General features: G+C 40.0%; 55 protein-coding genes (1 of these 55 running past the window's edge). 7 read left to right on the top strand and 48 right to left on the bottom strand.

Annotated features, from left to right (window positions below; all coding sequences use genetic code 11):
* From R8925_RS08630 to R8925_RS08610, 5 genes are all read right to left on the bottom strand, one after another.
* A protein-coding gene (locus tag R8925_RS08630; RefSeq protein ID WP_430535484.1) for a glucosaminidase domain-containing protein crosses the window boundary here: on the bottom strand, positions 1 to 670 show its 5' portion. Its footprint begins 398 nt before the window's first position; 670 of the gene's 1068 nt are visible here — the first part of the coding sequence; it begins with the start codon at positions 668 to 670; its stop codon lies beyond the left edge, outside the window.
* Between the two features lie 221 nt (positions 671 to 891).
* On the bottom strand, positions 892 to 1743 hold the full coding sequence (locus R8925_RS08625) for a glucosaminidase domain-containing protein (RefSeq protein ID WP_430535483.1): 852 nt from the start codon (positions 1741 to 1743) through the stop codon (positions 892 to 894).
* A gap of 111 nt (positions 1744 to 1854) precedes the next feature.
* Positions 1855 to 2397 (bottom strand): DUF3267 domain-containing protein, encoded by a 543-nt coding sequence (locus tag R8925_RS08620; protein WP_430535482.1) that lies wholly within the window; start codon positions 2395 to 2397, stop codon positions 1855 to 1857.
* A gap of 194 nt (positions 2398 to 2591) precedes the next feature.
* The gene (locus R8925_RS08615; RefSeq protein ID WP_430535481.1) at positions 2592 to 3206 is read right to left on the bottom strand and encodes a GyrI-like domain-containing protein; all 615 of its coding nucleotides are present in this window, start codon (positions 3204 to 3206) and stop codon (positions 2592 to 2594) included.
* The gene (locus R8925_RS08610; RefSeq protein WP_430535480.1) at positions 3196 to 4029 is read right to left on the bottom strand and encodes a MerR family transcriptional regulator; all 834 of its coding nucleotides are present in this window, start codon (positions 4027 to 4029) and stop codon (positions 3196 to 3198) included. The genes R8925_RS08615 and R8925_RS08610 overlap by 11 nt, the downstream gene beginning before the upstream one ends.
* 201 nt (positions 4030 to 4230) lie before the next feature.
* Between R8925_RS08610 and R8925_RS08605 the strand changes: the two genes are divergently transcribed.
* Positions 4231 to 6192, top strand: coding sequence for an endo-beta-N-acetylglucosaminidase (locus tag R8925_RS08605; protein WP_430535479.1), 1962 nt, complete (start codon positions 4231 to 4233; stop codon positions 6190 to 6192).
* A gap of 47 nt (positions 6193 to 6239) precedes the next feature.
* On the opposite strand, the gene R8925_RS08600 is transcribed toward R8925_RS08605, so the two are convergent.
* Positions 6240 to 6437: a hypothetical protein gene (locus tag R8925_RS08600; protein WP_430535478.1), complete on the bottom strand. Its 198-nt coding sequence runs from the start codon at positions 6435 to 6437 to the stop codon at positions 6240 to 6242.
* Positions 6438 to 6506: 69 nt separating this feature from the next.
* Between R8925_RS08600 and R8925_RS08595 the strand changes: the two genes are divergently transcribed.
* From R8925_RS08595 to R8925_RS08585, 3 genes are read left to right on the top strand one after another with little or no spacing between them, the layout of a single operon-like run.
* On the top strand, positions 6507 to 7148 hold the full coding sequence (locus R8925_RS08595; RefSeq protein ID WP_430535477.1) for a uracil-DNA glycosylase: 642 nt from the start codon (positions 6507 to 6509) through the stop codon (positions 7146 to 7148).
* 60 nt (positions 7149 to 7208) lie between these two features.
* Entirely contained in the window at positions 7209 to 7658 is a 450-nt protein-coding gene (locus tag R8925_RS08590; RefSeq protein ID WP_430535476.1) for a DMT family transporter, read from the top strand.
* A 13-nt stretch (positions 7659 to 7671) separates the two neighbouring features.
* The gene (locus R8925_RS08585) at positions 7672 to 8139 is read left to right on the top strand and encodes a DMT family transporter (protein WP_430535475.1); all 468 of its coding nucleotides are present in this window, start codon (positions 7672 to 7674) and stop codon (positions 8137 to 8139) included.
* Here the strand turns inward: R8925_RS08585 and R8925_RS08580 are convergent.
* Positions 8119 to 8709, bottom strand: a complete 591-nt coding sequence (locus R8925_RS08580) for an NAD(P)H-dependent oxidoreductase (RefSeq protein ID WP_430535474.1) — start codon at positions 8707 to 8709, stop codon at positions 8119 to 8121. The two genes, R8925_RS08585 and R8925_RS08580, sit on opposite strands and share 21 nt — an antisense overlap.
* Position 8710: 1 nt before the next feature.
* A complete protein-coding gene (locus R8925_RS08575; protein ID WP_430535473.1) occupies positions 8711 to 9133 on the bottom strand; it encodes a MerR family transcriptional regulator in 423 nt (140 codons plus the stop codon).
* A gap of 133 nt (positions 9134 to 9266) precedes the next feature.
* Here R8925_RS08575 and R8925_RS08570 point away from each other — a divergent pair, with 133 nt between their 5' ends.
* Complete coding sequence (locus tag R8925_RS08570) at positions 9267 to 10175, top strand: magnesium transporter CorA family protein (protein ID WP_430535472.1); 909 nt, start codon at positions 9267 to 9269, stop codon at positions 10173 to 10175.
* Positions 10176 to 10222: 47 nt separating this feature from the next.
* Here R8925_RS08570 and R8925_RS08565 read toward each other — a convergent pair whose 3' ends face one another.
* The 25 genes from R8925_RS08565 to R8925_RS08445 all read right to left on the bottom strand — a co-directional run bounded on the left by R8925_RS08565 (position 10223) and on the right by R8925_RS08445 (position 33932).
* Positions 10223 to 11035 carry a Cof-type HAD-IIB family hydrolase gene (locus tag R8925_RS08565; RefSeq protein ID WP_430535471.1) on the bottom strand — a complete coding sequence of 271 codons (813 nt, stop codon included), beginning with the start codon at positions 11033 to 11035 and terminating at the stop codon, positions 10223 to 10225.
* A 124-nt stretch (positions 11036 to 11159) separates the two neighbouring features.
* On the bottom strand, positions 11160 to 11708 hold the full coding sequence (locus R8925_RS08560) for a hypothetical protein (protein ID WP_430535470.1): 549 nt from the start codon (positions 11706 to 11708) through the stop codon (positions 11160 to 11162).
* A gap of 697 nt (positions 11709 to 12405) precedes the next feature.
* Positions 12406 to 12855 (bottom strand): SMI1/KNR4 family protein, encoded by a 450-nt coding sequence (locus tag R8925_RS08555; protein WP_430535469.1) that lies wholly within the window; start codon positions 12853 to 12855, stop codon positions 12406 to 12408.
* Positions 12855 to 13286: an SMI1/KNR4 family protein gene (locus R8925_RS08550; protein WP_430535468.1), complete on the bottom strand. Its 432-nt coding sequence runs from the start codon at positions 13284 to 13286 to the stop codon at positions 12855 to 12857. Before R8925_RS08550 ends, R8925_RS08555 begins: the two co-directional genes overlap by 1 nt.
* 59 nt (positions 13287 to 13345) lie before the next feature.
* Positions 13346 to 13786: an SMI1/KNR4 family protein gene (locus R8925_RS08545; protein WP_430535467.1), complete on the bottom strand. Its 441-nt coding sequence runs from the start codon at positions 13784 to 13786 to the stop codon at positions 13346 to 13348.
* 15 nt (positions 13787 to 13801) lie between these two features.
* Positions 13802 to 14260, bottom strand: a complete 459-nt coding sequence (locus R8925_RS08540; protein ID WP_430535466.1) for an HNH endonuclease — start codon at positions 14258 to 14260, stop codon at positions 13802 to 13804.
* A gap of 296 nt (positions 14261 to 14556) precedes the next feature.
* Entirely contained in the window at positions 14557 to 15036 is a 480-nt protein-coding gene (locus R8925_RS08535; RefSeq protein WP_430535465.1) for a DUF6985 domain-containing protein, read from the bottom strand.
* A gap of 6 nt (positions 15037 to 15042) precedes the next feature.
* On the bottom strand, positions 15043 to 15606 hold the full coding sequence (locus R8925_RS08530) for an HNH endonuclease (RefSeq protein ID WP_430535464.1): 564 nt from the start codon (positions 15604 to 15606) through the stop codon (positions 15043 to 15045).
* Positions 15578 to 16534, bottom strand: a complete 957-nt coding sequence (locus R8925_RS08525; protein ID WP_430535463.1) for a T7SS effector LXG polymorphic toxin — start codon at positions 16532 to 16534, stop codon at positions 15578 to 15580. The genes R8925_RS08530 and R8925_RS08525 overlap by 29 nt, the downstream gene beginning before the upstream one ends.
* On the bottom strand, positions 16521 to 16823 hold the full coding sequence (locus tag R8925_RS08520) for a hypothetical protein (protein ID WP_430535462.1): 303 nt from the start codon (positions 16821 to 16823) through the stop codon (positions 16521 to 16523). Before R8925_RS08520 ends, R8925_RS08525 begins: the two co-directional genes overlap by 14 nt.
* Positions 16824 to 16851: 28 nt before the next feature.
* On the bottom strand, positions 16852 to 17139 hold the full coding sequence (locus R8925_RS08515; RefSeq protein ID WP_430535461.1) for a TIGR04197 family type VII secretion effector: 288 nt from the start codon (positions 17137 to 17139) through the stop codon (positions 16852 to 16854).
* A gap of 169 nt (positions 17140 to 17308) precedes the next feature.
* Positions 17309 to 18853 carry a glutamine-hydrolyzing GMP synthase gene (gene guaA / locus R8925_RS08510; protein ID WP_430535460.1) on the bottom strand — a complete coding sequence of 515 codons (1545 nt, stop codon included), beginning with the start codon at positions 18851 to 18853 and terminating at the stop codon, positions 17309 to 17311.
* Between the two features lie 103 nt (positions 18854 to 18956).
* Positions 18957 to 19340 carry a PTS sugar transporter subunit IIB gene (locus R8925_RS08505; protein ID WP_430535459.1) on the bottom strand — a complete coding sequence of 128 codons (384 nt, stop codon included), beginning with the start codon at positions 19338 to 19340 and terminating at the stop codon, positions 18957 to 18959.
* 59 nt (positions 19341 to 19399) lie between these two features.
* Positions 19400 to 19708 (bottom strand): putative quinol monooxygenase, encoded by a 309-nt coding sequence (locus R8925_RS08500; RefSeq protein WP_430535458.1) that lies wholly within the window; start codon positions 19706 to 19708, stop codon positions 19400 to 19402.
* 18 nt (positions 19709 to 19726) lie between these two features.
* Entirely contained in the window at positions 19727 to 20554 is an 828-nt protein-coding gene (nadE, locus tag R8925_RS08495; RefSeq protein WP_430535457.1) for an NAD(+) synthase, read from the bottom strand.
* A gap of 21 nt (positions 20555 to 20575) precedes the next feature.
* Positions 20576 to 22063, bottom strand: a complete 1488-nt coding sequence (locus tag R8925_RS08490; RefSeq protein ID WP_430535456.1) for a nicotinate phosphoribosyltransferase — start codon at positions 22061 to 22063, stop codon at positions 20576 to 20578.
* 230 nt (positions 22064 to 22293) lie between these two features.
* On the bottom strand, positions 22294 to 22986 hold the full coding sequence (locus R8925_RS08485) for a response regulator transcription factor (RefSeq protein WP_430535492.1): 693 nt from the start codon (positions 22984 to 22986) through the stop codon (positions 22294 to 22296).
* The gene (locus R8925_RS08480; protein ID WP_430535455.1) at positions 22986 to 24434 is read right to left on the bottom strand and encodes a sensor histidine kinase; all 1449 of its coding nucleotides are present in this window, start codon (positions 24432 to 24434) and stop codon (positions 22986 to 22988) included. Before R8925_RS08480 ends, R8925_RS08485 begins: the two co-directional genes overlap by 1 nt.
* Before the next feature lie 156 nt (positions 24435 to 24590).
* On the bottom strand, positions 24591 to 24974 hold the full coding sequence (gene tagD, locus R8925_RS08475; protein WP_430535454.1) for a glycerol-3-phosphate cytidylyltransferase: 384 nt from the start codon (positions 24972 to 24974) through the stop codon (positions 24591 to 24593).
* A 56-nt stretch (positions 24975 to 25030) separates the two neighbouring features.
* Positions 25031 to 26185, bottom strand: coding sequence for a CDP-glycerol glycerophosphotransferase family protein (locus R8925_RS08470; protein WP_430535491.1), 1155 nt, complete (start codon positions 26183 to 26185; stop codon positions 25031 to 25033).
* A gap of 9 nt (positions 26186 to 26194) precedes the next feature.
* Positions 26195 to 27349 carry a CDP-glycerol glycerophosphotransferase family protein gene (locus R8925_RS08465; protein ID WP_430535453.1) on the bottom strand — a complete coding sequence of 385 codons (1155 nt, stop codon included), beginning with the start codon at positions 27347 to 27349 and terminating at the stop codon, positions 26195 to 26197.
* Between the two features lie 18 nt (positions 27350 to 27367).
* The gene (locus R8925_RS08460) at positions 27368 to 28747 is read right to left on the bottom strand and encodes a glycosyltransferase family 2 protein (protein ID WP_430535452.1); all 1380 of its coding nucleotides are present in this window, start codon (positions 28745 to 28747) and stop codon (positions 27368 to 27370) included.
* A gap of 973 nt (positions 28748 to 29720) precedes the next feature.
* Positions 29721 to 30746: a ribitol-5-phosphate dehydrogenase gene (locus tag R8925_RS08455; RefSeq protein ID WP_430535451.1), complete on the bottom strand. Its 1026-nt coding sequence runs from the start codon at positions 30744 to 30746 to the stop codon at positions 29721 to 29723.
* Positions 30739 to 31452, bottom strand: coding sequence for an IspD/TarI family cytidylyltransferase (locus tag R8925_RS08450; protein WP_430535450.1), 714 nt, complete (start codon positions 31450 to 31452; stop codon positions 30739 to 30741). The genes R8925_RS08455 and R8925_RS08450 overlap by 8 nt, the downstream gene beginning before the upstream one ends.
* A gap of 128 nt (positions 31453 to 31580) precedes the next feature.
* On the bottom strand, positions 31581 to 33932 hold the full coding sequence (locus R8925_RS08445; protein ID WP_430535449.1) for a bifunctional glycosyltransferase/CDP-glycerol:glycerophosphate glycerophosphotransferase: 2352 nt from the start codon (positions 33930 to 33932) through the stop codon (positions 31581 to 31583).
* 209 nt (positions 33933 to 34141) lie between these two features.
* Between R8925_RS08445 and galU the strand changes: the two genes are divergently transcribed.
* Positions 34142 to 35038, top strand: a complete 897-nt coding sequence (gene galU / locus R8925_RS08440) for a UTP--glucose-1-phosphate uridylyltransferase GalU (RefSeq protein ID WP_430535448.1) — start codon at positions 34142 to 34144, stop codon at positions 35036 to 35038.
* Positions 35039 to 35085: 47 nt separating this feature from the next.
* Here galU and R8925_RS08435 read toward each other — a convergent pair whose 3' ends face one another.
* The 15 genes from R8925_RS08435 to R8925_RS08365 form a co-directional block, all read right to left on the bottom strand.
* Positions 35086 to 38328, bottom strand: a complete 3243-nt coding sequence (locus tag R8925_RS08435; protein WP_430535447.1) for a PA14 domain-containing protein — start codon at positions 38326 to 38328, stop codon at positions 35086 to 35088.
* A 101-nt stretch (positions 38329 to 38429) separates the two neighbouring features.
* Positions 38430 to 39920 carry a DUF6056 family protein gene (locus R8925_RS08430; protein ID WP_430535446.1) on the bottom strand — a complete coding sequence of 497 codons (1491 nt, stop codon included), beginning with the start codon at positions 39918 to 39920 and terminating at the stop codon, positions 38430 to 38432.
* Positions 39921 to 39935: 15 nt separating this feature from the next.
* Complete coding sequence (locus R8925_RS08425) at positions 39936 to 40373, bottom strand: GtrA family protein (RefSeq protein ID WP_185343499.1); 438 nt, start codon at positions 40371 to 40373, stop codon at positions 39936 to 39938.
* Positions 40370 to 41317: a glycosyltransferase family 2 protein gene (locus R8925_RS08420; RefSeq protein WP_430535445.1), complete on the bottom strand. Its 948-nt coding sequence runs from the start codon at positions 41315 to 41317 to the stop codon at positions 40370 to 40372. The genes R8925_RS08425 and R8925_RS08420 overlap by 4 nt, the downstream gene beginning before the upstream one ends.
* A gap of 197 nt (positions 41318 to 41514) precedes the next feature.
* Positions 41515 to 42348: a DUF6270 domain-containing protein gene (locus R8925_RS08415; RefSeq protein ID WP_430535444.1), complete on the bottom strand. Its 834-nt coding sequence runs from the start codon at positions 42346 to 42348 to the stop codon at positions 41515 to 41517.
* Between the two features lie 89 nt (positions 42349 to 42437).
* Positions 42438 to 43451: an ABC transporter ATP-binding protein gene (locus R8925_RS08410; RefSeq protein ID WP_430535443.1), complete on the bottom strand. Its 1014-nt coding sequence runs from the start codon at positions 43449 to 43451 to the stop codon at positions 42438 to 42440.
* A 13-nt stretch (positions 43452 to 43464) separates the two neighbouring features.
* Complete coding sequence (locus tag R8925_RS08405) at positions 43465 to 44271, bottom strand: ABC transporter permease (RefSeq protein WP_430535442.1); 807 nt, start codon at positions 44269 to 44271, stop codon at positions 43465 to 43467.
* Positions 44272 to 44567: 296 nt separating this feature from the next.
* Positions 44568 to 45470, bottom strand: coding sequence for an ABC transporter substrate-binding protein (locus R8925_RS08400; RefSeq protein ID WP_430535441.1), 903 nt, complete (start codon positions 45468 to 45470; stop codon positions 44568 to 44570).
* 70 nt (positions 45471 to 45540) lie between these two features.
* Positions 45541 to 48984, bottom strand: coding sequence for a pyruvate carboxylase (pyc, locus tag R8925_RS08395; protein ID WP_430535440.1), 3444 nt, complete (start codon positions 48982 to 48984; stop codon positions 45541 to 45543).
* 313 nt (positions 48985 to 49297) lie between these two features.
* Positions 49298 to 50509 (bottom strand): putative lipid II flippase FtsW, encoded by a 1212-nt coding sequence (gene ftsW / locus R8925_RS08390; RefSeq protein ID WP_430539427.1) that lies wholly within the window; start codon positions 50507 to 50509, stop codon positions 49298 to 49300.
* A 112-nt stretch (positions 50510 to 50621) separates the two neighbouring features.
* Positions 50622 to 52358 (bottom strand): glycoside hydrolase family 2 protein, encoded by a 1737-nt coding sequence (locus tag R8925_RS08385; RefSeq protein ID WP_430535439.1) that lies wholly within the window; start codon positions 52356 to 52358, stop codon positions 50622 to 50624.
* The gene (locus tag R8925_RS08380; protein WP_430535438.1) at positions 52355 to 52783 is read right to left on the bottom strand and encodes a hypothetical protein; all 429 of its coding nucleotides are present in this window, start codon (positions 52781 to 52783) and stop codon (positions 52355 to 52357) included. The genes R8925_RS08385 and R8925_RS08380 overlap by 4 nt, the downstream gene beginning before the upstream one ends.
* Positions 52784 to 52889: 106 nt before the next feature.
* Complete coding sequence (locus R8925_RS08375) at positions 52890 to 53732, bottom strand: carbohydrate ABC transporter permease (RefSeq protein WP_430535437.1); 843 nt, start codon at positions 53730 to 53732, stop codon at positions 52890 to 52892.
* 23 nt (positions 53733 to 53755) lie between these two features.
* Complete coding sequence (locus tag R8925_RS08370; protein ID WP_430535436.1) at positions 53756 to 54658, bottom strand: carbohydrate ABC transporter permease; 903 nt, start codon at positions 54656 to 54658, stop codon at positions 53756 to 53758.
* A gap of 66 nt (positions 54659 to 54724) precedes the next feature.
* Positions 54725 to 55987: an extracellular solute-binding protein gene (locus tag R8925_RS08365; RefSeq protein WP_036070046.1), complete on the bottom strand. Its 1263-nt coding sequence runs from the start codon at positions 55985 to 55987 to the stop codon at positions 54725 to 54727.
* 456 nt (positions 55988 to 56443) lie between these two features.
* Between R8925_RS08365 and R8925_RS08360 the strand changes: the two genes are divergently transcribed.
* Positions 56444 to 57355 carry an ArsR/SmtB family transcription factor gene (locus R8925_RS08360; RefSeq protein WP_430535435.1) on the top strand — a complete coding sequence of 304 codons (912 nt, stop codon included), beginning with the start codon at positions 56444 to 56446 and terminating at the stop codon, positions 57353 to 57355.
* The last annotated feature ends 316 nt before the right edge of the window (positions 57356 to 57671 follow it).

Below are 57671 nucleotides of genomic sequence, written 5' to 3'. Positions count from 1 at the left end.
TGTTCCACGCTGCTGCTTGGGCGTTAGGCTTTACTTGTCCATATGCATATAGACTTGTTTTAGCTGTTATTGTATCGTAAACTTGATCGTATTTCGCAAGGCCATATGTTTCTACCGTTGCAATAAGTTGTTCTGCATAATTTGGATCTGTCGCGTAACCGCCATCCTCAATGATTTGTGCTACTTTCTTGTAGTCTTCTTCACCAACAAGACCTGCGTATTTATTTGGATTCCATGAAGGCCCATTAACAAATAGCAAGGCATGATCTTCTAGTGACTCATAATAACTAGGGTATTCGCGAAATGGTGCATCTATCGTTGTCCAACTATTGTTAAAAAATTCTTTCGTATTCATTGTGATAGATTCGCCTTCATAGCTACCTTTAATTCCGAATAGATTATTGGCTTGTTGTGTTAAGCCACTTTTTCCCCATCCTGATTCTAAAATAGCCTGGGCAATCGTTACACTCGTTAAAACGCCATGCTCGCGTTGAAGCTTCTGCGCATCTGGCACTATTTTATCTAGAAATTTCTGTTGGGAATTGGTGTAGCTTATAGATGAATTATTTTCTCGTTCTGCCGCATATGTGCTAACCGGGATACCAACTGTGCCCATCATCATTCCAATTGTTCCTAAAATAGCTACGTTGCGTTTAACTGATTTTTTCATTCGATTTATTCTACACTTCTTTCTGCTTTTTTTTATAGTATTTTTGTTTTCATGCATCTTTTCAAATCAACAGGGTTCATTCTAGCAAAAATAGTATTTCATTTAGGTTACAGAGATGTGTCATTTCTGTTTATAATATTACAAAATGTATCTATACCGCTATTTATAGCCACTTCTTAGATATGTTTTATTTTTGAACACATGAAAAAAACGCCATAATTTTATGGCGTTCTAATGCGAATCACATCTTTATTTACCCATCCTAGAGTTTTTGAGCCTGCTTTTATTTGGTACCATTTCCCATTTTCGGTATTCATTTCTTGGATAATTTCTAATTTTTTATTTCCATATTTAGCTATATCATTTACCTTTTTTGCCCCTTTGGTTTTAGGTGGACTAGACCAAATAGCGGTATTTTTTGTAAGTGTTGCCGAACCAGTTTCGTGCATCGCTTTTTTAGAAATAATCGTGTCATAAATTTTATCGTAAGCCTGTAAATTTCTTTGCTCAATTAATTCGATTAACTTATTAGCGTAGCCTGGATCTGTCGCATAGCCAGATTTCTGTAATGCATTGGCCGCTGTTCGATGATCTTTTGCTTCGACAACTTCGCGATATTTGTCTTTATCCCAAGATGTTCCTTTTAAAAAGAGATTTGCGTGATCATCTAATGATTCGTACCAAGTTGGATATTTTCTGAACGCAGCATCAACGGTCACCCACGTATCATTCTCATATTCTTTTGTCGGCATCATCACAGAATCGTTTTGATACTTTCCTTTAATACCAAATAAATTCCGTCCTTCTGTGGCTAGCCCGCTGTTCCCCCAGTCAGACTCTAAAATGGCTTGGGCTAGTGTAATACTTGTCAAAATACCTTCTTTTTCTTGTATTTGTTGTGCATGTCCGGCGAGTAGCTCAATGAATTCTTGTTTTGGATCGATGCGCGTAACTTCTACTGGCTCATCTTCCATTAAAAATAGTTTATCTACTATGAAAAATGTCAATACGCCGAGTACAACGACCGCAAGTAAAATTCCAATAAGAAGTGGCTTTTTTTTCCGACGTCTCATTTTGGTAAAACCTACTTTCTATACCTTGATGCCCCTTTTACCCTATTGTCTTATTGTATCGGAAAAGCAGTACTCTTTGCAACCTTCTTTAGGCTTACTAACCAGCAAAAATTATTTTTCTGACACGATGATTACTCCTTCTTTTGTATCTGCTATCTTTGCTTTTTTGGGCGCAGATGATACAATCTTCATCGTGTACATATCCGCTATACACAAGGCTGAATGAGCTACAATTAACAAATAAATAGCTACCAAATCACCTGGGAATTCCAATGCTAAAATGACAAGAATCAATGTTAATAAAACGCATGGTCCGATACTGATTATGTTAAATTGCCATTTTGAAAATAATTGATTTGGGCAGTTAAAATAAATAATTCCTTTTTTTTGACTAATTTTTAATTTACCATTACCAAGAACCCAGAAAAGAAGTCCGTGAATGAGTTCATGTATAGTGAAAACGATATACAATGCGATGCAAAATAAAATTATTCCTATTACCGTAAAATTTACTGGCACGGATTCTCGCAAAGCTAATATGATTCCGACTATTAGCATGATTACAGTAAGTGTGGCGGCCATTATTTTAATCGTTTGCATTCTTTTTTTGTCGTTAACAATGTTGTATTCCTTCGACAATGCTTGTGCTCTCATAACTATCTTGACCTCATTTCTTACAATCTTTACTAACAACATCTAACTGAAATTTCTCAGATTCCCTTCCATCCATTATAGTATGAAAATCGGTTAGAAAACAATTATTATGTAAAAAATCGTTTTTCTTCTATATATAAGGGTGTTAAAAAAACTCAAGCCAATTTTGAGTTAGCTCGAGATTTTTCATTTTCTTATTTATACTTTATTTCAAAGCGGAGCGTTGTTTTGAGCTTTTCTGGTGCTACCTTTTTAAAATCTGATAAATAAATTTCTTTGTGGTTTTTACTTAGTCGCTCGAGATTATTTTCTTCACAGAATGCTTCCATTTTTGCAAAAGATGCTTCCTCGTCATCAAAACTTCCCATGTGTAACATCTGTAAATTCAAGCCTTCTGTGATTTCTTCCAATTTTAATTGATCCAAATGCTCTCTTGCAACTTTTTTTGCTGCCTTCTCTTTTGCCATTTCGAATAATTCCGGTGTGATAAAATCTGGTTGGCGTAACATTATTTTGTATGTGAGTTTTTCTTTATCAAATGTTAAGCTTCCTGGCTCCAGACTCCAAAATCCTTCTAGCGGGAAAACGGTATAATCATAGTATCCTTCAGGTGTTTCTCCCTTTTTCGGCATCATTTTAATCGCATAGGATGTTGCATAAAGCGCCGTAACTAATGCTGAAAATAATGGATGATTCGGATTTCCTTTTCCTTGTATCGTGATATACGTCATTGGCTCTAAATCAATAATTTCTGGTTTTGCTTTTGGTAAATAGATATTTTTGTCTTGTTTTCGCCATTCATACTTCATGGTTTTCCTCCTTTATCGGGAAACATGCTTCGGTGACCCAATTTTCTGGGTTGGGTTCTGTCGCAATCGACACGTGATAGATATTGAACATTGGTCCGTTTAATTGATATTCGTGGTTCTCTAGCCAAATGGCAACTGCTTCGGTCACGGCTGTCATTTGTTCGTAACTCCCATTTATTATAACGGATGCTACACTCACTTCTGGGGCTTCTTTGAAAGCAATCCCATTTCTAGAATCGTACTCTGCTGTTTTGAGTGCTACTTGAACTTCCACATCCACATCCGCATCGCGATAAGCTTCGTCGTGAAAAATCGCCATACTAAATGCTTCCTTTGCAAATTGAGCTTGCTGTGGCATTATTTCCCCATATAATCGTTCCCAAAGTACCCCCTCACTTGCAAAGCTTGGTATTATATCACGAACACTTGCCACAAAGCGTTTCGGGATTTCTTTTTTGATAATATGGTAATCCCATTTCGCACTATTTTCTTTGAGCACCGCTAATGAACTCTCCAGAAGTAGCCGTTGCTGTGTGATAGTTTCCAATTCTTCTTGTAACTCAAGTTCACGAATCGCAAAATGGGATTGGATTGTTTTTACATCTGAGCCTGATGAGAGAATTTCGTTGATAACAGAAAGGCCTAGCCCAATTTCTTTTAATTTTTGAATTTTGTTGATAGCTTGTAGTTGCTTTGCTGAGTAGTAACGGTAATTGGTTTCTGTGTTTATTTTTTCAGGAACTAACAAACCAATTTTATCATAGTGACGCAAAGATCGTATGCTAACGTTAGCTAGTTTAGAAAACTCGCCTATTTGGAACATGTTATACCTCCTTGTTACGTTATTATAATCTTATTCTAAACGATGACATAGGTGGAGAGTCAAGCGCAGAACTAAAATTAGTCTAGGAATCTTTAAATCGACTACTTTTTTATTGGAAATTTTTGTAGTAGTCTTAGAGGAACAGCTTGTTTTCATTCCCATAAATGTAAGCGCATTATTATTTTAGAAAGGGAGAGACATATGAAAAAAATAAAAATGTTAGCAGTTTTACTCAGTTTATCACTTTTCACCTCATTACTAGTTCCATCACTAGGCGCGTATGCGATGACTGAGGAGGACAAGGCGACGCAAGCGAAGACAGGGCAACCATTTGCGTCTTATTGGTTTCCAAATGAATTATTGAAATGGAGCCCAAAAACAGATCCTGATGCACTATTTAATAAGGGAACGATTCCTCTGAAAAAACGAGTAACCGCCGCCAAATCTAATGGTACGCAAACGGATAAGGGGGAACTAATGTCGCTTGATATTATTAATCAACACACGGCTGGAACACCTTCGCAAGGTTTTAAAAGCATCCAAGTGTACAACCCAACACAATGGCAATATGTCGATGTCCTCGTTGCTTGGGCTGGTTCTTCTGGTGAAGGGATTATTATTCCACCGAGCGCTGATACGATTGATATGGCGCATAAAAATGGCGTTCCAGTTGTCGGGACTGTGTTTTTCCCGCCGAATGTGTATGGTGGAAAACCTGAGTGGGTGAAGCAATTTATGACGAAAGATGCAAATGGGCGCTACCCTGTGGCTGATAAGTTACTCGAGGTTGCGAACTATTACGGTTTTGACGGCTGGTTCATTAATCAGGAGACTACTGGATTTACTGCCGCGGACTCGATTGCAATGCAAAACGTTTTGAAGTACATGCAAGCTAAAAAGAAGGCTAATCAGCAAATTATTTGGTACGATTCGATGACAACAACTGGCGAAATCGACTGGCAAGGGGCATTGAACGAAAAAAATAGTCCTTTCTTAACGCAAAATAATAAGGCTGTTTCTAATGGCATGTTCATTGATTTTCGTTGGAATCCGGATCGCCTCATAACGTCTAATCAAAATGCGGCTTCGCTTGGCGTGAACCCACATAAATTATACGCTGGGGTAGATGTTCAATCTAATGGCTACAACAGCAATGTCAATTGGGGCGCTATTTTCCCGCCTGCTGGGCAAGCACCTATTGTTTCACTTGGACTATACATTCCAGGTTGGGTTTACTACAATGCCACGAGTGAAGCAGATTTTATTACAAAAGAAAATAAGTTTTGGAACGGGAATAGAGTTGATCCGCGCTATCCTGAAAACGTAACTGGTGCCAAAGATTGGCAAGGTATCGCAAAATACTTCCCAGAAAAATCAGGTATTTCAGCATTACCACTCAAAACAAATTTTAATACAGGAAAAGGAACATTTTTCAATAAAAATGGCGTTCGTTTACAGACCGGAGCATGGAATCAGCGTGGGATGCAAGATGTTATGCCGACCTATCGTTTTATTTTAGATAACACTGGTGGCAATAAATTGGCTGCGAGCATTGCTTCTGATGACGCTTATACAGGCGCTTCTTCCCTGCTTCTATCTGGTAGTACCGCGAAAAATGGCACAACTACAACGAAACTTTTTGCAACAGATATTAAGGTGAAGCAAGATACAACTTTTTCGATGAAGGTGAAAGATACGGGGGCTACTCACAAACTTATTTTACAATTCGCTGGTGAGAAGAATCCGCGTAAAGTCGTATTGAAGGCTTCGGGCACGGGTTGGGTTAATTGGAGCACAACGCTTAGTCCTTATTATGGCAAAGTAATTAAAGAGATATCACTAGAAACAACAACGACTACAGCACAATCAAATGCTAAAATTCGAATTGGTGAAATCGCATTACAAGGAAAAACAGACATTGGATATGTAGGCGCTGTTAAAAATGTCAAAGTGACTGAAAAAATAACACCAGAACGTCAAACAAACGCTCGCATCACTTGGGACACAGCGCTTGGGAACGTTCGCTACTACGAAATTTATCAAAAAAATGCTAAAGGAGCGCAGGAATTGATTGGTACAACACCTTCTAGCGCCTTCTTTGCAACAAATGTCTACACTGCTAATGGCAAAGCACAAATCACAGTGAAAGCCATCGGTTATTAGTTATAAGTAAGAAAGTGGTCTGCCATTGTATCGAGCAGACCACTTTCTCATTTTTGGCGTTTGTCGATAAACCAACTTCCCAATGCACCAACTAGAAGGATTCCTAAAGATGGGACCGAATAATCGACAAAAAACGTTGTAAATTCAATCCCTGTAAACCGCAAAGCAAATGTCACTAATCTTCCTACTAATAAAATAAGACCAATAACGACCAGCGCGTTAAAAAATAGTTTCAAAAAATGCATGTGCTCTCCCTCCTGTCCTTCTCCATGTTATAATTTAATAGAAGAAAGTTCAAGTTTGGAGGTAATAACATGACGTACCCACGTGAACTAATCGATCCAATTATCATTAAAAATAAAGCATTTGACTTAGAAGGTTTTGTCTTTGGCAATGGGGATTTTTCGCCCGATATTATGTTGATTGGCGAGGCTCCAGGTGAAGTAGAGATTCGCACAGGTATTCCATTTACTGGTCGTGCAGGCAAGGAGCTCGACAAGACGCTTGCTATCGCTGGTTTAACGCGTAATCAGGTTTATATAACGAGCATTGTCCGCAGCCGCCCTTTTGGTAAGAAGACGATTATCGATAAAACGGGACAAAAAATTGAGAAGCGTCCAAATCGTATGCCAAAAAAGCAAGAAATTCTTTTACACGCGCCACTTCTTGATTATGAAATTGCTCAAGTTCAGCCGAAATTAATCATTGCTTTAGGTGGCTGTGCATTGAAACGGCTCATCGACAACAAAATGACGATTTCTGAATCACACGGAAATATTTGGCACGGAAAAATAAAGCAACTTGGCGCCGATTCTAACTATATGCCATCCAAGCAAACATACGATATTTTCCCGACGTTTCATCCCGCAGCTATTTTCTACAATCGAAAAATAGAGCAGAATCTCATTGCAGATTGGGAGAAGTTAAAAGAAATTTTAAAAGTAAAAGCATTATAAACGACAGGTTCGCACGTTTGTTCTATAATGATATTACTACGGAAAAAGGGGGATTGCTTGATGACACTATTATTAATGTTGGCGGGTCTGATGGCGGGGATGACTATTCCTGTTCAAACAGCAGTCAATTCGCGGCTACGCGGCTATACAAAATCGCCATTTATCGCCTCCTGGGTGTCTTTTTTAATTGGAAGTACGATTTTAATTGCTTTAGCACTCATCTTTGAACACGGCTGGACATTTGATGTACATATGCTCGTCGTGAATCCTTGGTGGATTTGGTTTGGCGGCGGTGCGCTTGGTGTGTTCTTTTTAACATCGAATATTTTATTAATGCCGCGACTCGGATCAGCTTTAACTGTCGTGATTACGCTTTGCGGACAGATGGTGATGGCGCTTTTGATTGATCATTTCGGATGGTTCAACGTGCCGATTCACGAGCTTAATTTACCGAGAGTCATTGGGATTGCAATGATGTTTTTCGGCGTTATTTTGATGCAGCGCTACTAAAGGAGGGCTTTTTATGACAACAAAAAAATCTAAATCTATGATTGCCTTTATGTTCATGGGGCTTGTGGCGGGCATGATGTCACCGATTCAAACATCAATCAATAGCCGCTTGCGGATTGCAGTTGATTCGCCGATTATAGCATCACTGATTTCATTTTTAGTCGGGATGTTGCTCCTACTACTTATCTCTCTCGTTGTCGAACGCAGGCTAACATTTCCATTGCGCGGTGTTGGTCGAATTCCGTGGTGGATTTTTACAGGCGGTGCACTCGGCGTGATTTTTGTAACATCGAATATTTTACTGCTACCGCTACTTGGTTCTGCACTGACTGTGGTTTTAGCGCTTTGCGGTCAGATGATTATTGCACTGACGATTGACCACTTTGGCTGGTTCGGTATTATCAGACATCCAATTAATCGTTATCGCATACTTGGCGTGCTTTCGATGATTGGCGGCGTTTTACTGATTCAATGGTTTTAAGCGTCGATTATCACACATAGCCATTTTCAACATTTTCTTTTCGTAAAAAGATGCCGATCTATGCTTCGTGCGATCCATGTTTTCAAAACTCGTTCGTCGAATATTAAAAATACCACTGAGCCACAACGGTTGGCGCATGCCTCGGTATCCACTCCAACCAAACAAGTAATGATACAACTCGCTACCTCCAAGTGAGTATACAATTCGTGCTTTTTTCCCGCGCCACATTCCTTTAAAAAGATATTGTTTCGTTTTAAAGCTATACGTTTCGCCAACCCAGAATAAGTTTTCAATAAAGCCTTTTAGAGCAGACGGAACATTGGCGAACCAGATTGCATAAAAGAAAGTGAGCAGATCGGCTTGCCTAGCGAAATCAGTGACAGATAACATTTCAGGTGTTCGCTCAGTTCGGTAACCTTTGCTGAGCGTTTTGTCATATTCTAATTTAGCTAAGTCCACCACATGAACCTCGTGTTGTAATTCCTGCATCTTTTGAATGTAAATTTCGCTGAAGCGCTTCATCGTGCCACCCTCCCTTGAATCTGCTTGTACTACAAGTATCCGTGCCATTTTATTTCCACCCCTTCTGTTTGAAAAAGGAATCCACGAGCACATCATTTTCTGCTTGAATCTTAGTCAGGGGCTCCTCGCCTAGCATTACTGGCAAGTTCTCCATAATTGTGATAATCGTTTCGTACTGCACTATTTTCTGCTTCAGATCGTCAATCTTTGTGTTGAAAAAAGTCCTGGCTTCAATCTGACAATCCGCATTATGTGGTTGTCGGAAATAGCGATGAATCACTTCACCTATTTCCGACAATGAAAAACCGGCCTCTTTGAGAATTAAAATATATTTCATGATTTTGATGTCCAACTCGGCATAATCGCGATATTGATTTTCACCTCGCTTTGGTTGAATTAATCCTTTTTTCTCATAGTAATGTAACGTAGAGACTGGAACGCCTAATAGTTTGCTTAATTCATGTCCGCGCATTATTTTTAGCACCTCATTTCAGAATAGTTTTATTATAGCCCTGAACTATGGTTTGGGGTCAAGTGATACTTTCTTTATTCTAAATTACTGCTATAATAATAAAAGGTTCAGTCAGAAAAAGGGAGATGAAGCATTGATTACTAAAATACCTTTTCATAATGGGAAATACGATTGGATTAATATCAATATTGATAATCCTAGTGAATTAAAAAAGTTTTATGAGGCATATGAGATTGACGATGAGGTCGTGGCTTATTCGCTAGATAGAAACGAGCGCGCTCACTTGGAATATGATGCGGAAACGAATACATTTGTGCTGTTTTTCAACGTGCCGAATAATGAAAAGATTGACGATCATTATGAGACGGTGCCGATGACGTTTTTGATTAAAGGTTCGCAATTTATAACGGTTACCAATGGCAAAAATCAATATATCGCGGATAAAATGAAGCGCTTTTTGGATAATAACGATGGAAAAACTATTTTTGAATTCTTATTTAGTTCGCTGTTTCTGATTACAGATACTTATTTTCCGTTTGTTGAGGAAATGGACGCGGATCGAAAAACGATTAATGACAAGCTGAAGGAAAAAACTACGAAGCAAAACTTGCTTTCTCTATCTGATTTGGAGACTGGTATCGTTTACTTTGTTTCCGCTTCGAAGCAAAATCTGGTTTTGTTGGAGCAGGTCAAAACGCATATTATTTATCGGACGCTAAATGCGAGTGAAAAAGAGCAGTTTGAGGATGCGGTTATCGAAGCGAAGCAGTTGGTGGAAATGACGCAATTGTCATCACAAATTTTACAACAGTTATCAGGGACGTATAATAATATTTTGAACAACAATTTGAATGATACGATTAAAATTTTGACAGTATTGTCGATTTTGTTGACGATTCCCACGATTATTACCGGTTTTTTCGGAATGAACATGCCTTTGCCGTTGGAGCATAATCCGTTTGGTTGGGTTACAACGATTGTGATTAGTGTCGTTGTTTGGTTTGTGCTTTCTTATGTATTACGCAGATTGTTGAGACGATGAATAAGACCGAACGCTTGGCTTTTTAGGGCTCAGTGTTCGGTCTTTTTTCAATTAAATGGATACTCTTTGTTTAGAATGGCATCGATAGTATTAAATACCCCCTCCTCATCGTTCGAATCTGTTTGATAACTGGCAGCTTCTTTGACTGGTGCCGTTGCATTCTCCATCGCAAAACCGTATGCAACATGACGCAACATCTCAATATCATTGCCACTATCGCCAAAAGCCACCGTTTCATGATCTTCAATTTGCCACAATTCCTGAATTCGCTTCACGCCCTGCGCCTTATGTAAGTCTGGAATAATCAAGTCGATATAAATATTTCCACTCGTGACAGGAGTAATAAAATCGCCAACCTTTTCATGCAACTTTTCTAAAATTCCCGGTATAGCTGATTCTTGAAAAGTAAGCGCGAATTTGAAAATCGTGTCGTTGATAGCATATAGGTTGTCAGCGCGTTTTAGCTTATGATAATATTTCGAGCTCTCGGTGAAATCTGCCTCACTCGTTTCTTTAGCAACGTAAGCACTATTGCGTCCACAAACAACAAGGCTCGTCGGCTGAAAATCACGGAGAATATCGAGAACTTGATGCACCGTTTTCTTGCTCATTTTGCCACAAAAAACTTCCTCGTTTGCATTGACAATATAAGCACCATTTTCAGCTACGAAAGAAATCTCATGCGCAAAATCTGGGAAGAAGGATTTTAGCTGGTAATATTGGTTACCACTCGCGACTACGAAACGGATGTTACGTTTTTTCAGTTCGGTATATTGTTGGTTGAAGCGCGCACGGTTGTAGTCATTATCGTTATTCAAGAATGTACCGTCCATGTCGACTGCGATTAGTTTTATTGGCATTTTGGTTGGCTCCTTTTTGGGTTGCGTTTAGCTTTATTATAACATTTTTGCAATGCAAAGAGCTGAAATCCTTTAAAGGCTTCGAGCTCAGTCAGAATATTATTTAACTACAGGATTGGATTTATTATCGTATATATAACCATATAAGATGTTCACGCGTTGATTTCAATTTAGTTCGCTTCGAATTGCTGTATGTAAAAAGAATGGTCTTTACATATTTTTTCCCACCCCTAATCTTAGTATAAATTCTTGTAGTGTAATATTCGGTTTTCGGTTTTACATATATAGTACTAAAAGCAGCGTTCCAAACGGTAATGGCATATTTGCTTAATTTCATTACTCCAAAACTACTTGCTAAACGTGTACTAAACTCTTTAATCTTATTAGTTGTAGCACTACTTCCATTAAACTGAGATTGTAAAGTATAAGCTGATCCACCACCATCAACAGGAACATTCGCTCGTGATGTTACACGTACATTCCCACTTAAATCGGCGCCTTCCGCAAAAGTCACAAAACCCTCATCTGCAATAGAAATCGCTTGATTACGATGATACGAATTATTCTGATAATTATTATCATTAATTATTTCTCCATGAACAGTAGGAGCTAACGTTGAGGCAAATAAAGTTAACGTACACACAAGTGTTACAATTTTCATTTTCTTTGACATGTAATCTACTCCTTTTTTGTATCCAATTTATATTTATTATGTTATAATAATTTGAATATATAGTCAACACAAAGGAGTATAACTTATGGAAAAAATATTCTATATGCTATTAACAATCACACTAATAACGGTTTTCATTTATTTCCTTTTCCCATCAGGCATACTCTTGCTATTTATTCGTTTGTTCCTCATAAGTTCATTTTTAAGTGCTATGGTTGCTTACCATGAAAAGAGTCGTGGTAAATTCCTCTCTGCATTGTTCGGTGTAATAGTTGTGTTAGTATTCTGGATTAAATAATGTCTCTTGTATACTTGGTTTCTGTATTCTACAAGGTTTTTTTGAGATTCCATTGATAGCTATTATAATAAATAATGTAGTAATTTATCTTCTTTATTTCCCAGAAACATCCTTCAACACTGCAATTGGCATACAGAATTCGTACAATATTTAGCTCCAGAGAACGCATATTATTCCTAATTATGCACTCGATTTTAAGATAGTAAAAAAGGGTTATAATGCTTTGATAACAAAAAAGAGCCAAAACCCCTTGATATTAAAGGATTTTCGACTCACCACTCTCTATCCCCACTCAATAAGATTATATACGAATGAACGTAATCATACCAACAACTTCAAAGGTGGGTATATTTAATTGGTAGGTTTTTGGCAAGAAACCTATAAATCATCCTTACCTAATTAGGTGTCTGCACCATCTTCGTATAAGTTATCTAAAAATGAAGTAAAGTCATTTGCCAATAAAAACATGTTGTTCATTTCTTCACCCTGTCCCATATTATGAATCCAGATGAAAATTTTACCACAATATAGTTCATCTAATCCTAGACATATCTGATTACCGCCAGCATCATCTCCTATAGAAATAAAATTTGATGGAATAATTCCATCCATAGTTTCATATACACTCGAAAGTTCGTCATAATCCTCTGAAATATCTAAGCCATACAATATATTCAAAGCACTTTCTCCCTGTTCTTCCGAAATTTTGAATACATTTGGTTCAACATGTCCGCCGTTATACTCTAATAAAAAGCGTTTATACTGGTCTGATAATTTCAGATTATTCTTTTGTTCAAATCGAGCTATATTTTCAAGTATAGTTTTTTCATTTAAACTATTAACTAACATCAATCTTCCTCAGTTAAGCTATTCAAAAATGTAGTAAAATCATTATTCAACAAAAACATATTATCCATTTCTGATTCGGCTTCCATATCATGCATCCAAAAGTAAACCTGCCCCTCATACTCACTATTTTTAAGACCTAAACAAATTTCATTTCCGGCTGGATCATATCCTATAGAAATAAATCCTTCCGGTAGCTCACCATCCAAATTATCAATCGCTCTATCTAAATTTCCTTGCATATCTCCAATACCATAAAATTTATTAACAAGGCTATTACCTTCATCAGGCGATATTTGAAATACAGCTTGTTTGGAGTATCCCCCATTATATTTTAATAAAAAATCGGCATACACCTTTGGCAAAACAACATCATGTCTTAATTCAAACGCCACAATATCTTGTTCATTAATTTTCTCATTTGCACTTGTCATGCTAAACATTCCAATCAACCCAGTCTCATTAGAGTTTGCCTATTCTCTGTTTTACTCTCTTAATCTTCATAAAAATTATTTATAAACTCCTCAATATCATTCGCTAAAAAATAAACATTGCTCATTTCATTAGGATTCTCTGTTTCCTCCTCATGATCCCAAAAGTAAATATTATCAGAGTTATCTTCATTTATCGAAACACAAATTGCATTCCCACTAGGATCACTTCCAATTGGAATAAAACCATCAGGCAAACGCTCATCATATATTTCTATAAAGTCTTGTAAATTTTCATAAATATCACCTAGACCAAAAAAGGAATTCAAAACGCTTGCACCCTCATTTTCTGATATAAAGAAAGTACTAGGCTCTGTTTCACCACCGTTAGTATCCTTTAAAAAATCTCTATACACTTGCGGTAGAACAAATTCATTTATTGATTCAAATTTTTGAATATCTTCTTCACTTACTTTTCCATTAGGATTTGATAATTTCATCATCCATTCACATCACTTTCACTGATTGTTTTTCAAACTCACTCCGCCTTTATGGCTGAACTCTGCATGGACTTTCATATCCACAAGCATCATCGTTTTTCCATCCTCCATATGATGCCATGTATAGCCAGATGGCGCTTTATTAAGAGCTGTTACTGGTGGAATGGAGTCTTTATCTAGGCCAGCCTGTATATTAGCCGCTTTATAGTCATTCGGTCTACTAGTTGGATTAGCAAACTCAATTTGAACTGGTCTAACTGCCGGATGTCTATACTCTGAAAAATCAGGATACCCGTTCGGATACTTCACGGTTTGCCCTTTTGTATTAGTGTAGCTCCATGTGCCTTTTCCATCAATCGAAATACTTCCACCTTTTTTTATCCACTTATCCGGTACAGGAGAGTTCATCGGCTTTGTCGCCATCAATTTCTTACTGAATGTTTTCATTTCAGCATCTTTAGTCACCTTGATTTTCATGTCACTTTGTATCTTGCTTAAATGACTGCTAGAAATCTTCCTGCCACGACCTCTTAATACAATACCGCCAATAATGACGCCCGAAATGATAGAAAAACTCTGCGCCTGATTAATACTTTACTTTGATGTGAGTATTGATTACCTGCTTGATCGAACATCCAAGAAGAAATGAAAATATAAGAGCCACACCATATAGCGATTTCATTATCGGTACATGCTGTGGCTTTTTTATTATTACTCATAAAAACTTCCTTCGCATGAACATTCTATGCACACGAAGAAGTTCCAAAATCAATTTATAGTACTATATCTTGGTAATCCACTTCTTCTACTTTTTCATCTTCAATTCGAACACCCACACCATTATCTATATCCCAAGTGCAATCACAAACTAAACCTACCCTTCTCACGCCGTTCTTCCTAACGCGTCTAACGATTAATTGTGTAGGAATTACTAGCTTCCCTAATTCCTCAACTGTACTAATCTCAGGGGCAATTCTGTCCGCCTCGACTTCACCAGCCATATCTCTGTATTCCTCAAAATTATCTTCATAATATTCTAGAATATCTAGTTCTACAGCACTCATAATTTCATCCATTTTTGCCATGAAATTTGTATATGCTTCACGTTGAATTGGCGAGAAATCAGCATCTTCTTCCCCATCAATACTCAAAATGATATCATGTTTTTTTTCAAACATTACAATTGAAGTTTTTCCACTCCAGTACAAGTCGAATTCTATTTCGCCAAATAAATCATCATTTATCTTCGTCACTTAAATCTACTCCTTTGATCTTAGGTTAATATTATATTCTCCCACGCCACCAAGATGTTTATAGACACCATTTATTTTACTAGGAACTAACTGGATTGTCTCTAAATCATTTAACTCATGCCATGTATACTTATTGTCTTCTCGCCAATCTGCTACGTCATTGGCTGTCCACTTTTCCTTACCTTTTGACCATTCTTCCGCTAACAATTTATCAGCAGCAGCAAAATTTTTCTTCCTATCATTCGTCATGTTTGTTAGTTTAATTTCCCCTTTAGAGAATGGTGAAAAATCAGGCATTGCCCCTTTATATTTTACTCCTGCAAGTTTTGTCTCATCCAAAAACGGCTTCACTTCTGGTTTGCTGGATATAAATATAGAATTTCCACGTGAGCCTTTCCACTCCCCATAATTTAATGGGGTTTTCTTTACTCTAACATCGAAACTACTGTATTTCGGTTTTACATCATAACCTTTTGTATACTTGAATACTTCCTTCATATTTACATCTGTGTATATTGTATCAAAGGTCTTCTTAGGTACTTTAATGCTCCGACCTCTCATCGCAACCATACCAGTTATAACTCCTTGCAATAATGGAGAAGCTTTGCATCTTGGTTAATGGTTGTTCTGGATTCAGCATATTGATACCTTTGACCGCATTAAGCATATAATCGGTCATAAAGTCGCCTGATTCTTCATCTGCTACCTTGATTGTACCATCTTTTATGGCATCGTTGTAGGCAATGGTTGCTTTGGCGCTTTCTTGATTGGTGATGCCATTCTTGCTCAGTACCCAATAGCTGCCTTCTAATGTTTTTGTGTAGTCCTCAAAGTTATATTGCTTCGGCTTTTTCTCCGTTACCAAACCATCTAGCCAGCCCATATGTAGTGCTTTTGTATTAAAAGTATGACTAACGGTATTAAAGGCTTTACTGCTTTGAATTTCTGCTAAGCCCTGCTTCACTTGATACAGCTTGCTTAGCACATCCTGCATCACATTTTGGTGACTCATGTCAAAATCAAGATAACGTTCAATGATTTGCATTTCGTGTTGTAATTGCCCCATCGCCGTTTGCATCCCTAATTGCATGCCGATTTGTTGTCCTAACGAAGAACCGCCAGCCATCGATTTCATTTTTACTAATAAGTCTTCATAGCGATTTTGGCATTTTCGGACTTCGGCTTGGAGTTCTTGTAATTCATCGGAATCAATTCGCGCATTCATCGATGGGTCCACCTGATTATGAAAATCGGTGGTGTATTTCTTGAGAATTTCTTCGGCATCCGTCATACATGCCTTGGTTGTATCGATAATTGGATAGTGTACCGTTTGGTAGTAGTTCTTCGCGCTGTCTGCGATTTCCCCTTTGATGTCACCATCTTCAATTATTTTCGCGACTGCTTTTCGGTAATTCGTTAGTGCGTTCTTTAATTTCTGAGACTCTCTTAAAAACTGCTCGACAAAATAACGTACTTCGCCTATATCAATGCGTGGCATCCGCTTTCGCCTCTTTCGCTCGTTCGACGTCGGCTTTTGCTTGTTTGTGCTCTGCTTGGAGTTGATCATCTAAGTTGTAGAGTTTCTTTTGCGTCATGCGTTGTTCCTGCGCTAAATCGAAGGCAATCGCACCTAATTTGTTCTCTGAGTAATTTCCGCGCCATGCATTTCCAATTCGTGAAAGCAAATCATCTTGTTGGCGTTTTAACTGCCTAAATTCACGCTCTACATCTTCTAATTCCCGTTGTTTCTCGATACTCCTTCGTACTGCTTCCTCCTGCTGTTTCATCCCTTCTTTTCACTCCTCATGTCTGTTTTTATTTCTCTAAATGAAGCGCCTTACTCCACATATCCGCCATCGCTTTCTCGGAGGCGACAAATGCCTGCTCGACATTTTTCAGGTTTTGCACATCCTTGTTAAAGGCTTCTGGCATCGCTTTAATCATGTGTGCCGCGTCCATACTGCTTTGTACCAGTTGGCGTGCCGAACTCGTTGAATAAGACATCGTTGGTTGTAGTTTGAACGATATATCATTCGCGCTACTGCCAATCTCTTTCGCGTGCTCGGATAAACGCCCGCTTGGTAATTGGATTTTCTTTGACATCGCTTTACTTCCCTTCTAGCTGGGTTTTTCGTACAATATTTAGTTCTAGAAAACATATATTATTCCTAATTATAGCACTCGATATTGGGATAGTAAAACGGATTTTTGACACTTGAGAAACAAAAAAAGAGCCGAAACCCTATAAAAGGATTCCTAACTCTTTCGCTACTTATTCCCACTCAACAGTCGCTGGTGGCTTACTCGTAATATCATAAACAACGCGATTCACATGCGCAACTTCATTCACGATCCGCGTCGAAATTAGCTCCAACACTTCCCATGGAATTCGTGCCCAGTCGGCTGTCATGCCATCGATCGAGGTTACCGCGCGGATTACAACGGTATGATCATACGTACGGCCGTCGCCCATCACGCCTACACTGCGGATGTTTGGTAATGCCGTGAAATATTGCCAGATTTCGCGATCAAGTCCGGCATTCTTAATTTCTTCGCGTAAAATATAGTCTGAATCGCGGACGATTTCTAGTTTCTCTTCGGTAATCTCACCTAATACGCGTATTCCTAATCCTGGTCCTGGGAATGGTTGGCGCCACACAATTGCGTCGGGCATTCCTAACTCAAGTCCCAATGCGCGAACTTCGTCTTTAAACAGCGTATTTAATGGCTCAATTAATTGGAACTGCATGTCTTCTGGCAAACCGCCAACGTTATGGTGGGACTTAATTGTCTGTGCCGTCGCTGTTCCACTTTCAATAATATCCGTATAAAGTGTTCCTTGTGCTAGGAATTCAACGCCGTCCAGTTTCGTCGCTTCATCATCGAAAACGTAGATGAACTCATTGCCAATTGTTTTACGTTTTTGCTCAGGATCAGAAATACCAGCAAGTTTTGTCATGAAGCGTTCTTTAGCATCTACTTTAATAATATTCATATGGAAATCACCGTATAGCGTATCCATCACTTGTTCTGCTTCGCCTTTACGTAGCAAACCGTGATCGACAAAAATACATGTTAGCTGGTCACCAATGGCTTTGTGGATTAACACGCCAACTACAGAGGAATCTACGCCGCCAGAAAGGGCCAAGAGTACTTTTTTATCGCCGACTTGTTCGCGGATTTTGGCAACTTCTACATCAATGAAATTCTCCATTGTCCAGTCGCCTTTACAGCCACAGATGTTTAGCGCAAAGTTTTTTAGTAGCTCATTACCGTGAACGGAATGTTGTACTTCTGGATGGAATTGCACGCCGTACATATTGCGGTCTTCGTTTGTAATCGCGGCAATTGGGCATGACGGACTTGTAGCAGTTACTTCAAAGCCTGCTGGTTCTGCAACAACAAGATCGCCATGGCTCATCCAAACGATTTGTTCAGTTGGTAGGGCTGCGAAAAGACGGGATGGTTTCTCAATATTAATCGTTGCTTTGCCGTACTCGCGGTCTTTTGCGGGCTCTACTTTTCCAGCAAAATGGTTGGTCATTAGCTGCATGCCGTAACAAATACCAAGGATTGGAATGCCCATCTCAAATAGATCTTCGTCGCAACGGAACGCGCCTTCATCGTAGACACTGTTCGGGCCGCCGGAGAAAATAATCCCAGTTGGATTGAGTGCTTTCATTTCTTCTACAGTGATTGTATGTGGATGCAACTCGCTGTATACGCCAAATTCGCGAATACGACGTGTAATCAATTGGTTATACTGACTGCCAAAATCAAGAACGATAATTTTCTCTTGCTCTGTAAAATCTTTCATATTCCTTCACAAAACCCCTTTAAAATTTATTTATGTAAATTGCGCGTGGTTCAAGTGCTTCTCTTTATTGTAACGTCTGGTCTTCATTCTTGCAATAGTAATATTAGAGATTCATCAATGTCAGCGCTTGCTTTAAAATAACATCTCCGCGCATCCTTCCAAACGACAGAGAATCAATATTAGCACACGGTATTTCGAGTTTATTCAGAACGGTTTCGGCGTTTTTGAAAAGATATTTGACTTGTGGAGAAACGAGAACCGCATCGACTTTTGCATATCCTTGAAGGCGCGTGGTCGTCACCATACCAATTGGACCCATGATAACGACAAGGTCTTTGTTTTGATGTGATTCGAAGCGGTTATATTGAAGGTCTTCTGGAAATAAAAGTGCTGCGCTCATACCTTGTTTCGTTGCTTCTCTCACAACATTTTGCGCCATCAAGCTCGACGTTGCCCCTCCTGCGCAAACGATGAGTAATTTTTTCATCTGCTACCTTCCTTTCTATCGAAAAAACTGCCCTTTAATGCAAGAGCAGTTTCATAAAATTATAATCCTTTTCCACCGACAACATCCATGCTTACACTTTTTTCGATGGATTCGATAAGCGGTTTTGCACGCTCGATTACGGCTTTTACTTCCTCGTTGTCAAGCGATGCTTTGTGGTGTCCAGAGTCTGTCCAAACTTCTGTCACGATAACTGTATCTGGATCGTCTTCGTTGACGCTAACAACATACTGAATGCAAGCGTTATATTTATCAAGCACTGTCGCTGCCTCAAGTAAAATATTAACGAGCGCTTTCCTGTTTCCTGGGTGAGCTTTGAATTTAGTGATTAAGCCAAATGCAATTTTCATTGTCATCTCCTCCTAAAACTAGTTTTTCCAAAAGTCATCAAAGATTGTGATTGCCATATGGCGCTTATGTTGCGTTTTTAAATACCAATTTTCGATTTGAATCGCGATTTCATTGGGGATTTTTTTGCCTTCCAAATAGTCGTCGATGTTGTCATACGTAACACCGAGCGCTACTTCATCAGGCAGGGCTGGTTTATTTTCTTCTAAGTCGGCAGTCGGCTTTTTCAGATAGAGATGTTCTGGACAACCGAGCGTCTTTAAAAGTGCCTTTCCTTGGCGTTTATTCAAGCGAAACAACGGGTTAATATCCGTTCCGCCATCACCGTATTTCGTATAAAAACCAGTCACAGCTTCCGCGGAATGATCGGTTCCAACAACAGCGCCATGATTCATCGCGGCAATGCTGTACTGCGCTTTCATCCGTTCACGTGCCTTTTCATTACCTTTTGCAAAATCCGAAAGTTCGATATCTGCGGCCAGTAATGTCGCCGTGCTAGCATCAACTGCATCCTTAATGTTGATTGTTACAACGCGATCTGGCTCGATAAAATCCAGTGCATCCTGACAATCGGCCTCATCAAATTGCGTACCATATGGCAGGCGAACAGCAATAAATTGATAGGACTCATCCCCTGTTGCTTCGCGCAGTTCACTGATGGCAATTTGCGATAATTTGCCGGCAAGCGTTGAATCTTGCCCACCAGAAATACCGAGCACAAGTGATTTGATAAAAGGATATTTCGTCAAATAGGCCTTTAAAAACTCCACACTTTTGCGGATTTCAGCGGTTTCATCAATTTTTGGTAACACGTGCATTTCTGCAATAATCTGTTTTTGTAAACTCATTCTCTTGCCCCCTTCACTTACTCAAAATGGAATATCAAAATTAACCGGCGAATGTTTTTGTACGGTTTTACGAACGTTTTCGATATTTTGCATTTTGTTTTTCCAACATTTCACGCTTAAATCTACAGGGTATTGTTCTGGTCGCACAGTCCGTTGATATTCATCCCACAGCAAGGCTAGATTTTCTTCTTTATACTGGCGGGTTTGTTCTAAAGATGGTCTTTGGTATACTAGTTCCCCTTTTTCGTAGATTGGAACCAATAATTCTTTTGCGGTGAAATTTTTGACCTCTTTTGTAATATATGTGTGGACTGGGTGGAACATTGTTAGCGTGTCAACGCCTTCTAATGACTCGTTTTCCAAGCAAATATAGTCACCTTCTGCTTTTGGTCCATCTTCATTTGTAATGATGCGGTACACTTTTTTCTTGGCCGGTGTCGTCACTTTTTCGGTGTTGCTGGAAAGCTTGATCGAATCTTGTAAAATATCATTTTCATCGGCAATCGCGACAAGTTTGTAAACTGCACCTAGCGCCGGTTGATCGTAAGCCGTAATTAGCTTCGTGCCAACGCCCCACGCATCGATTTTCGCTTTTTGTGCTTTGAGGTGGAGAATCGTCGTTTCGTCTAGATCACTCGATGCAAAAATTTTCGCGTCAGGAAATCCTGCTTCATCAAGCATTTGGCGCGCCTTTTTAGATAGGAAAGCCATATCGCCACTATCCAAACGAATGCCGATAAAATTAATCGCATCGCCCATTTCTTGTGCAACTTTAATCGCGTTTGGAATACCTGATTTTAGCGTATCATACGTATCCACTAGGAAAATCGAATCTTTGTGCGACTCAGCATAACGCTTGAACGCATCGTATTCATCGCGATAAGCTTGCACCATTGCGTGCGCCATCGTTCCCGAGATTGGAATTCCGAACGTTTTGCCAGCGCGCATGTTACTCGTTGAATCGCAACCACCGATATAAGCCGCACGTGCGCCCCAAAGTGCTGCATCCATTTCCTGTGCACGCCTCGTTCCAAATTCTGCGAGTGATTCGCCTTCCACGACATTTTTAATCCGTGCCGCTTTTGTCGCAATTAACGTTTGAAAATTCACAATGTTAAGTAGTGCCGTCTCGATTAATTGCGCCTCTGCAAGGTTTGCCTCTACTTGGATGATTGGCTCGGTTTTAAACACAAACTCGCCTTCTACAACTGAGCGAATCGTCCCAGTGAACCGGAAATTTTTTAGATAATCTAGAAATTCCTCTTCAAAAATCGTTTCTTCACGTAAGTAAGCAAGGTCCGTATCCGTAAACCGCAAATTCTCCATGTAATCAATAATACGCTCAAGCCCAGCAAATACGCAGAACCCCGTATCAAATGGCATGTCGCGGAAAAAAACTTCAAAAACAGCGCGGCGTTCGTGCATATTATCATCCCAATACGCCTTCATCATATTAATTTGATACAAATCAGTGTGCAATGTCTTACTATCATCTGGAAATAAAGTCATACTCCATACTCCTGTCTATGTTTTCTTATAAAACATCATAGCTTAAATTTCAAATAAAAGCTAACTAAAGGAGTCTCATTTAACTTTTTCTTCTTCATTGGCATCCGAATGGAACGAATGCTCACTCCGTTCTCACTCATATTGGTAATCTTAGGAATAATAATACCATTCCTAAGATTACCAACAAAGAAACGCTGGTAGCAATATGTCAGCCACCAGCGCGTAATCCTCTACAAATTAAAACGGTATCCCGCGCCCCAAATTGTCTCAATCATTTCAGCATCTGCGCCATGGGTCTCCAATTTCTCCCGAATCTTCCTAATATGCACGACAACCGTTGACACATCTCCGGCAGCTTGCATCCCCCATATTTGCTCAAAAAGTTGTTCTTTATTCCAAACGCGATTCGGCCGCTTTGCCAAGAATATGAGCAAATCAAATTCCTTCGTCGTAAAAATAATTTCTTGATCTTCTAGAAACGCTTTTCGACCGTCTAAATCCAACGTCAAATTACGCACTTCTAAAAGCTCGTTTTGTGTTTCCTTATCACTTTTTACTAAACGCTCGTAACGCGCCAAGTGAGCCTTCACACGAGCCACTAGTTCACTTGGACTAAACGGCTTTGTAATATAATCGTCTGCGCCTAAACCAAGTCCACGAACCTTATCAATATCCTCTTTGCGTGCAGAAACGAGCAAAATCGGCACTTCTTTCTCTGCCCGGATGGAACGACAAATATCAAATCCACTCATATCCGGCAACATAATATCAAGAATAATCAAATCGAAATCCTCCCCTAGCGCTCGCTCAAGCCCTTTCGCCCCATTTCGCTCAATCATCACTTCCATATCATTGATTTCCAAATAATCACGCTCTAATTCCGCAATTTCCAGCTCATCTTCCACTAACAAGATCCGCTTCATCATTCATCCACTACTTTCCTGTTACATCGTAATTTAATCGAAACACTCGTACCGACTCCAAGCTTACTTACAGCCCAAATTTCGCCACCATGCTCTTCTACAATCTGTTTTGCAATCGACAAGCCTAGTCCACTGCCCCCTGTTGCAGAATTTCGTGATACTTCCTCCCTATAGAAACGGTCAAAAATCACTTCTTGCCCATCATCAGAAATTCCCATGCCATTATCATGAATTGTGATTATCGCATCCATTTCACGTTTTTCAAGCTGAATCTTGATATTTGCCTGCTCTTTATCCATATATTTAATACTATTTTGAATTAAATTCTCTAAAACCCGCTTCAATTTATCGCGATCTGCTTCAACCACCAATTTCTCCTCAGGAACGATTACCTCAAAATTTGCTTGTTCAAAACTCCATTCCGATTCTTCCGCCACTTGTGATAATAAAGCATTTAGATCCACATCTCTAAAATAAAATGGTTCTTTATGCAAATCAAGCTTAGAGAATAAGAATAACTCATCAATCAAAGCATCCATATCTTTCGCTTTCGCATGCGCAATTTCCAAATACTTCGCTTGTTTTTCTGGTGTATTCGCAACACCATCCTTTATCCCTTCAATATATCCAACAATTGATGTAATCGGCGTTTTTAAATCATGTGAAATATTCGATAGCAATTCTTTGCGATTGTTCTCATATTGTTCTTGGACTTCTAGCGATTTTTTTAGCCTGATTCTCATCTTTTCGAATGTCGTAATAAGCGTCGAAATTTCATTTTTTCCTTTGGGTTCTTCCATTTCGAAATCTAGATTACCAGCCTCAATCTTTTCTGCGCCTTCTTTCAGATGAACGATAGGCCGTATCACACTTCTGGCAACAAAGTAACTAAGCAACCCAATCACCAAAACACCAAATAATAAAACCGCTCCGATGATAAGCGCGCCCCATTTCTGTAGTATCTCTGTATAGGAGTTCTCTGATTGAAGCACCATGACACTGCCTTCTGAACCGTCTGAATAAAGATAGTCAAACTTAATATAACGAAACAAATCCCCTTGATTATCAATCGTTCCACGCATATTTAAATTATTTATTTCATAGTTAGGCTGGTGCACAAGCAATGATTTTTTAGATAAGTCTGCAGACGAATACACAATTGTATCATTTTTCCGCACCACAATCTGCACACTACTTTTCTCTAGCGATTCAAAATTCTGATATTCCAACAACTGATCTGGCGTACTTTTTGCTAACATTTTCAGCTCTAAAAAAGCATTTTCTTCATCTGTTGAAAGCGGCCGTTGAAGCGTTGCTGCTTTGTATAATTGTCCCGGCGAAGCGCCTGTCAGCGTGTATACACCTAGAAAAAAAGCCGAGATTAAAAAAGTTCCCGTTAAGATGATAACTGCAATATAAGATAGCATAAAGCGTAATTTAATGGACATACTCATTTCCTCATTTCGTCTCACTCTACACCAAGCATATAGCGAAAAACAGTTTTTCACAAGATGTTTTAGTGCAATTTAAGGAACTTTTAAGATTCGATACAAAAAGCCACGAAAAACAGTTTTTGAAAACACCATTCTTCGCGGCTTTTGAATTTATCGTAAGTCATCTTTAATTTTAGTTGTTGAGATACCATTTGTTCTCGGTAAATAAACGACTTCACAGTAATCTTTCAGGAAATCAAATTCACCCTTCCAATCGTCACCCATCACAAAAATATCAATATCATGATCCTTCACATCTTGAATCTTCTGCTCCCAATGACTCTCTGGAATCACTTCATCAACATAACGAATCGCTTCTAAAATTAGTTTACGGTGCTCGAAACTATGGTAGGCCTCTTTATGCTTTATCCGATTGAATTCATCCGTCGAAATTGCCACAACTAAATAATCTCCTAGCGACTTTGCACGCTCAAGAAGCTTGATATGACCCCAATGTAGCAAATCAAATGTGCCGTATGTAATCACTTTTTTCATGAAAACACCTACTTTCCTAGTCACTAGTATAGCAAGAATAGGCGCATTTCGCTAGCTTATTCTCGCTCCATTTCCTCCTGTAAGAAGGTCACAAAACGTTTGCTCGACTCACCATCTGAATATTTATTCCATCGCGCGCTAAATGCTTGCACCACTTCTGCATTCATTGTTGGCTCTTCCATTGCAGCAATAATCTCAGCAGTTGTCCTACACAGCGTACCCGGAATTTCCTCCAAATATCCATCTGCCAAACCACGACTATTATCGTACGCATCCAAATCATACGCAAAGAAAATCATCGGCTTCTGCAAAAAGGCAAATTCAAACGGTATAGAAGAGTAGTCAGTAATCAACACATCCACCATCGGCAAAAGCGTCTCAAGCTCCGTCTCTTTCTCAACATACACACAAAAATCATCGTTTTGCTTTGGCAAATCTGCTAACATCGAAGGATGCAACTTCAACAAAAGTTGGTACTGATCAGCAAACTTCGCCTTCATCGCAGCAACATCAAGATGCAACTTCGCCTCTGCCAATTCTTCATCTCGATACGTCGGTGCATACAAAATCACTTTTTTATCCTTGATTCCGTACTTCGCCAGTCCAATACTCCTGTTTTGCTCCAAAGCCACTTCATCAAAATAATAATCCGTCCGTGGCACGCCCAGTTTCATCAACTGAGAATCGTCTACTAAAAACGAACGCTTGAAAAGTTCTCCCATCTCATCCGATCCAACAACAATCTTGGAAAAAGTCTTATACACCGCTTGAAAACGTTTTTTATCCGAATCTGAGCGTTTTTGCGCAGCCTTATCTTCCCAACCAAATTTCTTCAGCGCACCATTCGCATGCCAAATTTGCACACATTCCATCGAGTCACGCCACGTAACACCTGCCAATTCTGGAAAATAATTATCCGTCACGACAACTTTTGCGGTACTCAAATGAAACATTAGCCGAATAAGATTCCCGTTTGTTTTTGGTAAAGAACGCATGAAATTACGTGCCATGCCATCTACATTCAAACGTGGATCGTAAAAAACAATCGTTTCAGGGGTAAAATGCGATTTCTCCATCTCTCGCAAAATCGCTGCAGGATTTTCCGGGAAACTAATCAACATCACCACTTTTTGCTGCACTGGAAAACGACCAAATACAACGCCTAACACTCGAACCAACATCATATAAAGCTTTATCGCTACATTTTTCATCATTAACACCTACTTTTTAAAAACGATTTTCACAGTTTTTTCCGCTGCGTGCCCGTCCTCCCATTCACAAAATTGCTGGAAGAATTGACTATTACTCTTGGCTGGCTGCTCCAATATTGTTGCTATTTCATTCATCAGTTGCTCGCTTGTCTCCACTAACGGTCCCGGTGCATTTGTTTCAAAATCAAAATAAAAACCACGTAACGTATCACGATACTCAGCCAAATCATACGTAAAGAAAATCATCGGCCTATCCAAAATCGCATAATCAAAAAAGACTGACGAGTAATCCGTAATCAACATATCGCTCACCAAATACAAATCTCGAATATCATCGTACGCCGAAGCATCGCGAATGAAATCACCGTACTGCGCAAAATCAAACTGTTCCGCTACCAAATAGTGCATCCGGACGAGCAATACCACATCATCACCAAATCGTGCCTTCATTTCCGCGACATCAAACTTCAAATCAAATTTATACTCACCAGCTTTGTGAAAATCATTATCACGCCACGTTGGAGCATACAATATAACACGCTTTCCGTCTGGAATCTTGAGCTTGCGACGAATCTCCGCAATCAATATATCTTTATCGGGACTAAAAAGTACATCATTGCGCGGATATCCCGAATCAATCATCGCACCTTGAAACCCAAAGGCACTCCGAAAAATTTTGCTTGAATACGCATTTGGTGAAATTAAATAATCCCATTTCGCTGCTTCCCGCACAAAATCATCCTTGTATTGAGCTGTCGACTGACCCGGCATATGCACCTCATCAATGTCCACACCAAGCTTCTTGAGTGGTGTCCCATGCCACGTTTGTACGTACACCGTCTGCTTTGGTTTCGGCAACTCCAACGGCAAACGACTATTCGAAATCCAATACTTCGCTCGTCCCATCGTAAATAGCCACTTCACCGAAAATCGTGTCACATAAGGAACGCCATGCTCTTCAAAAAGTTTCGTATAGCGCCCATTCACACTCCACAATAGCGTATAGCCAGGCTCATGCTCTTTCATATATTCATAAATTGCACGCGGATTACAGCTATACTGCTTGCCTGAAAAACTCTCAAACATAACTAAATTCTGTTTTCGCGGTAAAAATCCTGCTAATTGAAATAAAAAATAATACACCGATTGGATTAATTTTGCCATCTATTGACCCTCTTATCTCTATTGATTCAGCGCTCGCTTTAACTTTAGTCGCCGTTTTGCTCTCTGTCTAAGTTCTGCCATTAAACGAAAATGCTCCAACTCTACTTTCAAATCTGCATGTTGATAAAACCATTTGCCTCTTAGTTCCCAAGGCTTTAAGCGAATTCTCGCCTTACTAATCGTTCCTGCCGGTCGTACCACAACATCCCAAATCAATTGATCCTCAGAACGCTTCTCCAAAGTTGCTTTCTTTGTTGAAAATAATGTTTTCACAGCAAAAAAGCTCTTTTCTGGTAAAATCGTACGCGCTTCTTCTACATCGCAAATCAACTCTGCGTGACCATTTGCATGCCACTTTTTATGTAGAGAAATGATTGGAATATCTGCGAGCAGTGCTGTTTCAAAGCGAACTGGCCAGCCATTTTTGCGGAGTGACAGCATCATTTCCTTCACTGGTTGGGCTGTATCTAACTCCCAAACATATCTTTCCTCGACTTCACTGAAAATCTGTTGGAATGTTGTAACAAACGCTTCTTGTTCTTGCGCAGTCAGCACATCACGAAAATACACATTCTCTTTATAAAAATATAATTTCGCATGATAACTAATCAAGTACTGCACATATGGAATTACCATGCCAAACTTAGCTTTCGAAGCATCCAAGTAAGACTGATAAACCACCTGCATAAACGACTCATAACGCGATTTATCTTTCCACGACTTATTTACAAGCGAACTCTTATTTTTCATATTGCGGTAATAGAAATAGCCCACATCAGCGACTACACCATATGCTTCATCGTCTAGCAATAATTTTGTAATTAGTAGCTGATCCTCACCAAAATGAAGCGACTCATCAAATGCCAATCGCTTCAATCGCTCGAAACGCAAGAAAGTACCACCGATATAAAAATGGATTGCCTTATAGTCCTCCTGAATATTCACGACACGGCTTCCTTGCTCAAATCGTGTATTGAGTTTGTGCGCACCGATTTTTTTACGCGTGCCAAAATCATCTAGGTAATAAAACGGCGGGACCATCATGTTAATTTCTGTATGTTTCTCTGCAAAATACGCCATTTCGCGTATCATATGTAACGAATATACATCATCTGCATCTAAAAAGCCAACGAAATCAATATCATTTCTAACATGCATGAGACCAATATTCCGAGCACGAGCTGGGCCACCGTTTTTGATATGGGTTTGGTAGATGTTTTGTGGGTATTTTCTGACTAATGCATCGGCAATATCACCACTTTTATCTGTGCTACCATCATTGATTAAGAGGATTTGAATATTCTCTGCGAAACCATACGATTGCTTGATGACACTTTCCACCGAAATTTCCAGCCGTTTCTCTGCATTGTAAAACGGTATTATAATTGCGAATTTCATTTATTCACCCCCTAATTAGAATAAGGTTATATCATCCTCTATCAAGAGATAATATAACCCTAGATAAAAATCTTATGAGGCATCTCTTGCCGATTTTTAGAGCCTCAATATGCATGAGAGCTGAGTGAGCATGTAATCCATCAGCGGCTCTTAAAAAGCCGAACCTGGGATAATCGTGGAACAAATAAGAAGCAGAAAATCTTAGAGCCTCAATACGAGTGCGAACACAGTGAGCATTTGTTCCTTGTTCTGCGTCACGCCCAGTCGTCTTTGAATCCGGCTTCAACAGCCAACTCCTCGAAAACTTCACGACCTCCGCAAAAACCAAGAGCGGGTTTTTACTGCGGACGCTCCAGTTTTTTTCGGAGCTGAACGGGCTGTTTCAGCACTTTGTTTGAATCCGGCTTCAACAGCCAGCCTCTCGGAAATTTCGTGACCTCCGCAAAAACCAAAGACGGGTTTTCACTGCGCCCCCCCTATGTTGTGGCTCTTATGAGGCATCCCCTGCCGATTTAGAGCCTCAATATGCATGCGAGCTGAGTGAGCATGTAATCCATCAGTGGCTCTTAGACGCAAAAATCGGAACCACCAACAAATAAACATTGAATCTCAAGCTAGTTTCCGTTTCCGAATATCTAAATTGATAAGTCTCAGTTATGTTGAAGCCGTCTCCTCAAAAACTTCACGCCCTTCCGCAAAAACCAAGAGCGGGTTTTCACTGCGCCCCCTATGTTGTGGCTCTTATGAGACATCATTTGTCGATTTAGAGCCTCAATACGAGTGCGAACACAGTGAGCATTCGTTCCTTGCCCTGCGTCACGCCTAGCTGTCTCCGAATCCGGCTTCAACAGCCAGCCTCTCGGAAATTTCGTGACCTCCGCAAAAACCAAGGGCGGGTTTTCACTGCGCCCCCTAACAATTTCTGTCGAGGCTAAACGGGCTGTTTCAGCACTTTAAGTTTCAGCACTTTGTTTTAAATTCCCCATTCCATCACGCTCTTGCCCCAAGGACTACGGAGATCGGCTTCAAATGCTTCTATCACATCTTGTATGCACTTAACTTTATGCACTTCACCAACAAGGTTTTGTAAGTATTCTACTGCTCGCTTGTTCTCTGTCAAAAATTCAACGGTCTTCTCAAAATCCACACGACCACTACGGCTACTTCCATATACAGTCAAACCTTTTTCAAGTACCATGCGTGAGTTAAACTCAATCGGATACTCAGAAACGCCAAGTAGCGAAATCGTACCTTCTGGCTTAATCAAATCGATAATCTGACTAACCGCATACTGGCTTCCACGCCCGCCTGCGCATTCAAATGCTTGATCGATTACCAAATCTGATGGAATATGATCAATCGAAAACGCGCCATCCACGAACGAGAAGAAGTCTAATTTATATGGTGTTTTTCCGAAAATGTAAACTTTGCTGTCTGGATACCAGTTTTTTAATAATAAGGCCGTTATAAATCCTAAGTTCCCATCGCCCCAAACACCGAACGATTCGCGATTTTCATTGGCTTTTTGGTCAAAACGTAAAATCGCGTGCACAGCAACAGAAATTAACTCAGAAAACGCCGCTACTTTTGGGTTAACCCCATCTGGTAATACAACGACACGATCACGGCGCATAAATACGTAATCTTGCATCAGTCCGTCATAGCCACTAGAGCGGAACTTGCTCGAACGCAAATAATTCTCATCAATGATAGGGTCCGTTTCCATCGGTGTATTTGGAATCATTACTACTTTTGTGCCTGGTTTAAATTCTTTTGTCGCATCATACACGATTTCGCCGATTCCCTCATGAATAAGAGCCATCGGTAATTTCTTCGAGAGCATTTCTTTTCCGCGAGAACCGGTATAATAGCGTTGATCCGCCGCACAAATCGATAAATAAGTCGGACGAACAACGACTACATCTTCATTCAAAGACTCATCCACATTGGCAACTTCGAATTGTCGCTCCGATACTAGTCGGTATACTTGATTAATCATTGGCAATACGCTCCTGAATAATCGCATTTGCCACTTTTAAGTCATATGGCGTTGTAATCTTAATATTAAAGATTTCGCCCTTCACAAGCTTCACACGGTCTCCTGCAAGCAAACAAATCTTACATGCGTCCGTCAAAATTTGTTTCTCATCCGCAGACAGGTCTTGATAATGGCTATAGAGCTTCTTAATATTAAAACTCTGTGGCGTTTGTCCTTGGTACATGTGATCACGAACTGGAATGTCCGTAATGAAATTATGATTCGACGACTCTACAATCGTGTCAATCGCTTCAATAACTGTATCCACCGCACCAGTTTCTAGCGCCGCATCAATGTTTTCTTCAATAATCCGATGCGTCAAGAACGGGCGCACTGCATCGTGTGTAATAATGACATCATCGTCTGTTAGGCCAAAATTCGACTCGATGTAGCGAATGCCATTCATAATCGTTTCGTTCCGGTCCGTGCCACCTTCAATGACAACAACCCGATCATCCGAAACGTATTTCTTAATATTATCTTCCGCGTGATTAATCCACTCTTTTGGAGACGAAATAATAATCTTATCAAAGCGGTTATTTAAAATAAATTTTTCGACTGTATGCACGATAATTGGCTTACCATTCAAGGATAGAAATTGTTTTGGCATGCTGACATTTCCCATCCGCGTACCTTTTCCTCCAGCTAAAATTTGAGCGTATATCATTCTCTAATCTCCTTTAACTGTTTTTTATGTTGATAGATTTATTGTAACATATATCCCACTTGAAAACCTATCCGCATCCTACAAAATTTCAGCGGGACAACAAATGATTATTTGTCATCCCGCTGAGCTTACTTAATTAGTTCGCGTACGATTCGCTCTGCCGCTTTACCATCCAAATCATCGAAAAAGCGTTCTTTGAAGGCACGGACTTTATCTAAATCAAACTCATTCGTCTTGATAGCACTAATAATCTCGTCATTTGTACGAACAATCGGACCTGGAACGAATTCTTCATAATCATAGTAGAAATTACGTTCGCCAAGATAATTCTCTAAATCGTAGGCGTAAAACAACACTGGTTTCTCCATAATTGAGAAATCAAACACAACCGATGAATAATCTGTAATCAAAATATCCGTGTTAATCAGCACATCATTAATATCCTCACGACTCATATTAAACGCAAACTCTTGCAAATCAAATGGAACACCGACCCCGCGCGTAACAGATGGATGCATTTTCAAGATGAGCGCATACTCATCCCCAAGCTCTTCTGCTAAACGGCGAATGTTCAAGTTCATCACAAAGCTTTGACGCTCACCAGGTCCACCACGGAAAGTTGGCGCATATGTGATAATTTTTTTACCTTTCAAATGCGGGTACTTTCCTAAGAATGACGCTTTAATAAAGTCTTTGTAATCTTCATTGAAAAAGCGATCCGTTCTTGGTACACCTAGAGGCTTGACGTCCACTTCTGGAACATCGAATGCATCGGCATAAAACGGTACAATTTCGCTAGAGGAAACAACGACCTTCGTATAGTTTTTATGCGCTCCACGTTCAAAATGTTCCGTATTACTGTCTGCATAGCCAATCGAACTAAATCCGAATTTCTTAAATGCTCCAGCAGCATGCCAAAGTTGAATAACCTCTGTACCAGCACCCGTTGTCAAACCGTACATTTGACGGTAATAGTCATCTAAAAAGACGTATTTCGCCGTTGCTACATCTTTATACAACGACAAAAGCTCTCGAAGCGAACGTTTTGGCTGCTTTAAATAACCGACCACTTCATAGTCTGGTTTCTGCTTCAATACTTCATCATAAACCGCCTTAAACGAATCTGCCAACACGTCATGCTTATTCGTCAGGAAAACTATCTTATCTTGTTTTTGACCTAATTTATAAATTGGAAAAGCAATTCGGCGTGCATAGAAATTACGTGATATGTCCTGCACATTTTTCCAAGTTCCAACAACTACCTTTTTGTAACTAGCTGACACAATTGTTGCTGCTTTGCGAACAGCAAGTCGATTATAAATTGGCTGTACCGAATTCCGATTCGCCGCTTTTTGCCCCGCACGAACTTCTTGTGGGTAAGCCGAAGAAAGCAATTTATTCATCGAACCAGGATCAAGCTTGCTGTATGCCAACTTCAAAACACGCAAATAATTTGGACGCGCTTTTTCCTTGATAAACGTATAACGATTAATCGTCTCAAACGTAAGCAGGCGTTGCAACACACCAAGGCTATTATAAAGATTCAAATCCATCGAATCGACTAATTCATAGAAAGCATCGAACATCTTCACTTGCGTCCCAGCATTTCCTTCCATCATGATGCCCTTATACGCAGGCCAAATATCTGCCGACACAATCCGGTCATAATAATCCGTGCGAATTTTTCCAAGTGCAATGGGGTTCGTCACGTATTGTTTGAACAGTGGATCCGCTAATTTCGTACTCTCAATAATATCTTTAAAACTCACATAAGGATCTGATTTCACGATTTGCGATAAAGAAACATCGCCCTCATCCTCGCGTGCACGGTAGTTATAAATAATTTCATCCACAGTATAAATGTCGCCTGATTTCAAATATGCTTCAAGCACAAACGGATGATCCTCTGCAACTTTAATAGACGTGGGGAAGCGAATTTCTTTCACCACATCCGCACGGTACATCTTATTACATGGTCCAAGTGTGTAAAGCATTTCCGGGTTCTTCACCAGCGTTTTATGACCTTTTTTGAAAACACCTTTCTTGAAATGCCCGCCGATAAACCACGAACGACTACTGTTAAAACTTACAGAAATACCAGTTACGACTCCAACCTGCTCAGATTCAGCCGCATGATACATGATTTCTAAAGCCTTTTCTGGTAAAACATCATCAGAGTCAACAAAACTAATATACTTGCCGCGTGCAACAGCTAAGCCATTATTACGCGCTGTTCCTGGCCCCGCATTCGGTTCTTTGACCACACAAATATTCTTGTGCTCCGTCGCCAGCTCGATAATTCTTTCTAAACTGCCATCCGAAGAACCATCGTCTACAAGCACGATTTCCACTTCTTTTAGCGTTTGGTTAAGTAAAGATTCAATGGTTTCATCAATGTAGCTAATAACATTATATACTGGAATAACAACCGATACTTTAGGTTCAGCTATTTCAGCCGATTTTACGATCTCATAGAGCATTCTATTTCTCCCTTAAAACTTTTATTTATCATTTTCAATCTATTACAATTACAGCTAAATGTCAAGGATACCCACTGTTTAAAAATTGGTATCTCCGCTATCTATTGCCGGTTTGTTAACCACCTTACATACAAAAACTTGTCACACGCCACGTGCATACCGTATAATGGTTGCATGTAGACGAATATATTTTGAAGGAGAATGCCATTATGAAAGTTAGAAAAGCGGTCATTCCTGCTGCGGGTCTTGGAACTCGTTTTTTACCAGCAACAAAGGCAATGCCAAAAGAAATTTTACCGATTGTAGATAAACCAACGATTCAATATATTGTCGAGGAAGCTGTTGCATCAGGAATTGAAGATATCTTGATTGTTACTGGTAAAGGAAAACGCGCGATTGAAGATCATTTCGATTCCGTTCCTGAACTAGAAAACAACCTACGCGAAAAAAATAAACTTGAATTACTACATCTCATTGAAGAGACAACAAATATCAATTTACATTTCATCCGCCAATCGAAGCCAAAAGGTCTAGGCGATGCGATTTTACAAGCAAAAGGTTTTGTTGGTAACGAACCATTCATCGTTATGTTAGGTGATGATATCGTAGAATCCAAAACGCCTTGTGCGAAACAGCTAATCAATCAATATCAAAAAACGCATAGTTCCGTAATCGGTGTGCAACACGTGCCGCATGAGGAAACATATCGCTACGGTATTATCGATCCCTTGAACGAGTATGGCAAAGGCCTCTACAATGTAAAAGGCTTCGTCGAAAAACCAGATCCAGCGAAAGCGCCGTCTGATTTAGCAATTCTCGGTCGCTATTTACTGACACCGCAAATTTTTGATTTTCTAGAAACGCAAGAGCCTGGCGCTGGCGGTGAGATTCAATTGACCGACGCTATCAATCGTCTCAATGAAATTCAACGTGTATTCGCGTATGATTTTGAAGGTGAACGCTACGATGTCGGCGATAAATTTGGCTTCATTAAAACAACGATGCAATTCGCACTGAGACATCCTGAAATTAAAGATGAAGTCGCAGCATTAATAGACGAATTATACACAGATATTCATAAAAAAGATACGAAAAAAAAGAAATAGCAAAAATGCTTGGGATCCCAGATTAAATCTGAAACCCCAAGCATTTTTTATTTATATTTTGGTATTTCGAAGTCTTGAATATAGCTTGTGAGCAAGTTATACATGTTGTACATATTCGTCGTTTGACTCACTGCCCATCTAATATCTGTTGCGTATTGGTGGACACCTGGATTAGCAGGATTCCATCTCATTTTATAGATAGTGTCCTGTCCTCTTGCTACATAGTTTTGCGCTACGAACTGCGCACCACCAATGATTGCTTTTTCAGGTGTATCCCAGCCTTGTTTATAGGCATACTCGGAGCCACCTTTTAACGGATTACTGTCAACAGCACCGATTCCGTACATGTTGTACACAAGTTTCGGCGTTACTGGCTGACCATCAACAGAACTTACTAGCACGCCATTTGCAAGCTGTGATGAGCCGTTTCCTGTTTCTAGGAGCGAATGTGACATCAGATAGATTTCGTTAATCTGATACGTTTTCGCAGCCGTTGCAAAGCTTTCACCTTGCCCAGTTAAAATTCCTTTGTTCACGAGGATTTTGCTGTTCACTTCTGCCACATTAATCCCTGCTGGTTTTGAAAGCACAAGGAACTGCAAATACTCTTTAGAATCTTTCACAAAATTGTTCGGATCCATATAAAACTGCACATCTTTTTGGTAAGCATTAACCCATGCACGAGTGTAATTGAATTTATACCATTTCGCACCATCAGTACCTGTAACAGTTCCTGTAATGGTAATTGTTAAATCTTTCGCGAGCGGCCCAACTACAAAAGCATTTGGATTAGCAGTATCACGAACGCTCGTTGCAGCCGTTGTTTTCCCCGTTGCCCCACCAGCATTTAATGTGACAAAATTACTACGAACGTAAGTGTTCGGTGGTTTGACACTTGTTTGTGGTGAACCTTGCATTTGAATTGCCAAGGCTTGAGCCAACGTAGAAGTATACGATTGCGTGCGATAATTCTTCTCAATACCGGTTACATAATTGATATTGAATGATAGAGCTGCCGAGCCAGTATCCTCCATATACTCAATGACGAATTTATGATTTCCTTTTGTGAGCGGAATCGTTTCTTTGTAATTGTTTAAGCCTGCCGTCCATTGTTCATAAACGACTTGACCATCCACTTTTACGCGGATACGATCATCAGCGCGACCCGATATTTCATAATTACCGTCTTTCGCCATGTTCAATGTTGACTCATAGCGAGCCGTGAAGCGGTCATTTGGAATGCTCGGATCTGGGCTTCCTGCTCCCCAGTTATCATTAATACTACTCATCGTTTTGTATACAGGACGTCCAGAGAAGTTATCTGTTGGATAATATCTCGCCAACCACGTATTGCTTGGTAAAATATTAAAATCAATAGATGCCGCACCTGTGCGTTCGACATACTCAACCTTCACGTTATGCGTACCTTGCGTTAATGGGATAACATAATTCTCCTCGCGCACATACGCTTGACCGCGGTTATCAAAAATAACTTTGCCATCAATCGTTACGCGCATGCCATCATCCGCACGTCCTACAATATTGTAGTTCCCTGTTTTAGGAGCGGTATATTGCTTTTCAATGACTGCTGAGAAATTGTCGCTTGGAATGGCTGGATCTGGACTACCATATGCCCAGTTTTGATAAAATGCTGTTTGCGTGTCGTGGAGCTTAGCTACATAAGCACCAGTCATATTGGTATTTTTGTAGTAGCGCGCAAACCATTTATCAAGTTTTTCGATGTTCATATTGATGGAAGCCGCACCGGTTTTATGTTTATACACAATTGTAATCGCGTGTTTGCCTTTTGGAACCCAGATTACCTGATTGTATTGACCGGAAACAGTGCCCATGTTCTTGCCATCCATGTAGATAATTGCTTCGTCTTTCACGTCACCATAGAATCGATAGTGTGCTGATTCTGGAGCTTCGATTTGACGGTGCATCCTTGCAGAGAAATGATCATTTGGTACCGCGCTGTTTGGCGAACCTGTGCCCCAATTCTTCGCAATCGTTGTCATACTAGTTACTTCGTCAAAAGCATACGGAAAGCCAGATACAGTTTCATTCGGATAGTATTTAGCATACCAAACATTAGCATCGATAACATTAAAGTTAACATATGCTGCGCCGCCGCCTTCTTTAAACTTAATCCGAACATCGTGTGTGCCTTTTGATAAATAAACAACCGTATTAAACTCACCGCGTGTCGTTAAATTCGTCACGAGCTTGCCATCTACGTAAATCGCGGCTGCATCGTCTACATTCCCGATAATTCGGTAATCGCGAGCCGTCGCTACCTCAATTTGTTTATCCATAATACCTGTAAAATTGTCTTTATTCACGCTAGCATGTGGTGAGCTTGTGCCCCAATTATGCGTCAGTTTATTCGCTGTTGAACCCACTGCCGTATGGACGGCATTCAAGCCCCATGTCGTATTGTTAAAATACTGTTCATACCAAGCGTTTGCTTTCACGAGATTCATTTGCAAATGAGCCGCGCCAGACTTTTCACGGTACTGTACAGTGACTTGGTGTTTACCTTTTGTCAATGGAATTGTGACATTTAGATTATCCTGAAAAGAATCCCAACTATTCACAATTGCCTTGCCATCTACGTAAATCCGCATGCCATCGTCTACTTTTCCAACAAAACGATAATTACCAGCTTCTTTAATATCATACTGCTTTGAAAAGAATCCACTGAAATTATCAACTCCGATACCTGCACCAGGTGATCCGTAGCCCCAAACTTTATTCAGATATGTCTTATTGCCGATGCTCTCGGTCAACTTTACATTACCCGTCATATTATTGTTGGGAAAATACACGCCATGCCATTCATCCGCACGAACTAAATCCGCGGTAATGTATGCTGCGCCACCTGCTTCAAGATAATCGATTCGGATTTCGTGTGTTCCTGCTGTTAACGGAATTGTCATGTTCAAATTCGCCATGCTCGGTTTGAAGTTGTCATACACAAGCTTATTGTCGACATACACACGAATCCCGTCATCGGCGCGCCCAATTAAACGGTAATCTGCTGTTGTACCAACCGTAATCGTTTTACGGAATGTCGCAGAAAAACCGTCTACTGGAAGCGCAGCGCTCGGTGAACCATAACCCCAATCCAGATGAAGATCCTTCTCCGTCCGTTTTAAGACCGGGGTGCCAGATAGCGTCTTGTTGTTATAATAGCTCGCTTCCCACGAACTCGGAGTTGCCGCATCAGCCTGCAACGGTTCTTTCATCACAAAAACCGCACACGTCGCAGCAAATCCTAACGCCATTATTACTATTTTTTTTCTGATTGACCCTTACCTCCTTGAAATAAATTGCGTACAGCTCTATTATTTCACACTTGTCGGGTTTAAACAACATTACAATGGTGTCATTTTGTGGTCTTGTAAGGAACTATTTTTAGGGTCACTCCACTAGGTAATTTATAATACTCAGCAAAAATGGGTGCATGAGGACCATCCTGAATCGGTGTACTCATCCATAAATATTGTTGATATGGCAATCTTTTCACAACGATAACCTTCTCACCCGCTGCAGCTTGTTCTTTCATGCTTTTAACTCGCGCATCATTTGCTTGACCAATTTGTGTGAATACGTAAGAATACGCTAAAACGAACGCCATAACTAAAGCAAATAGAGGCAAATAAAGCGCTCGTAAATTGAGATACCCCTCTTCTTGTAAAAATTGTACCGTCCGAACAGCGAAGAGAACAAAGAACATGTAGCAAATAATAAAGTTACGTGGTCCAAATGGCGTAACAAAGAATAAAGGTGCTGCAAGCGTTACAACAGAAATAAGATAGAAAGTTAATTCTGCTTTCAGACCAGCTTTTGGAATAAACATCAACACAGTCGCAACTAACACTAAATAGAATAATAAAGATAAATAAGCTTCAAATGTGGTGGTTGTTTCAGATGAAATATCAAATATCCCCTTAACAACCGGTTGATATAAAGGATAAATCGTTAAAACTATGATGAAAAACCCTTTGAAAACAAGTTTAACTGTTGAAACATTTTGCGCTACTTTCACTAAAACAAAAATCGCGATAAGAGCTAGTACGATATTCAATCCAACATTATTCATCACGAGATATTGATACATTGTCGTTTTAAACGTGTCATACATTTTCGCAAAAATACCCATGTCACTATCAACACTACGATATGTGTCTTCTCCGCTAAAAATCCTTGCATAAGCTCCATTTGAAAACATGATGGCCGCACCAATAATCGTAGAAATTAAATACGTAATATGTAGCCAGAAAAACTTGTGAAATCTAATAAATGCCCAGACAATAATAAAAATCGCAGCAATTATATTATAGAGCGTTGCATGCTCCACAAATAACTGCGAGATAATACCTAACGGAACCATCAAAATAGTCAACCAAATGCTATATTTAGGAGTTTTATCATAAAATACATTTTTTACGACTAGCAAAAAAATTAATGTAAAGACAGCCGCTGTATTATAGTTAGAAAATCCAGCCGCCCAACCATACGTTTGCGCAAACATATTCGCTGGTACTGTTAAGAAAAGTAAGAAACTAAGTAAATAGACACCAATCGAATTCGTCTTTGCAATTAAAGCTGGTAATATCACTAGTAAGGCTCCGAATAAACCCATTATAAAAATACGTAACCAGTCTACACGAGTAATTAACAACTCTGTATAATTTCCAAAATAGCGTCCGTTATAATCTTTAAACCCTTCATGGAAACGCTCCATACCTTTAGCCATCCCCCATGTCCAATCGTCATGTGTTAACGGCGTGCGATATGCAATATACATATAAAATAAAAATACTAAAAACCCTACGATACTTAATAATTTCCAATTTCTTTCTGTTCGAATCATAATTAACCTACCTTTTTAATTCCTAATTTTAAATATTATCCACTTACTAAATACGTAATTCAACACGAGCACAATCACGTTTGTTAATATTTTCGCCAAAAGCGCATTCGTGCCTAATCCACTAATCAGAATAACCATAACCGCTAAATCGACTAAATACGTTAAAAAGCGAAAGCCAAAGAATGATGATGCTTCCCGAACGCGGTCTCTCCAAGTTGGGGTATAGCTTTCAAACACATAGCGCTTGTTCGTCACGTAAGCGAAAACAACCGATGCCACCCAAGAGACAGTATTAGATGTCACATAATCAATTCCCAAAACCGAGTTACATAGCCAGAAAGATACAATATTCACGACTGTCGTAAACCCGCCCATAATGATATACATAATAATGCTATATAGGTTGGCATGATTTTTTCTAAAGTTAGCGATTAGTTCCTGTATCTTTTTCATTTTATCGGCTCTCTCTCATCGTTGTATTCTTCGACAAAGTATAACGGACGGCCTTTCACTTCATTAAAAATTCGACCCAAATATTCTCCAATAATCCCTATCGAAATCAGCTGAATTCCACCTAAAAACAAAATAACAATCATCAATGTTGGGAAACCTTCGACGGCGTTCCCCGTTATAAGTGTTGCAATGAATATGTATATCATATAAATAAAAGCTGCAATTGACACAACAAATCCAAGGATAGAGGAAATTTTGAGTGGCGTAGTCGTGAATGAAGTCATTCCTTCCAGCGCTAAGTTGAACAACGAACCATAGTTCCATTTTGTTTCTCCCGCAAGACGCGGCGCAGCATCAAATTCGATTTCTACTTTCTTGAATCCCATCCAGCTGTACAGTCCTTTGGAGTAGCGCTGTGTTTCCCGTAATTTTTTGAGCGCATCAATACAGCGGCGGTCTAATAAACGAAAGTCGCCTGCATCTGGAAGAACCGGGGTTTTCGACATTTTTTGGAGTAATTGATAATATTTTTTCGATGTGTATTTTTTCAGCCATGTTTCGCCTTCACGGACTTTCCGTTTCGCGTAAATATCTTCGTAGCCTTGTTCCCATAGTAGTAACATTTCTGGTATTAGCTCTGGCGGATGTTGTAAATCAGCATCCATTGTTACCATCGCATCGCCCTTTGCATAATCAAATCCCGCAGCCATCGCAATTTCCTTCCCATAATTCCGAGCAAGATCCACATAACAAACGTGAGAATCCTTGGCGCGCAACTCTTTCATGATTTGAACAGAATTATCCGAACTGCCATCATTAATGAACAAAAGCTCATAATCATAACGATCCGAAACCGTGGCCATAACTTCCTTTATGCGCTCGTACAAGTGTGGCAGTACCTCACTTTCATTGTAAGCGGGTACCGAGATTGTTAATAATTTCATATTTTTCTACATCCTCATTGTTTTTTTACATACTCGTTCAGTATAACAGAAAAATTTTATTCATAAAAGGAAAGTCTTGAGAAACATGGCATAATATGGGTTACCATAAAAAAATAACCTGGAAATCCAGATTATTTTTATTCAATCTTAATCAAATCGAACCATGAATATTTATTGCTGATAACTGATTATCAGAACTACTCGGCAACTCTTTCTCTTTTCTTCCTAAAAACGCTAAACCAACTATTTTCCTTCTCAATTGCAATAAGTTTATTCATAAACAAGGGATAATAATCCATCGTGTAGTGCACATAAAAAAGTCCCCATGGATGTTCATCAAAACTTAAAAATTCTTTTTTGCCAGCAAATATATCAATCGTTTTAATCGATTTAGCGCTCTTCTTAATATATGCGTGCATTTCATTCAATATCTCATTATAATAATCCACATCAATGTTCTTGACCTTACCAGAACTTGCAATGTCAAAGCGATTGTCATCAAAATTATAATATTCTTTCACATTCTGGATTTTATGCAAAATAATCTTGCTTTTAGGTGATGCTTTCTTCAGCTTACCAAGAACGATATCCCACGATTTTTGCCAAAGCTCCATGTATGCTTCACGATTTTTATCAATAGATAATTCATCAACTTTACCCTTCAGCGTATCTTTATAGTACGCCGTCCGCCAAAGCTTCCAACGATTATTCGATACGTATTGATCTGGCTCTATCTCCAGTACACCAAAATGGGCATCACCAAACAAATCAACAATAATTGTATCTGGCTGTAACTTTTCTAAGTGATCAAAAAACTCTTTTGTAAAATCTGATCTAACGCACCACTCATCGTATTCGGAAAAATCATCAGCCGCTACAACAGGGTTAGCTCTTTTATTAGATGCCATGGAAATAATCGAACTCTGATTTTGCATGAGGACACATTCAAATTTCTTCTTATAATCAGCATTAAAAATGGAATTAAAGTTATCGCGTGTGGCACAACTGCCAAGTACTGCAATTTTTTTCATTGATTTCTCCCCTTCAAATACGCTCTCTCAAAAAAAGCAGACAGCCTAATATTTAACTGTCTGCTTTCATTATACTATTTCTTCGTGAACTAATAAAGCTGTTTGGTCTTACTTACCACATTCACCGTCTCACTCACAACCGGCTGACCGTCATCACTAGCCTTAAACATCCCCAGCACCGATTGCCCAGTTCCAACGCAATACCCAAAGAATATCGCCAGCGCAATGAGCACCGTCAGCGCAATTTTATCGAACCAAGTCAGTCGATATTTATTTGCATTTGGATTTGGATAAATAACCTTTTGTGGGCGTTTTTGTTTGCGTTTGAAGTCGTCTTGGTATTCCTTTTTGTAAGACTTGGATTGACCGTTGAACCAGCGTACAAATGTGTCGTATTTGTCGGCTACTTCTTGGGCTGCTCCCATTTCGCGAATTTGACCGTAGTGCATCCATATTATCCGATCGCAAAGACTCTTCATTTGGCCTAAAGAATGGCTGACGAACACGATGGTACGACCGGCTTCTTTAAACTCGGTAATTTTATCGACGCATTTCTTATAAAACGTCTGATCACCTACAGATAAGGCTTCATCGATTACTAGAATATCGGGATCGGTATGAACCGAAATCGCAAAACCTAGCCGTGAACGCATACCACTGGAGTAGTTTTTGATTGGCTGGTTCATGAAATCGCCAATATCAGCAAAATCAATGATGCTTGGCATGAGAGCATTGATTTCAGATGTTTTCAAACCGTGCATAAGTAGTTTTAAGCGCACATTCTCGTAACCTGTGAGCGGGCCTTTTAAGCCGACTGCGATGGCAATGAGGGATGTTTCACCATTAATGACTACTTCACCTTGAGTTGGCGGGATGACGCCGGACATGATGTTAGAAATAGTTGATTTCCCGGAGCCGTTGATGCCGATTAGGCCGACTGTTTCGCCGTCGTAAATGTTGAAATTGACATCGCGCAATGCCCAGAAGGATTGCATTTGTTTACTTTTTGGCAAGAATAAGCCTTTGATTTTATCGGATTTATTTTGATAGAGGTCGTATTCTTTGGACACATGTTTGAATGCTACTTTGATATTTTTTCCCATTTGTCCTTACCTCCTATAAATAATCCACGAAGCGTTCGCGGAATTTCATGTGTAATACAGATCCGACATAGAGGCAAACGAGCGTGATGAGCCAAAAATAGACCGTGTAGGACGGTTCTTGCCAAAAGCCTTTATGCCCGACAAAGCTGTCTCGGAATCCCTCTATGATGTAAACGATTGGATTTAATTTCAAAATATCAACAACCCAGCCTGGTAACATCGTGTTCAAGTTCCAGACAACACCTGATACGTAAAATAGGACTCGTAGGACAGATTGTAGAAATACGAAATAATCACGAACGAGTACACTTATGGTGGCATTTAACAAGGTCACACTGAATAAGAAGGCTATCATCGCCACAAAATAATAGAAAAATTGAACCCAATACATTGAAATTGGGGCACCTTTGATGAAGAGCAGTGCAAAAAAGATAACCATCATCGTAACGTAACTTGTCAAATTCGATACGATTGTAATATTTGGCATCACGCTCATCGGGAATTTCATTTTTGAAACCATATGAATCTTATTGAAAATGCTATTTGCTCCTTGTAGGATGACTGCACTAATGAAAAACCACGGAATAATACCAGCTAGCATCCATTCTATATAGCTCGCACCTTCTACACCAGATCTCCCACGCATGGCAAATCCAAATACAAAATAGTAAATCGCAACTTGAATTAATGGGTTTAAAATTTGCCACGCTAAGCCTAGATAATGGCTTTGATAGGTAGCTTTATCTTCATAACGCGCAATTCGAAAAATCATTGGCGCGTACTTAAATTGTTCTTTTAGGACTTCTAATACTTGTTTCACAAAAACACTTCTTTCCGGAATAATAATGCGGTTAACTCATCTCCGTAACCGAAAATCATTTGCTAGATATCGTATAGGCTCCACCCCTTCGTTCTTAGAAAAAGGCACATAATGATGTCGTTTACGCGTTTCTGGGTTGTTTGTCTAGGCTGTTTTTCCGTTGATTCTTCCGTAAATGTAGATCGATTTCTTCGTATTTGCGATAGGCTCTGCTAAAATTGTAAAAACCCACCTTATGTTAAATTACCTCAAAAGTGCGCATTTGTAAAGTAAATTCCTGTATTTCTATTAAATTATTATGGATAGATGGCTTGGAATAAGGCCTCTTCTCCTTCGATTAAACGCGGCCCAGGACGGCTCACTATGGATGGATCGATTTCGTAGACGCGATTATTTTTCACCGCAGGGATGTTTTTCCATGCTGCGCGTTTGGCGATTTCTTGTTTCGCATTAGGATAAATAGTAATAATAACATCTGGTGCGGCTTGAATCACTTGTTCTTCACTATATTGTGGATAGCCTTTTTCGGAGACGATATTTGTTGCTTGGATGTTGGTCAGCATTTCGTTGATGAACGTATCTTGGCCTGCGGTATAAAGATCCGGGCTGATTTCGAACCAAACTTTCGCTTTTGTTTTGACTTTTCGGTCGGCTTTTTTGCGTAGACTTTTGTCCGTCGCTTGCATGGATGAGACTAGCTTTTCGGCTTCTTTAGTTGTGCCTGTGAGGTCGCCGATTTGGTTGAACGTTTCATACGCTGCGTCAAAGGTTAGTGCATCTTCTACGACGAAGAGCGGGATGCTGGCTTTTTTGATTTGATCGTAAGCATCTTTGTTGTAACTCATCATCGAGGCGTGCCCGAGAACGAGATTGGGTTTCATGCCGATGATTTGCTCGACGTTGATTTCTGTTGTCGCAACAATGGGAACTTTTTTGACAGCCGCTGGATAATCGTCGCTCGATGTAACTCCAATGACATTTTCACCGAGACCGAGACGATACAAAATTTCGGTATTGCTCGGGATCAGCGAAACGATCTTTTTCGGTTTAGCGCTAAGCTCGATTTCGGCACTTGTAGCGTCTGTTGCTATGTATTCTGTTTTTTTCGCTGTTTTCTCAGTTGTCGTTTGTGCACCGCATCCTGCTAAAACGAAGATAATGGCTAGACTTAACATCGTGATTATGCTTTTAAAATGCATTTGGATTCTCCTTTTCAAAAATGGAAAGAGCCGGGCATTTGATGTCCCGACTCCTCCTGCGTTCTATGTGTCAGACTCTTCCTACTTCCATAAGAAGGTCTGCTGATTCTATCGTGTCTCCATCTGTGACAAAAATCGCGTTGACTTTGCCATCGAACGGAGCTTGGATTGTCGTCTCCATCTTCATCGCTTCGGTAATTAGAAGTGGATCGCCTTTCTTCACTTCTTGGCCTTTTTCAGCAACAATCTTAATCACGGAACCTGTCATTGTTGCGCCGACATGCTCTGGGTTGGTCGTATCAATCTTATGACGCGTCACGACTGTTGACTGAACATTGAAGTCTTGAATCGAGATTTCGCGCGGCTGACCGTTTAGCTCGAAGTAAATCACGCGCGTTCCATCTGCAATTGGCTCACCAATCGAGCTGAGTTTGATAATCAGTGTTTTACCTTTTTCAAGCTCCACTTCGACCGTCTCTCCTAAGCGCATTCCTTTAAAGAAGGTTGGCGTATCAAGCACCGTCACGTCACCGTATTTCTCAATCATCGCTAAGTAGTCTAAGAACACTTTCGGATATAGAATATAAGACATCACATCATGATCCGTTGGCGCTCCTGTCGTCATCTTCTCAGCTAGCTCTGCGCGAACCGCTTCAAAATCAACCGGCTCCATCAAAGCACCAGGACGTTCTGTCAAAGGCGTGCGTCCCTTCAGAACAAGTTTTTGTAGTTTTTCTGGGAATCCACCGTACGGCTGACCAATCTCGCCCATAAAGAATTCGATGATTGAATCTGGGAAATCTAGCGTTTCGCCTTTATCGTATACATCTTGCTCAGAAAGGTCGTTTTGCACCATGAACAGCGCCATATCACCGACTACTTTCGAGGATGGGGTTACTTTCACGATATCGCCAAACATCTCATTTACGACCGCGTACGTGTCTTTCACTTCATCCCAACGATCGCCTAGGCCTACTGCTTTGGCTTGTTGTTGTAAGTTCGTATATTGACCACCTGGCATTTCGTGGATGTAAACTTCGGTTTGCGGTGAATTCAGCGCATTATCAAAGTCTTTGTAATATTTACGAACATCTTCCCAATAATGGTTAATCATCTGTGAATTATGCGCATTTAAAATCGCCTGACGTTTCCCGTTTTCAAGACCGTAATAAAGTCCAGTCATACTCGGTTGAGATGTCGCACCACTCATCGCACTAGATGAAACATCGACAATATCCACGCCCGCACTAACAGCAGCAGCATACGTATAAATTCCGTTACCACTCGTATCATGCGTATGCAAGTGAATCGGCACATCGATGGTGTCTTTTAATTCGCTTACAAGACGATACGCCGCTTGTGGTTTCAAAAGTCCCGCCATATCTTTAATCGCCAAGATATCCGTACCTTTCGCCACAAGTTCTTTCGCCATCTTTTTATAATAATCTACGTTATATTTCGTACGCGCTGCATCTTCAATATCGCCCGTATAACAAATCGCAGCTTCGACCACTTTACCAGCGTCACGAACGGCCTCAATCGACACTTCCATGCCTTTTAGCCAGTTCAAACTATCAAAAATACGGAACACATCGACGCCACTTTGCGCAGACTGCTTCACAAACTCGCGAATCACATTATCTGGATAATTCTTGTAGCCAACAGCATTCGCTCCACGTAATAACATTTGGAACATCACGTTTGGAATTTGTTTACGCAATGTTTCTAGGCGCACCCATGGATCTTCATTCAGGAATCGATAAGCCGTATCAAATGTCGCCCCGCCCCACATTTCAAAAGAGAACATGTTTGGTAATAAATGCGCCATCGGATCAGCAATTTGGAAAATATCTTTCGAACGAACACGCGTCGCGAGCAGTGATTGATGCGCGTCACGCAACGTTGTATCTGTCAGCAATACCTCTTCTTGTGATTTTACCCATTCGACAATACCAGCTGGACCTTTTGCATCCAAAATTTGTTTCGTTCCCGGTTCGATTTTTGCATCGAAAGGAATCTTCGGAATGCGTAAATCGTCATACACCAGTTTTTCACGATGCTTAATACCAGGGAAGCCATTCACTGTCACGTTACTGATGTAGCGAAGCGTCTTCGTACCACGGTCACGCACTTTCGGGAAATCAAACAATTCAGGTGTCGTATCAATGAACGATGTATTATAGTTTCCACTAATGAAATCAGGATGCTGTACTACGTTTAGCAAGAACGGAATATTCGTTTTTACGCCACGAATCCGGAATTCAATCAAGTTACGAATCATTTTGCGTGAAGCTTGTTCAAACGTCATGCCCCACGTACATAATTTTACAAGTAAAGAATCGTAAAAAGGCGTTACAATCGTACCTTGGAAACCATTCCCAGCATCAAGACGCACTCCAAAACCACCAGTTGAGCGGTATGTATTAATACGACCAGTATCTGGCATAAAGTTATTCAACGGATCTTCCGTCGTAATCCGACATTGAATCGCTGAACCGTTAATGCGAATATCTTCTTGTTGCGGAATGCCCACAATTTGATCATGTATGGAACTACCGTCCGCGATAAATAATTGCGATTGAACGATATCAATTCCTGTAATCATCTCAGTAATAGTGTGCTCTACTTGCACGCGCGGGTTTACTTCAATGAAATAAAAATCTTCACCAGATACTAAAAATTCTACTGTTCCGGCATTTAGATAGTCCACATTTTTCATTAATTTCACAGCAGCATCACAAATACGCTGACGTAATTCAGACGTAATCGCATTACATGGTGCCACTTCTACCACTTTTTGGTGACGTCGTTGTACTGAGCAATCACGTTCAAATAAATGGACGATATTTCCGTGAGAATCCCCTAAAATCTGCACTTCAATATGTTTTGGTTTCACGACACATTTCTCCACGTACACTTCATCGTTTCCAAAAGCTGCTTTTGCCTCAGATCCTGCACGTTCAAATGATTCTTTTACATCTTCCGGTCCTTGAACCACACGCATGCCACGTCCGCCACCACCAAGAGAAGCTTTTACCATCAATGGATAGCCATGTTTTTCTCCGAATGCAGCTACTTCTTCCGCGTTTGCCACAGGCCCATTACTGCCTGGGATAACTGGGATGTCCGCAAGTAAAGCTTGTTCTTTTGCTTTAATTTTATCACCGAACATATCTAGGTGTTTCGATTTAGGTCCTACAAAAATGATGCCTTCTTTTTCACAACGCTTGGCAAAGTCGATATTTTCCGACAAAAAGCCATAACCAGGATGAATCGCGTCAACGTTTGCTATCTTGGCAATTTCGATAATATTATCGATATCCAGATATGCATCAATTGGTTTTTTTCCTTCCCCTACGAGGTAAGCCTCATCCGCCTTATAACGGTGAAACGCCGCCGTATCCTCTTGCGAATAGATCGCTACTGTCTTAATGTTTAGTTCCGTACATGCCCGAAGCACACGAATCGCAATCTCACCACGATTGGCAACTAATACCTTTTTAATGTTGTTCATTTTTTTTCCTCCTAACCTACACTACCTAATTTTTCTATATACATAGCTGCTAACATTATTACCGTCATGGAGAAAAACGGTATATCAGACAATTATAGTATTAAAGTACCCCAGATGTAAATTGTTTTCTCTGATTTTTATAAAAAATGTTCAGATAATTTATCAAAAGTGCATTGTATCAAGGTTTCAAGCTTCTCCAAACTAACGCCCAGCTAAAGTATCAGATATACAATAATTTTTGAAAAAATACAGCGTATCTGATACTTTCCGATAGAAAAAACGAGCCAAAATTTCTCAGCCCGTTTTCCTATTCCTACCTCTGTGGTCGTGGTTGCGCCACTTTTGCAGATTGCGCCAAATCCTTTTCTGAACCATAATTCTTCTGGAATTTATTCATCATCGATACATTCAGTACAATTCCAACCAAAATCGACATTGACATGAGCGATGATCCACCGAAACTCGTGAATGGTAGCGTCACCCCAGTAAGTGGAATCATTCCGGCCGCACCGCCTAGATTAATAAACGCCTGAATCCCAATGAGCGTCGCGGTGCCATAGCAGAGCAACGAACCGAACGAATCATGGGCACGCATGCCATTTGTGATTGAACGCAAAACGATAAAATAAATACCACCAACCGTAACCAAAATACCAAAAAAACCAAGCTCTTCTGCAATAATCGCACTAATAAAATCAGTATATGCCTCCGGTAAATAACCCAGCTTCTGCACACTTTCGCCGAGCCCCTGACCAAAAAAGCCACCAGAGCCAATCGCATAAAATGAATTCACCAACTGGTACCCACTCGCACCATGATCCGTAAATGGATTTTGAAAGCTTGTAATTCGTCCAATTCGCTTCGTTGTAATCAGTTTCGAACGAATATCTTCCGGTAATAGAAAGACGATGACGCATAAAACAGCTAAAATAAGCAACCCTAATCCTACTAATTTCAAAATCGTTTTGAGTCGCATACCTGATGCCATAATAATACCGCACCCCGTCAAGAAAACTATCGCGGCCGTCCCAATATCTGGTTGTAATAATATCAAGAAACAGATTACAACTAAAAACAAAACGGGTGGCAGAACTCCACGGTTAAAATCATCAATGTAACGCTGCTTTTTCGAGTATACCGCAGCCATATAAACAATCATCGATACTTTAATAAACTCAGAAGGCTGAATCCGAATTGGCCCTAACTCCAACCAACTCTGCGCATTGTTCGCCGAGTCTCCGAATGCTAAGACAAGTAGCAAAAGCGAGACAGACCCAAACATGATTAGCATCAACATTTTGTTATTTTGAAGAATCTTATATGGGAACACAGCGAAGAAAACCAACAGGAACAACGAGATAATCCAATTTTTTAATTGACTGTTATAGAATGTCGCGGGGTCCCATCCCTTGTTAATCGCGACAAACATACTAGAACTATAAACCATGATCAACCCAAACAGACATACAATGATGTATACCGCTAAAAGAGGATAGTCATAGGATTTCAACATTTTTTTAAACATACACATCGTCCAATCATTTCGAGCCTTATTCAAGGTCCCTACTGTAGTATCTCTCCATTATATAGGAAACTTGCTTGAAAAGAAATGATAAGGATGACTCATTATGAAGGTATTATTTTTTACGTCTCTCATTGATGCTACATACTTTAGCTAAATCAACCTTCGCTTTGCGATCAATCGTGAGCAGGCCGTTGATTTCCTGTTGCACATCAGTAACTTGCGTATAACAGAAGCCAGAGATATAATCAAGCCCTTGAATGGCACTTGTTATATTTTCAAAACGCTCTAAAAATGCTGCTTCATTTTGCACTTGATTGCCGTAGCCCCAGCCAGATTCTGATTGGAATGCGATACCACCAAACTCAGAGATAATTACTGGCTTTCCGATGTTTTCATAACCGCTAGCGAACGGGTGACGGAACTGATTGTGTTGGAATGCATTGGATAGTAATTTTTCCTGATCTGCATAGCGTTCGGTAAATGTTCTACCATTTTCTTCATAATCATGAAGCGTAATAATGTCAGAAATTGTGTGGTCCCATCCATCGTTCGTCACTACTGGACGCATTGCATCGAACGTTTTGGTCAAATAATAAATACCTTCCGTGAACTGCTGTTGTTTCTTATTTTCGTGAATGTTCTCAACACCCCACGACTCATTGAAAGGAACCCACGTAATAATCGATGGATGATTGTAGTTCTGCTTCACGATATCAAGCCATTCCGCCGTGAAGTTTGCAACTGCTTTATCGCTAAAACTATAGGTAGAACCGACCTCAGACCAAACGAGCAAACCTTTCTTATCACACAGATACAAGAAACGGTTATCCTCGACTTTCTGATGTTTACGGACACCGTTATAGCCCATTTCGAGAATTTTTTCGATATCAAGCTCTAGCGCTGCGACAGATGGTGGTGTCAAATCACTATCTTGCCAGTAGCCTTGATCAAGAATCAAACGTTGATACAGCTCCTCATTATTCAGCATCACTTTTTCGCCTTCAATCGCAATTTTTCGCATGCCGAAATATGATTCTACGCAATCAATGACTGTATTTTCTTTGAGCAAAGTGAATGTGACATCGTATAGATTTGGCGTCTCTGTGTTCCAGACTTTCATACTCCATGGATCACCTTTAGCAAAAACAGAGGCTTGCAAACGCGCCACACCATCCTTCACGGTAGCACTAACTTCCTCGATTAGTTCGCCGTCGAACTGAATAGTCGCACACGCTGTCACATCATCATGCCAGACGTTAGTCTCTACCTCAAAATCGATTTTCCGAGCATCAAAATCCGGCGTCATTTTCACATAATCAATATGAACTGGCGAAACGTATTCCAACCAAACCGACTTCCAAATCCCCGTCGTCTGAACATACCAGCAACCAAAATTATCTTTAATCCAGCGCTGCTTGCCACGTGGTTGCGCCGTATCCATACTATCCTGAACGCGAACAGTAATCCGATTCGCCCCGGCTGCAATATAATCCGTCACATTAAAAACAAATGCCGTATAACAACCTCGATGTTCGCCAACCATTTTCCCGTTCACCCAGACTGTTGTGGCGTAATCCGAACCTTCAAAGTGCAGCAACACATCTTTTTCGGTTTCTGAAACTATCACGTCACGTTCATACCAAACGACTGCATGATGCGACTCATCGTGAATACCACTCGCCTTCGTTTCATAAGTAAAAGGCACTTCAATCACACTCTCTGCTGGCAGGCCCTCGAACCAACCTTTTGCTACACCAACGTCCCCGTCATCAAACGTAAACGCCCATTTGCCATTTAGCAACTCCCAATTCTCTCGTACAAACTGCGGTCTTGGATGTAATTCTTTCATCCCAATTCCTCCCCAATTATCTTATTTTTCTGTAGCCGCATGCCTTTATTTTTAGCCAAACCAATGATTCCGGCGCTCATAAATAAGAAAATATTTGGTATATCCATAATAAAATATGAAAATACACCACAAACGATTAACCAAAGCGGTAATTTCCAGCCAATAGCACCGTCTTTCCAATGTTTCCGTGCCAAATAAATATTCAACAACCCAAGTAAGATCAATAACACCCCGAAGATGACTACAAAGTTAAAAATACTTCCAAACAACGCCTTCATTGCTCGCATTTGCGCCACAGAAAGCCCTGCAACATCTAGCCCTTGCCGCTTTATAAATATCCCATAAACAAAGACTGTCAACAGCCCATCCAACAACTGCCAAGTCGCTGCGATATAAATAAAGATTCGCTCTAATCGTCTACTCACCTAAAAATCCCTCCTGACCTTCCATTCTTAAATAAACGCTAATTTTAGCTTCACACAAATCGAAAGATTAACAGTTAGCTTTGTTCACACTTAATAAAATCGGTCCTTACCCTTTTACGCCAGATGATAGTGCCATCGACTGTAAGAAATATTTTTGCGCGAACAAGTATAGTATGAAAGTCGGTACAATCGCGACAAGCGCCCCTGCCATCAAATGTGCCGGTTGTGCCTGATACATCCCTTGTAACAGCTGAAGCCCAGGGGTAATCGGCATCATTTCAATGTCATTAAACACGATTGAAGGCCACAGGAAGTCGTTCCAAGCTGCCGTGAAAGTGAACAGCGCCACAACCATTAACACCGGTCGTAAAAGTGGCAAAATCACTTTGTAGAAAATTTTGAAATCACCTGCACCGTCGATACGAGCCGCCTCATCAAATTCAATCGGAATATTCACCATGAACTGCCGAACAAGAAAGATATTGAATACAGCCGCAGCTCCCGGCACAATAGCCGCTAAATAATTATTCACCCAACCGAAAGTATCAATAATTTTATAAAGTGGAATTAAATTCACGACACTAGGAAACATCATCGTTGCCATCAAAAAAACAAACATGGCATTACGTCCGCGAAATTTCAAACGACTGTATGCAAACGCCGCCAAAGATACTACTACAAGTACAAGCACCGTTTGCGATACAGCAATAATCATTGAATTCATAAACCACCTTAAAAGTGGCGTGGCTGCATTATTAAATAGCAGTTCCGTATAATTTGTCGTCACCCATTGCACAGGAAGGAATTTAAAGCCCACCGTCGCAACCTCTGCCTCCGATTTAAAGGACGTCACAATTCCCCACGCGAGCGGAACAACCCAGATGATAGCCATCACAAGCAAGAATATAAAAGCAATTAATTTTGGTATAAAACGTGTATCTTTTTTCATCAGAAATCCATCCCCTCTCGCCGTTAGTTTTTATTCCGTAAAAAGAAAAATTGGACTGCGGAAACAGCCATGATACACAAGCCGAGAATAACAGCCATTGCAGATGCAATTCCCGCAATCGATTGGCCAGTACCAAACGCATTTTGCTGAATATACATTAACAGCACCGATGTCGAGCCAGATGGACCACCTTTTGTCAGCATCAGTGGTTGCCCATAAACGTTAAACTGAGCAATAGTAGTCATTACTACAGTATATAATAACTGCGCGCGAATACTCGGAAGCGTTATCTTGAAGAATTTTTGTACAGAAGTGGCACCATCGATTTCAGCTGCTTCATAGAAATCCTGAGAAATGCCATTTAGTGCAGCCTGATAAATAATCATATTCCCACCGATACACCACCAAACCGTTACAATCACAAGCGTCATCCAAGCGTAAGGCTGCGTGCCTACCCAATTAATCGTCGTGCCAAGAAACTGGTTGATTGGACCGAAACTCACATTAAACATCAAGCCCCAAATAATGATAACCGCCGAAATAGCAAACAACGATGGCAAATAAAATAGCGATTGAAACAGCTTATTTAGCCGTGGCTTCGCGTTTAGTGCACTAGCTAATAATAACGGGACAATAATACAAAATGGTACGGTTAACACGACGAAAATAAATGTATTTCGCAACCCATTATGTAACTGTTCATAAAAAGTCGAATCTTTCTGAAACAATATTTCGCGATAATTATCAAATCCTACAAAATCAGGCGTACCAATCAAATCCCAATCCGTAAAAGAAATATAAATTCCATAAACAACAGGAACAAGAAAAAAGATCAAGAAAATAATTAAATGCGGACCTGCAAATAACCACGGTGTGAACTGCCATTTTCTTGTTTTATATGTTATCGTTTTAGCATTTGCTTCCATTACAATCACTCCCAATTTTTCATCTAAGGCTTGAGAATTCGCAAATTCTCAAGCCCATTATTTGATTTAATTATTGGATTTATCTTTAGCAATCTTATCTTCCACTGCTTTTTGCATATCTGCTAACCCTTTATTCACTGGCGTCTTACCGAAAATAATATCATTTCCATTCGCATCCAATTGCTCCGAAACGTAACCATTATACTTATAATCAAAAATCTTCAACGATTTCTGCTCAGCTGGATTTAGCAATAAGAACGATTGTGGCATCTCCTTGTAACTCGGCTCATCCATGATTTTTAGAGATGCTGGGTTTTGGCCTGATTTCGCCCATTCTAGCGAGTTATCTTGCACCCAGTCGATAAATTTCAGCACGCCTTCTGTTTTTTCTTTCGAGCGGCCTTCACTGTTAAACATCGTGAATTGATGCGAGCTAGACCAGTTCACCATCTTATTTTTATCATCGCTTAATTGCGGTGCATTTGTGATTCCCCAATCGAACTTAGCATCTTTCGCATTATTCTGCATCCAGATTCCCTCTGGCGCAAATATTACTTTTCCGGCAATGAATTTTTGGAAATAATCTTCGCCATCTTTTGTTGTAATACCATCCTTGTACATGTCTTTCCACAGATTAAACGTATCTTTTGCCTGCTGATTATCAAGCGTTGGATCAACACCATTTTCTGTTAACTTCCCGCCGTTTTGCGCATAGAGAGATAGGAATACCGGTTTCACCCAGCTTACAGATACTGCATCAATTTTGTCCTTTTTAGCCAGCGCACCCGCTGCTTTTATTTCATCAAAAGTGACAATATTATCGTCCAGCGCGTTTGGAGCATATTTTTTCACTAAATCTTTGTTATAGTACATAATGAAAGAGTGGATATCGAGCGGGATACTATATCGTTTATTATCCAATTCACCAATATTCCAAGCTTCCGGCACATAGTTTTCCGCTTTTAAGTCTGGGAAATCTGCCAAATAATCATCATAGTTTAACAACATGTCATTGTCCACATACTGTTTAATACGCTCAGCATGAACGATCGTCAAATCAGGAATATTTTTTCCGGAGTTTACAACCGTTGGAATTTTCGTGTACATATCGCCCTCTTTTAAAGACATGTTTTTAACTTTGAATTCCGGATTTGTTTTATTGTATGCGTCCACCATTTTTTGCATATTCGCACCATCTGGACCAGTAAATGGATTCCAAAAAATAATTTCCTTACTTTTAGCTGTATCCTTCGCCTCACCAGAACCCCCACATGCAGCCAATCCAGCAACCAATAATAACATACAAACAAGACCTAACATTTTTTTCATTTTATATTCCTCCCTCTTTGTTGAGACTCTTACGAAGCGTACTTCGCTAAGTTAGAGCCTCAATATGCATGCGAGCAAAGCGAGCATGTAATCCCCCAGTGGCTCTTGCCTCTAAACCCAGAATAGCTTCTAGATTAAGTCTCCACCTGTGAAAAACAAACACCTCGACTCACACCTCTAAAACCAGCCACATCTACACCAGTCACAATTAGATGTAAACGCCTACATAAAGCTTTTCAAAAAAAGAAATTCTTTAATTAACCATCAAGTAAATTAATAACTAAATTTCTTTTATAATTTTACTATAATTCACTAAAATTTTATTGTCAACACTTTTAGTTCTTTTATCAGCAATTTTATGTTATGATGAACCAATAAGTTCACTAAATTGTTTTTACACTATTTACAAACTACTTTTAATCTATCTAACCATTAACTAAAGGAGGATTTTTGTACATGCAATTAGACATTTCCAAAGATTCCATTCACGTTTATGAAGCTCTTGCCAGCGATACTAGAATTCAAATTTTGAACCTACTTTCACAAAATTCTATGAACATTAAAGAGCTCGCACACGCCTTACATATGAGTAGCGCTATCATCACTCGCCACATCAACCAACTGGAAAACGCCAAATTAATCCGCACAGAAAAAATACCTGGAAAATCTGGCATCCAGAAAATTTCCAAGCTCGTTGTTGACAAGATTGAGATTACGTTTCCGACCACTATCTATCCTAATTTTAAAATGCGTTCCTTAGAGCTACCAGTTGGGCATTATACCGATTATAACGTCACACCCACATGCGGTTTAGCTTCTAGTAAAGAATTTATTGGTCATGTAGACGAGCCAAAATATTTCATGGATGCCAACCGAATGGACGCACAAATCATCTGGTTTACACAAGGCTATCTCGAATACAAAGTCCCTAATCCTCTACAAAAAGACGAACAGATAGAACTGCTTGAAATCAGTTTTGAAATCGCCTCTGAGTTTCCTTATTCCAATAACGTTTGGCCCTCGGATATATCTTTCTATTTAAATGGTCATGCGCTTGGAACATGGACTTGTCCTGGAAATTTCTCTGACATCCGTGGTAAGTACACGCCAAGTTGGTGGGAGGATTCCAATAGCCAATATGGGCTCTTCAAAACCATTCGTATTTCACAGCATGGTACACATTTTGATGGAGAGATATTATCTGAATTAACTTTAGATGATTTAGAAATAACCGAAGAACTCTTAACATTCCGTATAGCCGTTGAAAAGGATGCTAAAAATATTGGCGGGACCACGATATTCGGAAAAGGATTCGGAAATCACCAGAAAGATATGGAGTTTAAGTTTTATTATAGCGAGAAGTGCTGAAACGGCCCGCTCGGCTCCGAAAAAAACTGGAGCGGCCGTAAGAAAAAGCCGCTCTTGCTTTTTGTGGAGGGCGTGAAGTTTTTGAGGAGTTGGCCGTTGAAGCCGGATTAACCAAAGTGCTGAACGGGCTCGTTCAGCTCTGAAAAAATTTGTTAGGGGGCGCAGTAAAAGTCTTCTTTTGACTTTTGCGGAGGCCACGAAAATTTCGAGAGGCTGGCTGTTGAAGCTGGATCCTGGAGGAGTCTGAGACAAAAGGTTCTCTGACCTAGAAAAATACGTATCCAAAATCTGCATTTAGATTTTGGATACGTATTTT

Source organism: Listeria rocourtiae subsp. hofi, assembly GCF_963575615.1.
GTDB classification, from domain to species: Bacteria; Bacillota; Bacilli; order Lactobacillales; family Listeriaceae; genus Listeria_A; species Listeria_A hofi.
This window is presented reverse-complemented; position numbering and strand designations above follow the sequence as displayed.

What these genes read in the sequence shown, in the direction of transcription:
- R8925_RS08625 (WP_430535483.1), bottom strand. Translation starts at nt 1,743, where the DNA reads ATGAGACGTCGGAAAAAAAAGCCACTTCTTATTGGAATTTTACTTGCG.
- R8925_RS08620 (WP_430535482.1), bottom strand. Translation starts at nt 2,397, where the DNA reads ATGAGAGCACAAGCATTGTCGAAGGAATACAACATTGTTAACGACAAA.
- R8925_RS08615 (WP_430535481.1), bottom strand. Translation starts at nt 3,206, where the DNA reads ATGAAGTATGAATGGCGAAAACAAGACAAAAATATCTATTTACCAAAA.
- R8925_RS08610 (WP_430535480.1), bottom strand. Translation starts at nt 4,029, where the DNA reads ATGTTCCAAATAGGCGAGTTTTCTAAACTAGCTAACGTTAGCATACGA.
- R8925_RS08605 (WP_430535479.1), top strand. Translation starts at nt 4,231, where the DNA reads ATGAAAAAAATAAAAATGTTAGCAGTTTTACTCAGTTTATCACTTTTC.
- R8925_RS08600 (WP_430535478.1), bottom strand. Translation starts at nt 6,437, where the DNA reads ATGCATTTTTTGAAACTATTTTTTAACGCGCTGGTCGTTATTGGTCTT.
- R8925_RS08595 (WP_430535477.1), top strand. Translation starts at nt 6,507, where the DNA reads ATGACGTACCCACGTGAACTAATCGATCCAATTATCATTAAAAATAAA.
- R8925_RS08590 (WP_430535476.1), top strand. Translation starts at nt 7,209, where the DNA reads ATGACACTATTATTAATGTTGGCGGGTCTGATGGCGGGGATGACTATT.
- R8925_RS08585 (WP_430535475.1), top strand. Translation starts at nt 7,672, where the DNA reads ATGACAACAAAAAAATCTAAATCTATGATTGCCTTTATGTTCATGGGG.
- R8925_RS08580 (WP_430535474.1), bottom strand. Translation starts at nt 8,709, where the DNA reads ATGGCACGGATACTTGTAGTACAAGCAGATTCAAGGGAGGGTGGCACG.
- R8925_RS08575 (WP_430535473.1), bottom strand. Translation starts at nt 9,133, where the DNA reads ATGCGCGGACATGAATTAAGCAAACTATTAGGCGTTCCAGTCTCTACG.
- R8925_RS08565 (WP_430535471.1), bottom strand. Translation starts at nt 11,035, where the DNA reads ATGCCAATAAAACTAATCGCAGTCGACATGGACGGTACATTCTTGAAT.
- R8925_RS08560 (WP_430535470.1), bottom strand. Translation starts at nt 11,708, where the DNA reads ATGTCAAAGAAAATGAAAATTGTAACACTTGTGTGTACGTTAACTTTA.
- R8925_RS08555 (WP_430535469.1), bottom strand. Translation starts at nt 12,855, where the DNA reads ATGTTAGTTAATAGTTTAAATGAAAAAACTATACTTGAAAATATAGCT.
- R8925_RS08550 (WP_430535468.1), bottom strand. Translation starts at nt 13,286, where the DNA reads ATGACAAGTGCAAATGAGAAAATTAATGAACAAGATATTGTGGCGTTT.
- R8925_RS08545 (WP_430535467.1), bottom strand. Translation starts at nt 13,786, where the DNA reads ATGATGAAATTATCAAATCCTAATGGAAAAGTAAGTGAAGAAGATATT.
- R8925_RS08540 (WP_430535466.1), bottom strand. Translation starts at nt 14,260, where the DNA reads ATGAAAATCAAGGTGACTAAAGATGCTGAAATGAAAACATTCAGTAAG.
- R8925_RS08530 (WP_430535464.1), bottom strand. Translation starts at nt 15,606, where the DNA reads ATGGTTGCGATGAGAGGTCGGAGCATTAAAGTACCTAAGAAGACCTTT.
- R8925_RS08525 (WP_430535463.1), bottom strand. Translation starts at nt 16,534, where the DNA reads ATGCCACGCATTGATATAGGCGAAGTACGTTATTTTGTCGAGCAGTTT.
- R8925_RS08520 (WP_430535462.1), bottom strand. Translation starts at nt 16,823, where the DNA reads ATGAAACAGCAGGAGGAAGCAGTACGAAGGAGTATCGAGAAACAACGG.
- R8925_RS08515 (WP_430535461.1), bottom strand. Translation starts at nt 17,139, where the DNA reads ATGTCAAAGAAAATCCAATTACCAAGCGGGCGTTTATCCGAGCACGCG.
- guaA (WP_430535460.1), bottom strand. Translation starts at nt 18,853, where the DNA reads ATGAAAGATTTTACAGAGCAAGAGAAAATTATCGTTCTTGATTTTGGC.
- R8925_RS08505 (WP_430535459.1), bottom strand. Translation starts at nt 19,340, where the DNA reads ATGAAAAAATTACTCATCGTTTGCGCAGGAGGGGCAACGTCGAGCTTG.
- R8925_RS08500 (WP_430535458.1), bottom strand. Translation starts at nt 19,708, where the DNA reads ATGAAAATTGCATTTGGCTTAATCACTAAATTCAAAGCTCACCCAGGA.
- nadE (WP_430535457.1), bottom strand. Translation starts at nt 20,554, where the DNA reads ATGAGTTTACAAAAACAGATTATTGCAGAAATGCACGTGTTACCAAAA.
- R8925_RS08490 (WP_430535456.1), bottom strand. Translation starts at nt 22,063, where the DNA reads ATGACTTTATTTCCAGATGATAGTAAGACATTGCACACTGATTTGTAT.
- R8925_RS08485 (WP_430535492.1), bottom strand. Translation starts at nt 22,986, where the DNA reads ATGAAGCGGATCTTGTTAGTGGAAGATGAGCTGGAAATTGCGGAATTA.
- R8925_RS08480 (WP_430535455.1), bottom strand. Translation starts at nt 24,434, where the DNA reads ATGTCCATTAAATTACGCTTTATGCTATCTTATATTGCAGTTATCATC.
- tagD (WP_430535454.1), bottom strand. Translation starts at nt 24,974, where the DNA reads ATGAAAAAAGTGATTACATACGGCACATTTGATTTGCTACATTGGGGT.
- R8925_RS08470 (WP_430535491.1), bottom strand. Translation starts at nt 26,185, where the DNA reads ATGAAAAATGTAGCGATAAAGCTTTATATGATGTTGGTTCGAGTGTTA.
- R8925_RS08465 (WP_430535453.1), bottom strand. Translation starts at nt 27,349, where the DNA reads ATGGCAAAATTAATCCAATCGGTGTATTATTTTTTATTTCAATTAGCA.
- R8925_RS08460 (WP_430535452.1), bottom strand. Translation starts at nt 28,747, where the DNA reads ATGAAATTCGCAATTATAATACCGTTTTACAATGCAGAGAAACGGCTG.
- R8925_RS08455 (WP_430535451.1), bottom strand. Translation starts at nt 30,746, where the DNA reads ATGATTAATCAAGTATACCGACTAGTATCGGAGCGACAATTCGAAGTT.
- R8925_RS08450 (WP_430535450.1), bottom strand. Translation starts at nt 31,452, where the DNA reads ATGATATACGCTCAAATTTTAGCTGGAGGAAAAGGTACGCGGATGGGA.
- R8925_RS08445 (WP_430535449.1), bottom strand. Translation starts at nt 33,932, where the DNA reads ATGCTCTATGAGATCGTAAAATCGGCTGAAATAGCTGAACCTAAAGTA.
- galU (WP_430535448.1), top strand. Translation starts at nt 34,142, where the DNA reads ATGAAAGTTAGAAAAGCGGTCATTCCTGCTGCGGGTCTTGGAACTCGT.
- R8925_RS08435 (WP_430535447.1), bottom strand. Translation starts at nt 38,328, where the DNA reads ATGGCGTTAGGATTTGCTGCGACGTGTGCGGTTTTTGTGATGAAAGAA.
- R8925_RS08430 (WP_430535446.1), bottom strand. Translation starts at nt 39,920, where the DNA reads ATGATTCGAACAGAAAGAAATTGGAAATTATTAAGTATCGTAGGGTTT.
- R8925_RS08425 (WP_185343499.1), bottom strand. Translation starts at nt 40,373, where the DNA reads ATGAAAAAGATACAGGAACTAATCGCTAACTTTAGAAAAAATCATGCC.
- R8925_RS08420 (WP_430535445.1), bottom strand. Translation starts at nt 41,317, where the DNA reads ATGAAATTATTAACAATCTCGGTACCCGCTTACAATGAAAGTGAGGTA.
- R8925_RS08415 (WP_430535444.1), bottom strand. Translation starts at nt 42,348, where the DNA reads ATGAAAAAAATTGCAGTACTTGGCAGTTGTGCCACACGCGATAACTTT.
- R8925_RS08410 (WP_430535443.1), bottom strand. Translation starts at nt 43,451, where the DNA reads ATGGGAAAAAATATCAAAGTAGCATTCAAACATGTGTCCAAAGAATAC.
- R8925_RS08400 (WP_430535441.1), bottom strand. Translation starts at nt 45,470, where the DNA reads ATGCATTTTAAAAGCATAATCACGATGTTAAGTCTAGCCATTATCTTC.
- pyc (WP_430535440.1), bottom strand. Translation starts at nt 48,984, where the DNA reads ATGAACAACATTAAAAAGGTATTAGTTGCCAATCGTGGTGAGATTGCG.
- ftsW (WP_430539427.1), bottom strand. Translation starts at nt 50,509, where the DNA reads ATGTTTAAAAAAATGTTGAAATCCTATGACTATCCTCTTTTAGCGGTA.
- R8925_RS08385 (WP_430535439.1), bottom strand. Translation starts at nt 52,358, where the DNA reads ATGAAAGAATTACATCCAAGACCGCAGTTTGTACGAGAGAATTGGGAG.
- R8925_RS08375 (WP_430535437.1), bottom strand. Translation starts at nt 53,732, where the DNA reads ATGAAAAAAGATACACGTTTTATACCAAAATTAATTGCTTTTATATTC.
- R8925_RS08370 (WP_430535436.1), bottom strand. Translation starts at nt 54,658, where the DNA reads ATGGAAGCAAATGCTAAAACGATAACATATAAAACAAGAAAATGGCAG.
- R8925_RS08365 (WP_036070046.1), bottom strand. Translation starts at nt 55,987, where the DNA reads ATGAAAAAAATGTTAGGTCTTGTTTGTATGTTATTATTGGTTGCTGGA.
- R8925_RS08360 (WP_430535435.1), top strand. Translation starts at nt 56,444, where the DNA reads ATGCAATTAGACATTTCCAAAGATTCCATTCACGTTTATGAAGCTCTT.